We start from the raw sequence: 57,671 nt of genomic DNA, 5'->3' as shown, positions 1-57,671 counted from the left end.
TTTATTTGTTTATGATCGGGAAGTGTATATGGATGAGCGTGGGGTTTATGTATCTATGGATACTTTTCCGTTTCCTCAGGTACGCAGAGTCGAGGATCTTTTGCGTGAAATGAGAAGTCCGAAAGAATATGATGACAGAGAGTTTCTTGCAAAGTATTGTACCTTTGATGAGAAAGGTACTGCTGAGAAATTATGTCGGCATATCATAATGGGTGAGAAGATTTACGAAGAAATACAAGTATCAGATAATGGAAGAGATAATGTCCTGATTTATAGTGGAAATCTTGCAAAAAATGGGCTTACTACTGCATTATTAAATCTTCTTGCTAACATTGATCTTGAAAAAAGGAATTATTATGTAACGTTTCAATCGGCATCTTTGCGTAAATTTCCGGAACGAGTTGGTCGTATTCCAAAGACTCTGGGGTTCATTCCGATTTCTTCAAATCAGCAGAAAACCGTGGGAGAAATGATTGCTTCAGTATTGTATTATTCAAAAAATTATTCAAATTCATGGATTAAAAATAAATTGGATCGGTATTATAAACGGTATTATCAGAGTAATTTTGGACATTGTTCATTTAGTCATGTAATACATTACGCCGGATATGAAAAAGATATTATAAATATGTTTGGACAGGCATTCTGTAAAAAGATCATTTTTGTTCATAATGATATGGTTCGAGAAATTAAATCTAAAGGTAATCAGCATGAGTTAAGCTTAAGGAGAGCTTATCATGACTATGATAAAGTGGTTCCTGTTACACAGGATATTGTAGCATCTACATTGGAATTAGGAAAGAATGAAAAAAATATTGATATTGTAAACAATTGTCATGATTATCAGCTTGTAAAAACAAGAGCACTGCAGGATATTTGTTTTCAAGAAGAGACAGAGAGTAATGTGGGGGTTAATACTTTAAAAGTAATTCTTGATAGTAAGTCTAGAAAATTTATTACGATTGGCCGTTTTTCAGAGGAAAAAGGACATCGTATGTTAATGGAAGCATTTGATAAATATTACAATGATAATCCTGATAGTTATCTTATTATTATTGGTGGATATGGGAAACTTTATGAAAAGACAGTTGCTGAGGCTGAAATGCTTTCGTCACGAAATCAGATTATTATTATCAAATCTCTTGAGAATCCCATGCCAATTTTGAAACAATGTGATTTATTTATTCTCTCTTCACTTTATGAGGGACTTGGACTTGTTTTACTGGAAGCAGATACTTTGGGAATTCCGGTTATCTCTACAGATATCGTGGGTCCAAGTGGTTTTATGAAAGAGCATGGAGGATATTTAGTAACGCCGGATATTGAGGGGATTTATCAGGGAATGAAGGCGTTTGACAGAGGAGAAGTAAAGCCAATGCATGTTGATTATGAAAAATACAACAGGAATGCAGTTCAGCAGTTTGAGGAAATGTTTGAAGGAGAATCTTGACATGAAAATTGGAATTATAACCTTTCACAGTGCTCATAATTATGGTGCAGTTCTTCAGGCATGGTCTTTGCAGAAATATCTGCGGCAGCAGGGGCACGAAGCAGAGATTATTAATCTCCGTTTGCCGGTGATTGATAATTTATATCGTTTAACATATAAAAGTAATAAGCATGTATGTAACATAGATATTGTGAATAAATTTGTGAATCATTCTTTGTATCAGTTACGATGTGTGTATCACTGTTGGAAAAATCCAGGAAAAAGAGAAAAGTATACAAAATTTGAACGATTTATAAATAAAGAGCTACCTGTTACAAGAGAGTTTCTTTCTTATGATGAACTTATGGCAGCAAACCTTCAATATGATGCATTGATTGCCGGCAGTGATCAGATTTGGAACGGGACAATGATGAAAGACATCAGTCCGGCATATTTCTTACAGTTTGCAAATAGGGATGCGCTGCGTATTTCGTATGCTGCAAGTATCGGAACAGATAAAATTCCAGAAGAATATCAAATGATTTTTGACAGATATTTAAGAGATTTTGATGCTATTTCTGTTCGTGAGAAAAAGGCAAAAGAACAAGTTATGAATCATACGGAAAAGGAAGTAAGAGTTGTTTCTGATCCAACATTTCTTTTGCAGAAAGAGGATTTTGAAAAAATAGCGAAAAAATCCAGATTCTCGGGAAAATACATTTATGTTCACAATGTACATTTGAAGAGATATGATGATGCCTTATATGGTGTGGCTGAAGAATTACAGCGTCGTTTGGGAATACCAGTCGTGCATAATTGGAAAAAGAAAATTTTTGCGAATGAAAAGGGGCATTTTACAGGCGGCATAGAGGAGTTTCTTGGAATTATTTCTGGTGCAGAGTATATTGTTACAAATTCTTTTCATTGTACGGTGTTTGCAATCATTTTTCATAAAAACTTTATAACAGTTCCTCATTATCTGCATCCGGATCGTATGAAAAATCTTCTGGAAGAACTTGGTATTTCAGAACATTTGATAGATAATCGAAAGAACTTTCCTAAGAAAATAGATTTTTTGAATATCGATTATGCTGCGGTAGATGTCAGGAAAGAGAAGATGGGACTTGAGGCCCGGAAGTTTTTAACAGATGCATTGTCGTGTGTAAAGAAAAAAGATGACAGGATATATTTTGAGTGTAATGATAAATTTCGGTGTTATGGCTGCAGTGCATGTAAGGATATCTGTCCTGCCGATGCAATTTATATGAAAGAAGATTCAGAAGGTTTTTTATATCCTGTAGTTAGGGAAAATTGCTGTATTCATTGTGGAAAATGCCGAGAAGTTTGTATTTATCATAATAATGACGTTTTTAATTTATCAAAACCAGGATACCCGGTTGTTTATACATCCTATAATAAAGACGAGAATGTACAGAATGTAAGTACTAGTGGTGGTGTTTTTACTGCTATGTATCACAGTATTCTGAGAGACAACGGCGTTGTGGTGGGAGTAGGTTATGATGATTCAATGAACGTCGTTTATGATCTTGGAATAAACGATGAAGAATGTGCGAAGTTCAGAGGAGCTAAGTATGTCTTTGCAGATTGTAATGATATCAAGAAAAAAGCCAGAAAATTGCTTCAGGATGGTAAAAAAGTTTTATTTACCGGAACTCCCTGTCAAATTGCTGGATTAAAGAGATTTCTTGGAAAAGAGTACGAAAACCTCATTACAGTAGATAATATTTGTAATGGGGGAGGTTCTCCGAAAGTATTCCGAAAGTATTGTGATTTTTTGCAAAACAGTTATAAATCTAAAATCATCAAATTTGAATTTCATAATAAATTTAAAGGTGCTGACCATCCATTTGTTGTAACGGAATATGAATCTGGTAGCATTGATGTGGAACGTGCTGAAAAAAACAACTTTAGTTATGCTGTAAAAAAGGGATATATCCAGAGACCAATGTGTTATAATTGTGAGTTTGTTGGAAAAGAATGTGGTGTAGCAGATATAACAGTAGGAAACTATCTGGGAACTGATACTCAAAATATGAACTTTGGAAATAATAGAGGTGTATCGGTAATAAAAATAAACACTGCAAAGGGAGAAAAGTTTTTTGAAACATGGAAAACTGAATTGGTACTTCGAGAAAATACTTATGAGGAAGCTTATGAGAATAATAGTAAGCATATGATGCCAATGCCTGGAATTAGAATGAGAATTTTGAATAATATTGATGAGAAACCGGTAGATGACTTGTTATTAACGTTTAACAGGACAAAAAAAGGTGGTATTAAAGGAATTTAGGAGGGAATAATAATGAAACGTGTTATCACATATGGTACTTTTGATTTATTGCATTATGGACATATAAATTTATTGCGCCGTGCCAAACAGCAGGGAGATTATCTCATTGTAGCCTTGTCTACAGATGAATTTAACTGGAATGAAAAACAGAAGAAGTGTTATTTTTCTTATGAAGAACGGAAACAGCTTTTGGAGGCTATCCGATATGTGGATTTGGTAATTCCGGAAGAGAACTGGGAACAAAAACGGACAGATGTGCATGAATATCATGTGGATACGTTTGTAATTGGTGATGATTGGGCTGGAAAGTTTGATTTTTTGAAAGACGAGGGGTGTGAAGTTGTTTATCTTTCCAGGACTCCTGAGATTTCTACAACTCAGATAAAGAAAGATTTAAATAAAAATATTTAGTGCTGCAGAGAGAACATAATTGAGAGGAGAAGAGAAATGGAATTGTTCAAGGATAAGGAACATTGTTGTGGATGCAGAGTGTGTGAACAGATCTGTCCCCAATCTGCGATTACGATGCAAATGGATGAGTGTGGTTTTCTCTATCCAATGATAGACAGTCAGAAATGTATTGATTGTGGATTGTGTCTCAAAAAATGTTCTTTTCAGAATGGGTATAAAAAGCGAAAGGAATTTGAGCCTGCCCGTAGTTATGCTGCAAGACATAAAGAGATGGGTACTATGATGAAGAGCCGTTCCGGTGGTGCCTTTACAGCTGTGTCAGATCAGATTTTAATGTCTGGTGGTGTGGTTTATGGTGCTGGCTATGATTCGGAAGATAGATTATTCAGAGTGATACATAAGAGAGCAGAAACGCAGGAACAGAGAAATGAGTTTCGGGGCTCGAAGTATGTACAAAGTGATTTGGGAGATGTTTTTTGTCAAATAAAGAAAGATCTGGCAGCTGGGAAAAGTGTTTTATTTTCAGGTACGGGATGTCAGGTAGGAGCATTGCATACATATCTTGGAAAAGAATATGATCAGCTGCTGACTGTGGATATTGTTTGCCATGGTGTTCCATCGCCCAAAATATGGGAAGATTTTTTGAAAATGAGGGAACAGGAGAACGGTGGAATTATCACGTCTGTTGATTTTCGGGATAAGGTTCATTATGGGTGGAAAGCGCATCGTGAAACTGTCTGGGTAAATGAGAAACGGATTTCGTCCAGGCTTTATTCAAAACTTTTTTATTTGGATGTGGCGACAAGACCATCCTGTTTTCGATGCATTTATGCCAATAAAAATCGTCCGGGTGATATTACCATAGCAGATTTTTGGGGCCATGAAGATGCTGTTCCAGGCTTTAACGCAGATAATAAAGGTGTATCTCTGGTGATGGTGAATACTCAAAAAGGATATGATATATGGGAAAAAGCAGAGAAAGATATGGAAATAATTGATTGTACGGGATATCCTTTTAGACATACAAATATGAAACGTCCGACAAAACGGCCGGATAATTATGAAGAATTTTGGGAAGATTATCAGCAGTTTGGATTTGATTTTGTTATAAAAAAATACTGTGATTACGAGGTTGGAACAAAAGCACAGGAGATATCCAAAAAAGCAGAAAATCAGACTTTTTTTGGCATTATAAAAAGAAATAAGTATTATTTGAAATTAAAAGCATTATTGAAGAATGTAAAGAAAAGGTTTTTTTGATGATAATAACAGAAAGGTGTATTTGAAATTTGTAATGTAAAACTGCCGCAGCTCTGAGTAGTACGAAAGTATACAGAGGGCTGCGGTAATTTTGGTAATAATGAAAATGGGGCTATTCAGAAAATAAGATCAGAAACGGCTTATGAAAAATGAACTAATTCTGTTAAAGTACTGAAAGAATATCCCATTTCCTCCCATTTTGTCAAAAGATCATCTAATATTTCTGCATTGGTTTGGGATGTGTTGTGAAGAAGGACAATGGCGCCGGGGTGAATACGTCCGATAAGCTTTTCAAATGCTTCTTCATGTGTAGGTTGTTGATCCTGATACCAGTCAACATAAGCAAGACTCCAGAAAAAAGTGTAATATCCCATTTCCTGAGCCATCTGAAGATTTGAAGTATTGTAAATTCCTTGAGGAGGACGATAAAACCTGGTCATGGGTTTTCCTGTAATGGACTGATAAGCTTCTTCCACCTGTTGAAGTTCTTTGGAAAAGGCTTCTTTCGAAGAAATTCGGGACATATCAGGATGAGAAAAAGTATGATTTCCTACGGTGTGACCTTCTTCCGTCATGCGTTTGATCAGTTCCGGCTGGTCAGTGACGAAATTCCCCACAACAAAAAATGTTGCAGAAACCTGATGCTTTTTTAATGCATCCAGAATTGCCGGAGTGTATCCGTTTTCATATCCACAGTCAAATGTGAGGTAAATTACTTTTTCTTCCGTATCTGCTGCATAGTAAGCGTTGTATTTTTTCAAGTCTTCTATTGAAGCGTTGCCGGATGGACGTTTCCCTTTTTCCTGAAAACTAAGTCCCCAGCCGGAAGATTCAGCAGACGTTTCCAAAACTGTGTCTGCATTATTCATGTGAAAAGAAAGTTTGCCAATAATGGAGCCGAGAAGAAAAGCACTTACAAGGATTGCGGGGGTTTTGAGAAAGGATATGTATCTTTTTTGAAAGTTCATATAGACTCCAAATAAGATTTTATTTAATTTTATGGAAGAAAAATAGAAAATATGAAATACAAAAAATAAGAGCCAACAGATCTGATTTTCTGATGGCTCTTTTTAATGTTCATTGTCCAATGGATTTTACCTTCCTTTCGTCAAATTATGATGGATTACTTAAGACTTCATTGGTCCATACCTTCCTTTTTTATTTTGTTATGGGTGAAAAGTTAAGATTTCATTGGAGTGTACCTTCCTTTTTTGATTTTGTTTGAATGAAAAATTAAGATTTCATTGGACCGTACCTCTTTATGTTTATTTTGGAATTTTATAAAACAATTCAGGAAAACAAATGATTTACGTTCTTGGTGGTCCGTACCTCCTGTTATAGTTTATAAATTAAATCTTTATGCTTCTGGTGGTCTGTACCTTCCTTTCTTAAAATTATGAATGTTTACTTATGTTTTCGGTGGCTCCACGCTCCTTTTTATTAATTTTTAGTTCCTTTTGTTTTATGAATATATGATAACAGATAATATATCGTTTGTCAACTATAAAATTTAAAAAAATAAAAATTAATCACATATAAACAGTGAAAATAAAATGAATAATATTAATTGTCTGAAAATAATGAAGAATTTGTAAAATAGAAAATAAGATAAAATAGAAATAAAACAAAATAGAAATAAGATAAAAAAGGAATAAAGAAAATAATTTAGGGGAAATGTAATATCAGGGTTCAAAAATAAATGGACTCGAATTTCAGAATTTTTATCAAGTATTAGGAGGTTAGAATATGCTTCGTTATCTGCCTGTTCGAAAAGTGCACGCAAGACAAGTATTGGATTCCAGAGGCAATCCCACAGTGGAAGTAGAAGTGACTGTTGGGGAAGGCGTGGTAGGAATCGATGGATATACAGCAAGAGCAATAGTTCCCTCCGGTGCATCTACGGGAAAGTTTGAAGCAGTAGAACTTCGGGACGGTGATAAAGGAAACTATGTGGGATTAAGTGTGGAAAAAGCAGTATATAATGTAAATACAAAACTTGCAGAAGCAATCCTGGGAGAGAATGCTTTAAATCAGATGAATATTGATATGTTACTGATCGAGGCTGACGGAACAGAGAATAAGAGCAGTGTGGGAGCAAATGCGACCCTTGGAGTTTCCATGGCTGTGGCAAGGGCAGCTGCTATGGCGCTTCGAATTCCTCTTTACCAGTATCTTGGAGGCTGTCATACATGCCGAATGCCGGTTCCGATGATGAATATCCTGAATGGGGGAAAACATGCGGATAACACCGTGGATTTACAGGAATTTATGATTATGCCTGTTGGTGCTGCAACTTTTCCGGAAGGAATCCGTATGTGTGCAGAGATTTATCAGTTTCTGAAAATTATTTTGAAAGAAAAGAAACTTTCCACCAGTGTGGGTGACGAAGGCGGCTTCGCTCCGGATCTGGCCGAAGCCCGTGATGTTTTGAATCTTATGATGGAGGCTGTAAATCGCGCAGGATATGAACCTGGCAGAGATGTGGGAATTGCGATTGATGCAGCAGCGAGTGAGCTTTATGAGGAAGACAGGGATGTTTATTATTTTCCCGGGGAGAGTGAAATGAAAGGCAGGGAAATTCTGCGGGATTCCCGTGAAATGGTGGAATATTACGAAAAATTGATCGATGAATTTCCAATTGTTTCGATTGAAGATGGACTTCAGGAAGATGACTGGGAAGGCTGGAAGCTTCTTACGGAACGTCTTGGCGGGAGAGTCCAGCTTGTTGGAGATGATCTTTTTGTAACCAATATCAAGCGGTTGAGATGCGGAATCACTCTTGGGGTTGGAAATGCCATTTTGATAAAAGTAAATCAGATCGGGACACTCAGTGAAGCATTGGATGCTGTGGAAATGGCTCACAGAGGTGGATATTCTACCGTGATTTCTCATCGTTCCGGGGAGACAGAAGATTCATTTATTGCAGATCTTGCAGTTGCCGTAGGTGCCGGACAGATTAAAACAGGAGCACCGTGCCGCTCTGACAGAAATGCAAAGTATAATCAGCTGCTTCGGATCCACGAGAAACTGGGAGCATTGTCGGTATATCAGAATCCCTTTATTAGGGAGGATGGCGAATTGCAAGGAAAGAAAAACAGGAAGACTGACAAATGATAAACTAAAATGCTCCTCCTGAAATAAGTTCAGGAGGGCATACGTTACATTCTTTATGGATCAAAAGTTTTTAAATGTAAAAAGTGAGTTCAGAAATGCTGAAAAACAGTTGAAATCCGGCGTTTGCTATGTTACAATAATCTCCAGTTGATTAGGAGGTGTAACGTCAGTGGAGATTCTGAGAATTATTTTAACAGTTATTTTTGCTATAGATTGTGTGGCTCTTACAGCAGTTGTTCTGATGCAGGAGGGCAAACATCAGGGGCTTGGTGCTATTTCCGGTGCTGCTGATTCCTACTGGGGCAAGAATAAAGGACGTTCCATGGAAGGCGGTCTGGTGAAGGCTACTACTATCATGGCGGTGCTGTTTTTTGTGCTGGCAGCTGTGTTGAATCTGAATTTCTGATTTATGGGAAGTATGGAAATCGGAGGAAATCAGAACTGCAGCGGGATAATAATTATCAACGGTAAGGGAAACACTCTTGTATGAACACAAGAGTGTTTTTTACTATGCAGGCACAACGAGAATAAATAATAGCATATGGGATTGTTAGATTTTTCTGCGTTGCCTGAAATTAAGGAGACATAAGGAGACGAAGTGAAAAGAGATAAGACTTTTGAAAAAAGAAAAAAATTTCTTCTGGAACTTTTGGGAGATCCTTTATATAAACCGATGAGGCTTCGCGAAATTGCCTCCCTTCTGAGACTGGAGAAACTGGAAAAAAAGGATTTATATGAAGTTCTGGAATGTCTGGCAGAAGAACAGAAAGTGAAGGTGGATTCCAAGGGACGATATAGTATCATTAAGGGAAAACATGCAAGAAATTCTGAAGACGGCGCAAAACATGGAAAACATGCCGGATATTCTGAGAACAACACAAAACATGCCGGACGTTCCGATGATCACAGGAAACATCGTTATTCATCGAAGAAAGAAGAACGGAACGGGTCAGACAAAGCATACAGGACAGACAGAGAATATGATTATTCGGAGGGGACTGTCAAAGAAGGTATTTTTGTCGGGCATCCCAAAGGATTCGGATTTGTGGAAATAGAAGGCGAAGAGGAAGACATTTTTGTTCCGGAAGAAGATACAGGAACAGCCGTTCATCAGGACCGTGTAAGGGTAAAAATCCATGGAGAAGCAAAAGAAGGAAAACGCCGGGAAGGTGTGATTGTTAAGGTGCTGGAGCGTGGTATGCCGGAGGTCGTGGGAACCTATCAGTCCAATCGGGATTATGGATTTGTGATTTCGGACAATCCCAAATTTTCCAAAGATGTTTTTATTCCGAAAAAAGATTCCAAAGGTGTCAAAAACGGTGATAAAGTCGTTGTAACGATTACGGATTACGGTTCCAAAAATAAAAGTCCGGAAGGAAAAGTAAAAGAAAATCTGGGGAATTGCCGTACTCCGGGAACCGATATTCTGGCAATCGTCAAGAGCTATAATATCCCTGCAGAATTTCCGGAACGTGTGCTGAATCAGGCTATGCGTGTGCCGGATCATGTGCTGGAGGCGGATTTTGACGGAAGACTGGATTTGCGTCAGCTTCAGATTGTTACCATTGACGGAGAAGATGCAAAAGACCTGGATGATGCGATTTCTCTGACAAAAGAGAATGGGATTTATCATCTTGGTGTTCATATAGCAGATGTGAGCAATTATGTACAGGGAGGCAGTGCGCTTGACAGGGAAGCACTCAGGCGCGGAACCAGTGTATATCTGGCTGACCGTGTGATTCCCATGCTTCCTGAGCGGCTGTCCAACGGAATCTGTTCTCTGAATCAGGGGCAGGACCGCCTGACTCTGAGCTGTCTTATGGATATTGATGAGAAGGGGAATGTGGTATCTCATAAAATTGCAGAAACCGTGATCTGTGTAGATGAGCGAATGAGTTATACTGATGTGAAAAATATTCTGGAAGATACAGATCCTGCTGCAAAAGAGAGGTATGCAGCTTTGGTTCCCATGTTTTTCCTGATGAAAGAACTGTCGGCGCTTTTGCGCAGCAGCCGGCACAACAGAGGATCCATTGATTTTGATTTTCCGGAAAGCAAGATTATTTTAAATGAGGCGGGACGGGCTATAGACGTAAAGCCTTATGAGGCAAATGTGGCCACCAGAATTATTGAAGATTTTATGCTGCTTGCCAATGAGACGGTTGCCAGAGAGTACTGCCGGGGAGAGTATCCGTTTGTTTACAGAACGCATGAAAATCCTGATCCGGACAAAGTGGAAAGCCTGCTGACTCTGATCCGGAATCAGGGAATTCAGGTACAGAAAGCTCATGAAGAGATTTCTCCAAAGGAGATTCAGACTATTCTGGAAAGCATTGAAGGTCTGCCGAATGAACCTCTGATCAGCCGGCTTGCCCTGCGTACCATGAAACAGGCAAAATATACGACAGAGTGCAGCGGGCATTTTGGACTTGCAGCAAAATATTACTGTCATTTTACTTCTCCGATCCGTCGGTATCCGGATCTTCAGATTCACAGAATTATTCGGGACAATCTGAGGGGACGTCTGGAGAGAGAAGGAAAGACGGAGCATTACCGGGAAATTCTTGATGAAGTTGCCCGTCAGTCCAGTGTCTGTGAACGCAGGGCTGATGATGCAGAGCGGGAATCCGACAAACTGAAAAAGGCGGAATATATGTCGTATCATCTGGGAGAAGAGTTTGAAGGAATTATTTCCGGAGTTACTGGATGGGGATTTTATGTGGAACTTCCCAATACGGTGGAAGGACTGGTGCATGTCAATACGCTTCGGGATGATTATTACACATTTGACCAGGATACCTACGAACTGCGTGGAGATATGACCGGAAAGTTTTACCGTCTGGGTCAGAAGATCAGGGTGCGCGTGGAGGACGCGGATCCAATGATGAAAACCATTGATTTTGTCATTGCAGACGAAAATGCATAAAGGGAAGCGAGGGAGGTTTCTATGGCAAAAAAGACAGGCATTAAACTGATTGCCAATAATAAAAAAGCATTTCATGATTATTTTATCGAAGATACTTATGAGGCAGGGATTGCTCTTGCAGGAACAGAGGTGAAATCTCTGCGTATGGGCAAATGCAGCGTAAAGGAATCTTTTGTCCGGGTGGAAAATGGCGAAGTATATATTTACGGGATGCATATCAGCCCTTACGAAAAGGGAAATATTTTTAACAAGGATCCTCTGCGGGTGAGAAAGCTTCTTCTTCACACATATGAGATCCGTAAGATGGAAGCCAAGTTGAAAGAAAAAGGACTGACGCTTGTTCCGCTGAAGGTTTATTTTAAGGACAGCCTCGTGAAAGTGGAAATCGGTCTGGCGCGAGGCAAAAAACTCTATGACAAGCGTGAAGATATCGCCAAAAAAGACCAGAGAAGAGAGGCGGAGCGAGACTTTAAGGTGAAGAATCTGTATTGACCGGATGTTGGATTCTGGTTATAATGTCTTTAACTGGGATTGGCGCGGGATTCTGTTTTGTTTTATCATAGGAAAGTGCTTTGCATTTTCCTATGATAAAATAAAGCCCTCCGGGCAGGATTCTTTCTTGCCTGATGAAAAAGAATCCCTGTGCCGGAAAAGCAGATATCAATACAAACAGAAAAAGGAGCAGAATCATGGATAAAAAAGAATTCGCATTAAAGCAGCATGAAACCTGGGGAGGCAAGATTGAAGTTATCAGCCGTGCAGAGATCAACACTCCGGAAGAACTTGCCGTAGCGTATACACCAGGTGTTGCAGAGCCATGTCTGAAGATCAAGGATGATGTTGATCTTTCCTACAAATATACACGACGCAGTAATATGGTTGCTGTTATTACAGACGGAACAGCAGTTCTTGGACTTGGTGATATCGGACCGGAAGCCGGTATGCCGGTTATGGAGGGCAAATGTGCCCTGTTTAAATGCTTTGCAGATGTAGATGCATTTCCACTGTGCGTGCGCAGCAAAGATGTAGATGAGATCGTAAAGACGGTAAGCCTGATTGCCGGAAGTTTCGGAGGGGTCAATCTGGAAGATATTTCCGCACCCCGCTGTTTTGAAATTGAGCGTAAGCTGAAGGAATGCTGTGATATTCCGATTTTCCATGATGACCAGCACGGCACCGCAGTTGTGGTATGTGCAGCGCTGATCAATGCACTGAAGCTTGTTGGCAAGAAGCTGGATGAAGTGACGGTCGTCACATCGGGTGCCGGTGCAGCCGGTATTGCGATTATTAAGCTGCTGGTAAGTCTTGGACTGAAAAATGTCATCATGTGTGACCGTACCGGTGCAATTTATGAAGGAAGAGAAGGCCTGAATCCGGAAAAGGTGGAAATGGCAAAGATTACGAACCGTGAAAAACGTCAGGGCTCTATCGGAGAAATGCTGAAAGGTGCGGATGTATTTATCGGAGTATCTGCTCCGGGAGCTTTGACTCAGGATATGGTACGTTCCATGGCGAAAGATCCGATTCTCTTCACTATGGCGAATCCGGTGCCGGAGATCATGCCGGATGAAGCGAAGGCAGCAGGGGCAGCAGTAGTCGGAACCGGACGCAGCGATTTCCCGAACCAGATCAATAACGTTCTTGCATTCCCTGGAATCTTCCGCGGGGCTCTGGATGTCCGTGCAAAGGATATCAACGATGAGATGAAGGTTGCAGCTGCGTATGCCATTGCAGGTCTGATTAAAGAAGACGAATTGACAGCGGATTATATTATTCCGAATCCGTTTGACAAGAGAGTGGTAAAGGCTGTTGCGGAGGCTGTTGCGGAGAAAGCAAGAGAGACTGGCGTGGCACGTCTTTGATTATGAATGAGGAGAAGCGTTCGTTAAAAAGTGTGGAAGATTCCCGTACGGAACAGGTGCATCTCATTATGAGCCAGCATCTGAACGCTGCAGGCCGTCTTTTTGGCGGAATGCTGATGCAGTGGATTGATGAAGTGGCTACCGTTGTGGCAATGCGTCATGCAGGTACGGATAAAGTGACTACAGCAGCAGTCGATAATCTGCAGTTCAAGGAGGCTACATATGAAGGAGAACTTCTGGTTCTTATCGGTTATGTGACCTGTGTGGGAAAATCATCCATGGAAGTAGAAATCGATACTTATGTAGAACGTTCCAATGGAATGCGGTATTCTGTAAATCGTGCATTTTTTGTGATGGTGGCAATGGACGAAACGGAACATCCCATGGAAGTACCGGGACTTGAGATTCGTACAGAAGCGGAAAAAGGACGGTATGAAGCCGGACTTCTGCGCAGATCCATGCGTAAGAAACGAAGCAGAAACGGATTTTGAAAAAGCAGATGACCATGAAGTACATTGGTGTTTTCTGAAATAAAATGGTTCTGGCAGGCATCCGTTGACAGGAAATGGATGCCTGTTCTTTGTATTACAGGAAGGTGCTTTGCATTTTCCTGTAAGGCAGGAGTGCATTGCGGCGGAGAGGAATAAGATTGCTAAAAAATCATAAAGGAAATTACCGGATATAAATCAAAGCTTTTCTTTTATGTGGGAAACTGGTATAATATAAACGACTTTAAGGGAAAATACGAAGATTTTTCGTGTATTATGCACAGAAAAACTGTTTCTGTGTAAGATACAAACAATCATGAAAAGTCTAAAAATTGTATGAAATCCTCCGAGGTTTGGTTGACAAGAATGGGATACTCTGTATAATGAATCGTATGGGAGGAATGATTCATGAAAAAATGTAAATTGCTACTTGCAGGAATTTTGCTTTTCTGCCTTGCAGTGTCCGGCTGCGGGAAGAAGGAAACTCCGGTTGTTGAGGTTGAGGTGACTGCAACTCCTGCACCATCTGTGACAGCAGCTCCTACAGAAGGTGCGCTTGTGGAAATGCAGAAATCTGAGACTGCTGATATTAAGAATCGAATCAGTGTAAAATCTGAGAATACAACGCAGATTATTCTGATCAATGACACCGGTGATGATATTTCTGCTTTTTATGTCCGAGCGACCATCGATGACGATGAGGAATGGGGAGAAGAACTGATACAGGGGAAATTTGTTCTGAAAGACGGAGAAAAAGCTCTGTATTATTTTGATCCGAGTACCATGGAAACAGAAACATCATCCGGAAATACCTACGATCTCCGTATTGCTTATACAGATGAAGAAAAGAGTGAATGCTACTTCCGGAAACTTCCGCTTAAGACGATTAAGCAGATTACGCTCTGCATGGATGATTCAGGAGATTATACCATTCCATATGCAAAATATTTAAGTGGCAGCAGTAAGGTGGAAACTTCTACTTTGAATGAAGTGAAGAAGCGTCTGGGACTGCTGGATTCTGATGAAGATTCTGATGACGGTGAGGAGCAGCCGACTCCGACTTCGGAACCGGAACAGGTACCGTATGATACTCCGGAACCGACACAGGCGCCTGAGGAACCGTCAGATAATGGAGGAGATGATCAGGATTCGAATATCACAGCTGCAGAGAATTGTATCGGCAGATCACTGGATGAACTGATTGCAATCTGCGGGGAACCAAGCGGAAGTCAGTATGAAGAAGAACCGGAAACAGGAGAGACCGGTTATCACTATTATGATAATTTTACGGTATCTACGACAGTGGATGAAGACGGCAATGAAATTGTAGCAGGCGTATGGTAATGATGCTGCAGTTGGTGAACAGATCGTATTGTGTATGGAAAAGCAAATGTGCAGTTTGTTATTTCGAGACAGGAACAATAAGGAAGAAAGGAATCGGAATCGGACCATGGATATGAAGCGAGTATTGTTAAAATTAAGCGGAGAAGCGCTTGCAGGAGAAAAAAAGACAGGATTTGATGAAGCAACCGTTATTGGAGTTTCCAAACAGATCCGCAGTATTGTGGAAGATGGGCTTCAGGTTGGAATTGTGATTGGCGGCGGAAACTACTGGAGAGGACGTACCAGTGAGACCATCAATCGTAACAAGGCTGACCAGATTGGTATGCTGGCAACTATTATGAACTGCATTTACGTTTCGGACATCTGCAGATATCTGGGACTGAAGACAGAAATCTATACCCCTTTTGCATGCGGCACATTTACAAAGCTGTACTGCAAAGACGAGGTAGAGAAAGATTTTGCGGAAGGTAAGGTCGTATTTTTTGCAGGCGGAACAGGACATCCGTATTTTTCCACAGACACAGCAACCGTTCTTCGCGCGGTGGAAATTGAAGCAGATGCGATTCTTCTGGCCAAAGCTGTAGATGGAATTTATGACAGCGATCCCAAGACAAATCCGAATGCTGTGAAATACGATGAAATTACTATTGATGAAGTGGTTGCCAAAAAACTGGCGGCAATGGATCTGACAGCATCCATCATGTGCATGGAACAGAAAATGCCGATGCTGGTATTTGGTCTGGAAGAGGAAAACAGCATTGTGAATGCTGTTCACGGGAAGTTCTCTGGAACCAGAGTTACCGTGTAACCGGGTATGTTCTGAAGGGCTGCGTAATACAGCTGCTCAGGAGATAAATCTGTGAAGGTATCAGACAGAAAAATGAAAAGCAAAACAGGAGAGGGAGATTTTTAAAATGGATGAAAGAGTTCAGAAGTATGAAGACAAAATGAAAAAAACATTGAGCGGCTTTGAAGCAGAGCTTTCCACGATTCGTGCAGGACGTGCAAATCCGCATATTCTTGACAAACTTACCGTAGATTATTACGGAGCACCGACACCGCTTCAGCAGGTAGCTAATATTACGGTACCGGAAGCACGTATGATTCTGATTCAGCCATGGGAATCCAGCCTGATCAAGGCCATCGAAAAAGCAATTCTGGTTTCTGATCTTGGACTGAACCCGAGTAATGACGGCAAGGCAATCCGTCTTGTTCTTCCGGAACTTACAGAGGAACGTCGTAAGGAACTGGTGAAAGATGTTAAGAAAAAAGGCGAAGCAGCCAAGGTTGCTGTCCGCAACATCAGAAGAGATGCGAACGATGCATACAAGAAACTGACCAAACAGGATGTTTCTGAAGATGAAGTGAAGGAGTTAAGTGATAAGGTACAGAAAATTACAGACAAGTTTATCAAAGACATTGATGCGGCTGTTGATAAAAAATCAAAAGAAATCCTGACCGTATAATGAGTAAGGAAAGAGAGCCATCAACACGGCTCTCTTTCCTTGTAGGGAGATCAGAAAATCAGTACGGTGAGAGGAGAACCTATGAATATACCGAATCATATTGCCATTATCCTGGACGGGAACGGACGATGGGCAAAGGCAAAGGGGATGCCGAGAAGTTACGGACATATAAAAGGATGTGCCAATCTTGAAACAATCTGTGACGATATGAAGGAACTGGGCGTAAAATATCTGACAGTTTATGCTTTTTCCACAGAGAACTGGAAACGTTCCAGAGAAGAAGTGGAAGGGCTGATGAAGCTTTTCCGAAACTATCTGAAAAAGTGTATTAAGATTTCCGAGAAGAATAAAATGAAGGTGAAAATTATCGGAGATGTGACAGCTTTTGATGAAGATATTCAGCAGAAAATCAGAGACCTGGAAGAGTTTTCAAAAGATTACACGGAGCTTCATTTTCAGATTGCGCTGAATTACGGAAGTCGTGATGAGATTGTCAGAGGAATGCGCCGTATGGCCGAGGATGCTGCACAGGGCAGATTAAGGCCGGAGGAAATTGAGGAGAAAACAATCGGAAATTATCTGGATACCGCAGGAATTCCTGATCCGGATCTGCTGATCCGCACAAGCGGAGAACAGAGACTTTCCAACTTTCTTCTGTGGCAGCTGGCATATACGGAATTTTATTTTACAGATGTTCCGTGGCCGGATTTTAACAAGGCGGAACTGCTCAGAGCAATTGATACGTATAACCACAGAGATCGCCGGTATGGCGGAGTAAAGGAGGAGTAATCATGTTTAAAACAAGACTGATCAGTGGAATATTTCTTGTGGCAGTTGCTCTTCTGACCATTATCAGTGGAAATTATGTGCTGTTGTTCACACTGGCTTGTGTATCTGTGATTGGAATGAGTGAATTATACCGCGCGATGCATGTGCACGGGGAGAAAACAAATCTCCTGGAACTTGCCGGTTATGCAGGTGCGGCTGTTTATTATGCAGCAGCGTTTATTGATTTTGAACGTTACGGTACAATGGCAATCATCGGCGTGCTGATCCTGATCATGTTTGTGTATGTGTTTTCCTATCCGAAGTATGAGGCAAATCAGGTGATGGCTGCATATTTTGGATTTCTGTATGTGGCTGTTATGCTTTCCTTTATTCTTCTTACAAGAAATCTGGAGGGCGGGCGATTCCTGGTATGGCTGATTTTCCTGTGTTCCTGGGGGTGCGACACCTGCGCATACTGTGTAGGTATGCTGATCGGCAAACATAAAATGGCACCTGTATTAAGCCCGAAGAAATCTGTAGAGGGTGCCGTAGGCGGTGTAGCCGGTGCTGCTCTTCTGGGCATGATCTATGCCTGGGCAACAGGAGGAAAAATGACAGAATATGCAGTGATCTGTGCAGCCGGAGCATTGATTTCCATGGTGGGAGATCTGGCAGCTTCTGCGATCAAGAGAAATCAGGGAATCAAGGATTATGGAAAACTGATACCAGGACATGGAGGAATTCTGGATCGTTTTGACAGTGTGATTTTTACAGCACCGGTTATTTATTATCTGGCTAAAATTGTGCTTGGTATTTAGAAAAGGAGCATTTCATGAAAAAAATAGCAGTTTTAGGCTCTACAGGTTCCATTGGAACACAGACTCTGGATGTTGTGAGGGCCAATAAAGATCTTCAGGTACTGGGAATCAGTGCAGGAAGAAATGTAAAGAAACTGGAAGAACAGATCAGGGAATTTCAACCGCGTCTTGCAGCTGTATGGGAAGAAGAGGCAGCAAAAGAGCTGGCAGTGCGTATTCAGGATCTGGATGTACGTGTGGTATCCGGTATGGATGGCCTTCTGGAGCTGGCAGCCATGCCGGATACGGAAATTCTGGTAACTGCCATCGTGGGAATGCTGGGAATCCGTCCGACCATGGAAGCAATCCGTGCAGGAAAAGATATTGCTCTTGCCAATAAAGAAACACTGGTGACTGCCGGACATCTGATCATGCCAATGGCCAAAGAATATGGTGTGCAGATTTTGCCTGTAGACAGTGAACACAGTGCCATATTTCAGGCAATCAACGGGGAACATAAAGATGAAATCCATAAACTGCTGATTACAGCTTCCGGGGGTCCTTTCCGCGGAAAGAAACGTGCAGATCTGGAGCATGTGACTCTGGCTGATACACTGAAGCATCCCAATTGGGTGATGGGGCAGAAGATTACAGTGGATTCTGCTACGCTGGTGAACAAGGGACTGGAAGTGATGGAAGCACGATGGCTGTTCGATATGGATCTGGATCATATCCAGGTAGTGGTGCAGCCGCAGAGTGTGATTCATTCTATGGTGGAATTCAAAGACGGCGGTATTATGGCACAGTTGGGGACTCCGGATATGCGTCTTCCTATTCAGTATGCGTTATATTATCCGCACAGAAGATATCTGGATGGAGAACGTCTGGATTTTGCGAAGCTGGGACAGATTACATTTGAAGAACCGGATATGGAGACATTTCTGGGATTGCCTATGGCAATTGAGGCAGCTGCGCAGGGAGGTACTATGCCGACGGTATTTAATGCGGCAAATGAACTGGCTGTGAAGAAATTCCTGCATCAGGAAATCGGTTTTCTGGATATTTATGATATTATCGGACAGTCCATGAGCAGACATACGAAGTCTGAAAACCCGGATCTGGAAGAGATTCTTGCTGTAGAAGAAGAAACATATCGTTGGATTGGAAGCAGGTGGTAGATTGAAAATATTGATTGCACTTTTGATATTCAGTGGGATTATTCTGTTCCATGAACTGGGACATTTTCTTCTGGCGAAGAAAAACGGAATTGTTGTGACAGAATTTTCTCTGGGAATGGGACCGAGACTTCTGAGTACCGTAAAAGGAGGAACACGTTATTCTCTTAAATTGCTGCCGCTGGGCGGTTCCTGCGCGATGCTGGGAGAGGATATGGCAGAAGAATCTCTGCCGGGGAGTTTTAACGCAGCTTCTGTATGGAGGAGAATTTCGGTGGTCGCTGCAGGACCGGTATTTAATTTTATTCTTGCATTTGTGCTTTCCGTATTCGTTGTTGGACTGGCAGGATATGATCCTGCCCAGGTGACTGCGGTAGCGGAAGGCTCGGCAGCAGAAGCGGCGGGACTGCAGGAAGGTGACCTTATTACCGAATATCAGGGATATCAGATTGATTTTGGAAAAGATCTGTATCTTTACCGCTATCTGAATCCGCTTTCTGTGGATGACACGATTCATATTACGTACAAACGTGACGGAAAGACATATGAAACGTCTTATCAGCCGGATGTGAATGTCCGTTATCTTCTGGGATTTAACCGGGAATCTGCGGACACGATGGAGGTTGCTTCTCTGATCGAGGGAATGCCTCTGGAAGAAGCCGGTGTAAAAGCCGGGGATGTGATTACCGGAATCAATGGTACCGAAATACCTGATGGGGCAGCTTATGATGCGTATCTGGAAGAACATCCGTTGTCAGATGAACCGGTGGAGATTACCTATATGAGAGATGGCCTGGAGTATGAGACGACTCTGACACCAGGGCAGTATCGTACAGCTGATATGGGATTTGCCTATAATCTGGTGTGCCAGAAGACAAGTGGTCTGAGTGTTCTGAAATACAGTCTGTATGAAGTGAAATATATGATTCGTACTACGGTTTTAAGTCTGAAAGAACTGGTTACCGGAGGTCTTGGAATGGATGACCTGAGCGGACCGGTCGGTGTTGTGGATGCCATTGGTTCTGCGTACGAAGAAAGCAAGGAAGAGGGACTGCTGATGGTATGGGTGAATATGCTGTATATGGCCGTGCTCCTTTCTGCCAACCTTGGAGTGATGAATCTTCTGCCGCTTCCAGCACTGGACGGAGGACGTCTGGTGTTTCTGGCAGCGGAAGCCATCCGCAGAAAACCGGTAAACCGGGAGCTGGAAGGAATGATTCATTTTGCGGGACTGATGTTTCTGATGGCGCTGATGCTTGTGGTCATGTATCACGATATTACTAAAATATTATGATGAGTCAAGGGATGTATTTTTATATTTTCAAGTGATATAAAATGCATCCTTTCTTAATATTACAGGAAAGCGCTTCGCATTTTCCTGTAATATAAAAAAAGCATATCACGGAGAGTATTTCTCATTTTTCTGTGGTAGAATCAATAGTCTGCGTAATATCAGAAAAAGCCTGAATAATATCAGAAAATAGTTGACATTTACAGATGTTTTACCTAAAATGTGAAATGTAATTAAAAAAAAGAAATGCAAAGGAGGATGTAACATGAAAAAAGGTATGAAAAAAATTATCAGCCTTATGATTGCAGCTATGATGGTCGTATCCATGGTTGCATTCAGCACCGTTGTGTATGCGGATGTCAATCCTGATTTCAAGATGGGTGTCATTCTTGTAGGCGACGAAACAGAGGGTTACTCTGCAGCACATATCGAAGGTATCAAGAAAGCTGCTGAGGAACTTGGACTGGAAGACAGCCAGATCATCTGGAAGTACAAAGTTCCGGAAGACTCCACCTGTTATGATTCCGCAGTAGACCTTATGGGGCAGGGATGTTCTCTTATTGTTTCCAACAGCTATGGACATCAGACTTATATGGTACAGGCAGCACAGGAATATCCGGATACCACATTTGTTTCCATGACTGGTGATTTCGCAGCAATCAGCGGATGCAGCAATTTCAAAAACGCATTCACCAAAGTTTATGAATCCCGTTATGTGTCTGGTGTTGTTGCAGGTCTGAAATTAAAAGAAATCACAGAAGACGGAACACTGACAGCAGAAACACAGCCGGATAGCTTTGATGCAGACGGCAATGTAAAAATCGGTTATGTAGGCGCTTTCAATTACGCAGAAGTTGTTTCGGGTTATACCGCTTTCTATCTTGGTGTTAAGAGCGTAATGCCAAACGTTGTAATGGAAGTAAAATATACCAATTCCTGGTTCGATATCGACAAAGAAGCAGCGGCAGCTGAGGCACTTGTTGCGAATGGTGCTGTTATTATTGGACAGCATGCAGACTCTACCGGAGCACCTGCAGCAGTACAGAAGCTTCAGGATGCAGGTACAATCTGCTACTCCATCGGTTATAACATTGACATGCTGGAAACTGCTCCGACAGCAGCTCTTACTTCTGCAACCAATGACTGGGATGTATATTACAAATATGCCATTGACACTGCTATGAACGGCGGTGACATTGATGTTGACTGGGCAAAAGGATATGATGAAGGCGCAGTAAGCATCACAGAACTTGGCGAATCCTGTGCAGAAGGAACTGCAGATTATGTGGCTGATGTGGAAGCTCAGTTAACAGAAGGCACACTTCATGTATTTGATACTGCAACCTTTACCGTTGGCGGCGAGCAGGTTACATCCGCACCTTGCGATCTTTCTTTCATGGACTACACTGCAGATCCTCCTGTCGCAATCTACGAAGGTGAGACCGTAGAGGCAATCACAGATGGTTACTTTGCTGAATCTGAATTCAGAAGCGCTCCATATTTTGCACTTCGTATCGATGGTATCACGGAAGATGCAGAAGCAGTTGAATAAGCTGCAGATGGCAGAAATTTTTGCTTAAAAACTGAACAATGCCTGCTGCAATGGGATAATTATTCCAATTGTAAGAATATGGCAGTAAAAAATACGCAAAGGGGAGCAGAAATGCTTCCTTTTGTGTTTTATTATGTTATAATATGAGAGATTGAAAATAAGGGAAGGGAGGCACAGCTTACATGGAATATGCAGTCCAGTTAAAGAATGTTACCAAGACATTCGGAAAAGTTGTCGCCAATAAAGACGTATCGCTGGATATCCGGAAGGGAGAAATACTTTCTCTTCTCGGCGAGAACGGAAGCGGCAAGACAACACTGATGAACATGATCGCAGGCATTTATTATCCTGATGAGGGAGAGATTTTTGTCAATGGAGCTCCGGTGGAAATCCGTTCTCCAAAAGATGCGTATAATCTTGGAATCGGTATGATTCACCAGCATTTCAAACTGATTGATGTTTTTACAGCTGTTGAGAACATTGCACTTGGACTTGAAAAAAGTGAAAAATTTGATATGAAGGCGATTCAGGCAAAAACGCAGGAAATCTGTGCCAGATATCATTTTGACCTGAACCTTTCGCAGAAAGTCTACGAAATGAGTGTGTCACAGAAACAGACTCTGGAAATCGTAAAGGTACTTTACCGCGGTGCGGATATTCTGATTCTGGATGAACCGACAGCCGTATTGACTCCGCAGGAAACCGAACGTCTTTTTGAAGTAATCCGTAATATGAAGAATGATAACAAATCGGTGATCATCATTACGCATAAGCTTCATGAGGTTCTGGAAATTTCTGACCGTGTAGCGATTTTGAGAAAAGGAGAATATATCGGTGCAGTAGATACGAAGGATGCAACAGAAAATTCTCTGACAGAAATGATGGTTGGAAAGAAAGTCGAGCTGAACATTCAGCGGTCAGAACCGGAGAATACTGTGAAGAGATTGTCCATTTCCAATCTGACGGTTTATAACAAAGAAAATGTAAAAGTTCTGGATGACATCAGTTTTGATGCATACGGAGGGGAAATACTGGGTATTGCAGGAATTTCCGGAAACGGACAGAAAGAACTCCTGGAGGCGATAGCCGGACTTCAGGTGACTGCGGAAGGCAGCAGTATCCGTTTTTATGAACGGGGTAAGGAATCCTCACCTATGGAACTGGTTGGCAGAACCCCGAAAAAGATCCGTGATGCCGGTATCCATCTGGCATTTGTTCCGGAAGACCGTCTGGGAATGGGACTGGTAGGTTCTATGGGTATGACAGGCAACATGCTTCTGAAGAGCTATGGCAGAGGACGCTTGCCGATCACAGATACCAAAGGTCCGAAACAGCTTGCGGAACGGGTCAAAAAAGAACTGGAGGTTGTGACTCCGAGTATCAATACACCAGTATCCAGACTTTCGGGCGGAAATGTGCAGAAAGTTCTGGTTGGCCGTGAGATTGCCGAGGAGCCGACGGTTCTTATGACTGCTTATGCAGTCCGCGGACTGGATATCAATACATCTTATACCATCTACAATCTTCTGGATGAAGAGAAGAAAAAAGGAGTTGCTGTAATTTATGTAGGCGAGGATCTGGATGTCCTCATCGATCTATGCGACAGAATCCTGGTGCTCTGTGACGGAAAGGCAAACGGAATTGTGGAAGGCCGCAGGACTACCAAAGAAGAAGTCGGACTTCTCATGACAAATCTGAAGAAGGGCGGTGCTGAAAATGAGTAAGGAAAGTGCAAAAATAAAAGAGCCCTTTGTGCGTATCGTAAAGCGTGACGGAGCCACATTCAGGAATAAACTGGCAGCCCGTGCTGTTGCGATTCTGCTGGCGCTGGTTGTGGATGCAGTCTTTATTTTTTCCGTAACAGGTTTGAATCCTCTGGCTGTTTATGGAGTAATGTTCAATGGTACTTTTATGACCTCGGTGCGCTTTTCCTGGGCAATGCGTGATCTGGTTACGCTTCTGTGCATCGGTATTGCACTTGCTCCTGCGTTCAAAATGCGTTTCTGGAATATCGGAGCGGAAGGTCAGGTACTGATGGGCGGACTTGCTACCGCACTTGTTATGGTAAAGTTTGGTCAGAGTATGTCAGCGCCCATGCTGTTTCTGACGATGTTTTTGACCAGTGTGATTGCGGGCGGAATCTGGGGATTTGTTCCGGCATTTTTTAAAGCTTACTGGAATACCAATGAAACGCTGTTCACTCTGATGATGAACTATGTGGCTACCAGTATTGTGGCATGTATGACGAATATCATGCGCGGTAAGGCATCCAGTCTCGGAAAACTGAATATGTCGAATCAGGCCGGATGGTTTCCGCAGTTTCTGGGTCAGAGATATAATATCAATATTTTGATCGTAGTGATTCTGACTTTTGTGATGTACTTCTATCTGAAGTATTCCAAACAGGGATATGAGATTTCCGTTGTAGGAGAATCTGAGAACACCGCACGTTACGCAGGAATCAATGTAAAAAGAGTAACAATCCGTACCATGATTCTTTCCGGTGCAATCTGTGGTCTTGTTGGATTTCTGATCGTAGCCGGAAGGGACCAGACGATTTCTACAACATCTGCAGGTGGAAACGGTTTTACGGCAATCATTGTTGCATGGCTGGCAAAATTCAATACTTTTTATATGGCACTGATTTCGTTCCTTTTGATCTTCCTGTCAAGGGGAGCTTCGGAAATTGCATCTGCATACAGTCTGAACGATTTTGCGGCAAGTATTATTGAAGGTATTATTCTTTTCTTTATTCTGGGAAGTGAGTTTTTCATCAATTACAAAATGGTCTTTCGTGGGTCAAAACATAAGGAGGTGCGCTAAATGAGTAATTTGATTGCATGGATCATCCGGGCAATTCCGTTCGGAACAATTATTATGTTTGGCTCCATGGGAGAAATCGTTACAGAAAAATCAGGAAACCTGAATCTTGGTGTTCCGGGAATTATGTATCTCGGCGGTTTTGCCGGTTTTGCAAGTTCCTATTATTATGAGAAACTTTCGCCGGATCCAAAGGGGTGGATATGTGTGATCATTGCCCTGAGTGCTGCGATTCTGGCTTCCATGTTCGGCGGGCTGATCTTCAGTTTTCTGACGATTACACTGCGCGCAAATCAGAACGTGACCGGTCTGGCACTGACAACTTTTGGACAGGGTGTAGCCAATTTCTTTGGTGTATTTATCCTGAATGGTTCCAGTTATTCTGCTGCACCACTGGCAAATGCTGCTTTTGCGAAAAAAATGCCGTTTCTTTCTTCGAAATTCGGTGTGATCAGTAAAACGGTTTTCAGTTATGGTTTCCTTGTTTATGTGGCAATTATTCTGGCAGTTGTGCTTCATTATGTCCTGAATAAAACAAGAGTGGGCCTGAACCTTCGGGCAGTGGGAGAAAATCCGGGAACAGCAGATGCTGCAGGTATCAATGTGACGAAGTACAAATATCTGGCGACCTGTCTGGGTGCCGGAATTTCCGGGATCGGCGGACTATACTATGTACTTGATTATAATCAGGGTATCTGGGCTACAACAGGGCAGATTGAAGCTCTTGGATGGCTGGCTGTGGCGCTGGTTATCTTTACTACCTGGAAGCCTCTGAATGCGATCTGGGGAGCTTATCTCTTCGGAATGCTTTACTGGCTGTATCAGTTCCTTCCGAGTCTGCTTGGAATCAAAGTGGCAAGTTATGTGACAGACCTGATTCAGATGGTTCCGTATGTGGTTACGATCATCGTACTTGTGGTGATCAGTTTCCGTAAGAAAAAGGAGAATCAGCCGCCGGAAAGTCTTGGACTTTCTTATTTCCGTGAGGAACGTTAAAGACTCTGACTGCGGTAACGGAAGAGAATTACGATTTACGAAAAGATGTACTGAATAAAATGTCCTGTGTCGGGAGAGAAACAAATCCCGGGATAGGACATTTTTCACATGTTATGCCGTGTCAGGCTGCTGATCAGGGAATTTTGGTCTGGTAAGCCGAAGAAATAAACGGGAACTTTCTGATACTTCCACCGTTTTCAGAAAGATATTATATTCAGGAACAGAAATGAATTATATCGGTGATGATATTTAAAAATCGATAGATTTCTGATAAAATAATGTGATATGTTCTCAGAAAAACAGAATATCTGCTGCAGTCGTTATGACTCTTGCATATGCGGTATATGCAGTTTTATGGATTACTTTTTTTACGGTGGTGGAAGAATCCGGTGGAACGGTGGCTTTTCAGACACAGTCCGGAGCATTGACCGGGAGGGGAAAGGCTCTGCTTGTGCTGCTGCTGGGGGCTTGCAGCTTCTGCATTTGCCGGTGGCTTTCCGGAGTAAACAGTTCGTATTTTTTTGAACCTGTATTTATGATGGGATGTATGGCTGTATTTAATCTGATCATTGTTCGGGTATTTGGAATGATGGATAAAACAGCGGAAAAAAGAAAACGGAGATATCGGTAACCGGTACCTCCGTTTTCTTTTTTTCGCTGTGTTCATTAAAGATAATAATTCTTTCCGTTTTCTGGAATCAGAAATTTGCTGTTAAAATTTTTTTTCAGCATAAACTGCTGAAGAGAAAGACGGTCCAGGCCCCACTGGTGAAATGCTTCAATCTGACAGGTGATCAGAGAAGCCTGAGGAGCTGCCTCATGAAGTTTCCATATGTCATCGGCAGTAAGCTGGCAGGGTGTGGCTTTTGCAAGCTCCTCTGTGCCGCAGTTTACGGCAATCGCACGCGGGCCGGCAGTATGTATGGCATTCAGGAAACCATCGTTCCATACGCTGTCGCCGGTGATCAGAAGCGATTTCTCTGCAGGATGCTCCATCAGTACGCCATTGGGGTTTCCGGTAAACGGAGTCCGGGTAAGGGCAATATTGCCGAAATGTGTGTGTTTTTCGACAATCTGAACATTGGTGAAGCCGGAGTGTTTCAATTCTGCCTGATCCATTCGGTCCTGAACATAAACGGGTATCGTTTTAGGCAAAAGCTTTCTGGCTGCATCATCAAAGCGCTCCGGATACAGGCTGGTCAGGATGACGGCATCTGCCTGAAGAATCTCCTGTAGGGAGACGGCTGCATTTGTGGCAGGGGATAATGGCAGTGCGGATTTTTCCAATGAGAGAACCGGGTCAATCAATATTTTTTTGCCTGCAAAATGAAGCAGGAGTGTTGTGCCGTGAATTTGCTGTAAAATCATAGGAAACCGTGTCCTTTCTGAACGTTTATGAGAAAAGTATAGCGCAAGAACATGGAAAAAGCAATGAGCGGTTGTAAGTTATCAGGATCTGTCGGGAGCAGACAAAAAGAAATGTGCATCAGTTGAGTTATTCTGATGCACAGATAAAAGTCTATTTCTCCTCTGGAGCGATTTTCAGGACAAATGCAAGGATACCCATAATGAGATATAAAATCATACTGCCAAAATAAGTGCTTTCTATGTCAGAACTTCTATGAAAGATTGCATGACAGAGATTAATAAAATATACAGACATAAAATTTCCGAGACTTAATGCAGCAATGAGTAAGGTGGAAGTTAATGTTACAGTGGCAGCAGTTGCTGTTTTTCCATTATAAAGCTGGAAGACAGACATCATAGTGTTGAAGGTGATTCCCATAAGTACAGCGCCAGTCATAATGGCTGGGACAGTCGGAAAGAAAACAAGAATTCCCATACCGACAGAAAAAATCAGACACATGACTGGAAGTGTATACTGACGCAGTGCTTTCAGAAGCTGACTCAGAACCAGATTGATCAGTACGCCGGCAAGACAATACACAGAATTGTTGATTCCTGCCAGAAAGGCAGAGCCAATTTGTTTATCTGCCATATAGGTAGACATACCGGAAAGCAGTGGGTATAACGCAGCAGTTGCTACGAACTGCATGATGATATAATAATATACTCTCCAGTTGTTTCCTGTCTTTTTGGGGGAATTCTGGCTGGTATCTGTATGAGCGGAAGCCTTGTCAACTTCTGTTTTTTCTGGTTCTTTAAGAAAAAATACCATCATCAGAACGGGAATGATTGCGAGCATGTCAAAGAGGAAGGGCACTTTCCAGCCGAAGCCTGCGAGAAATCCAACGATGGGACCGGCAAGCGTTCCGCCTGCATTCATAAGTGCGGATCCGTAGCCTATGATGGCTGCCTGGTTTTCTTCTGGAACAGATTTAATAATGAGAGAATTTCTCATAGCAACAAATCCAACACCAATGCCAACGAGTGCACGGAAAAACAGGATCATCATCCAGTTGGAGTGCAGAAAAAAGGGAGCTACTCCGGCAATTGCGATCAAAGCCGTGCCCAAAATAGCGCAAAATCGATAACTGAGTTTTTTGCCTGCAATACTGCCGATAAAAATGGTAATGGGAAGCGAAATCAGCGAAGGCAGGGAAGTTACGAGCCTTACGGTTGTTGCAGATAATTCTGGCCAGGCATCCATCATGGTCTGTACTGCCGCATTCATGAAAGATCCTGCCCCGGAAAAAAGAAAAATAGACAGGATAGCAGCATAGTTTGTGATTTTTAACTGATTTTTTTGAGTCATATGAAATCCCCCTTTGTAAATATGGAAGACAATAAATCGTTTGCGATAAAGAAGAGGTTTATTGTCTATTAGTTTATTATAGGGGATGAGAAAATTTTTCCTATGACTGTATGTAATCAATAGAATTGATTTTGTATAACTATTGTTGAAGACGATAACAGGTTTAAATTCTTTTTTCTGTATTCAATTTCCGGAATTTACTGGGGGTCATCTGGTGATGACGCCGGAACATGCGGATAAAGGTTTCCGGATTTTTGAATCCGATCCGGTCACTGATATCTGCCACGCTCATCTGTGTATAAAGGAGCAGATTTTCACTTTGCTGGAGACGGATATTTTCCTGAAGCTCCGAAAAAGACTGTCCTGATATTTTTTTGATGAGTCGGGAACAGTAAGGAACGGAAAAGTGAAATTGTTCTGCGACCTGTTCCAGAGTAAGGTCCGCATAGTGATTTACAATGTAATTAAATACCTGTGTTTCAAAGGCAGAACGGGAATCGCTGCTTTGAGGGACCTCCATATTTACCCGGTGGAGGCGAATCAGCTGGGTAAAAAAGATAGTCAATATACTGCAGATAATCCGGTATGAGTATTCGTCAGGCTGCAGCTGCTCCAGATACATGTCCAGAATATAGTTGCGGATCGTATCATCCTCGCCGGTGTGAAATAGCAGATAGGGAACCTTGTTTTTCTCGTAGATATTACTGAGAAAGAACATGGAAATCTGTGTTTTGTCACGCACTGTATTGATAAAAATATCAAGAAACGTGCTTCGGCGTATGACGATGTTGAGGACAACGCTGCTGTCAAAAACCTCGATGGCGTGAATGATATTGGGAGCCATAATACAGAAATCTCCGGTGTTGAGCCGGATTTTTTTGTCTTCAAAAATCTGTGTGCAGGCGCCGGACAGTACAAAAATGATCTCAAAGAAATCGTGTTTGTGATAAAAAAACGGAAAATATCTTGGATGTTTTACGATGGATACATTTCTTCCGGAATTGATAAATTTATCTTCTGTGGGGCTGGAATCGATTTTATCCGGATGCTGAAGATAGGAAAGATAGTCGGTTTCGTTTTTATATCTGGCAAAAAAAGATGCAGGGGATTGTTTTTTCTGAATCAGTTCATAGTATTCCCGATATATTTGTTCTTCTCTGGTGAAATTAGTGAGCTCCTGTATGATAAGATCATAGGAAACCATGACGGTACCTCCTTTTTGACGGTGATATTTGTATAAAAGACTTTTCATTTCATCATTGTGTGTGTTTATTATATAGAAAAGGATATAAAAAAGGATATAAAAAGTCAATTAAAATGATTTATAGCGTCATATAACCAGAAGTGACAATTTTATATAATATTGTCAGAAAATGAAACCTGTTCATTATTTGGAAAGAGTCATATCGGTGGAAAGACATTGCTGAGTCAATCTGCCGCGGTCAGAGTATGACAGTCATCATTATTTATCAGGAGAAAGGAGTTTTTATGGTACGGATGGAGAAAGAAGAACGACTGCTGGAAGTGCGGGATCTGGTGGTGGAACACCAGAAAAGTCCGCTTGGAATCGACTGTGCAGAGCCGAGATTCGGATGGAAACTGGTCAGTAGCCAGAAAAATGTGTTTCAGACGGGATATCAGCTGAAAGTGTTTACGGAGTGCGGTCTGAATGCAGATTCCGGAAAAATAGAATCCGGAGAAAGTATTGAAAATACGATTGCAAACTGGAAAACAAAGCCGATGACATCTTATCAGGTCCGTGTGACAGTATGGGATAATTATGGGAATCAGGCGGAAACAGAAACCTGTTTTGAAACAGGACGTATGGGAAAACCATTTGTAAGTGCCTGGGTGGAACCGGAACAAACCCCTACGGCTAACAGCTGGAAGGACAAACAGATGGACTGCAATTCTGTTGGCGTCAATCAGTTTGCCGGTAAAGAACGGTATTTTGCAGAATTTCAGCCTGTTCAGTATGTAAGGATTCCTTTTGCCGCAGAAAAGCCGGTAAAGAAGGCAAGAATTTATGCATCTGCTCATGGAATTTACAAACTGGAAGTAAATGGAAAACGTCCGGATATGCGTGAATTTGCACCGGAAAATACAGCGTATCATAAAATCCTGCAATATCAGACTTATGATGTTACAGAGTTTGTCTGTCAGGGAAAGAATACCATTGGTGTCATCCTGGCAGATGGCTGGTGGTCAGGCCGTGTGGGAGTCAGCGGAGATTCCTGCCAGTATGGAGATAAAAAAGAGCTTCTTCTGGATGCAGTGATTCAGTATGAAGACGGGACAGAAGATGTGATTACAGGGGAGATGGGAAAATCTTCCACAGGGCCTCTGGTGTATGCGGATCTTTTTGTGGGGGAACGGTATGATGCCTGTAAAGAACTGGGGAACTGGAGCTGTGCGGAATATGATGACAGTCAGTGGAAACCGGTAAAGAAAGTGGAATATCCTATGGATAATCTGGTTGGGCAGTATGCTCCGCCGGTTCATACAATCTATACCTTTTCTCCGCTGAAGATTTTCCGTTCTCCAAAAGGGGAGATGATTCTGGATGCAGGTCAGGTAGTGGCAGGTCAGCTGGAGTTTACGCTGAATGCAGAGCCAGGCATTGAAATTAAGCTGGAACATTCAGAAATTCTTGACAAAGAGGGAAATTATTTCAATAATATTCTTGGAACCAATAAAGAACAGATGGTGGTTTATACGACAAAGGAAGGTCTGCAGACTTATCGGACTCAGTTTTCCTATCAGGGATTCCGCTATGTGCGTATCACCGGATGGCCGGGAGAAGCGTCGGCAGATCAGTTTTGCATTCATGCAGTATCCAGTCTGATGGAAGATATCGGACATTTTTCCACTTCTGATGAGAGGATCAATCGTCTGCAGCAGAACATCTGGTGGAGTCAGGTTGCCAATACGATTTCCATTCCAACGGATTGCCCGCAGAGAGAAAAAGCCGGATGGACCGGAGATATTATGGCCTATGCACCGACCATGTGTTTTTTAAGAAATGCAGATGCCTTTCTGACCAGCTGGATGGCGAATGTCAGAGTGGAGCAGCGGGATAACGGGGCTGTTCCGGTTATTGTTCCGTATCTGAAAGCGTATGAGATTTTTATCAATGAGTCCCAGAAAAGTGATACCTGCTGCGGCTGGGGAGATGCGGTGATCGTGGTTCCCTGGAGTGTTTACCAGGCATACGGGGACAAACGGATACTGGAAGAAAATTACGAGGCTATGAATCACTGGATGGATTATATCCGGAACCGGGCAGAACATCATCATCCGGAAGAATATGAGAACTGGGATGAGGAACATAAAGCGCGCAGCCGGTATTTGTGGAATACAGATTTTCATTATGGAGACTGGCTGATTCCCAGTGTAGTCCTGGGAAATCCGGACGGGAGTGCCATGATGGAAACTGCTTATGCAACCATGGGAATCGTGGCCCCCGCTTACTATGCGTTCAGTGCTGCAATGATGAAAAAGGTTGCGGATACTCTCGGATATAAGGAAGATGCTGCATATTATCAGGATTTGTATCAGAAAATACGTGAGGCATTTATTGCGGAATATGTACATGAAGATGGAACGCTGGATGCGGATTTCCAGGGAATCTATGTGATCGCACTGAAAAACGGTCTCGTACCGGAGGCGATTCGTCCAAAAATGGTGGCTCATCTCTGTGATTTGATTGAAAAAAACAACGGATGTCTGGATACCGGATTTCTCAGTATTCTGTTTCTGATGGATGTCCTTTGCGAAAATGGAAAGCGGGATGTGGCATATCAGCTGATGTTCCAGACAAAATGTCCAAGCTGGCTGTACGAGGTGGAAAAGGGCGCTACAACTATATGGGAAAGCTGGGGAGCAATCGCAGAAGATGATACGGTAAGCACTTACAGCTATAATCATTATGCATTTGGATGTGTCGGTGAATGGATGTACCGTGAAATGGGAGGCCTGCAGGCAGCTGCACCGGGATATAAAAAAATCCGTGTGGCACCTGCCTGGGATTGCGTACTTTCCTGGGCAAGGGTGGTAGAAGAAACGCCGTATGGAACGGCTTCTGTCGTATGGGAGAAGGATAGTGACAGAAAATATCTGCATGTGCAGATTCCGCCGAATACAACTGCCGAAATCGTATTGGATGAAAATCAGATTGAGACGGTGGGAAGCGGAGATTATACTTATGAAATAGAGTTACGAAAGGGAGGAACAGAAAATGTCAGAAATCAGTGATAAGAGTTTTAAAGATGGTATTCGTCTTTCCAGACTTGGAATGGGAAATATGAGACTTCCGGTAAAATCTGGTGAGCCGGGAGAGCCGATTGATTATGAGAAGGCAAAAGCGATCATTGACAGGGCTATGGAAGCTGGTGTGAATTATTATGATACCGCTTATATCTATCATGGAGGAGAATCGGAACGATTTGTGGGCAAAGCTCTGGCAGAATATCCAAGAGACAGCTATTATGTGGCGGATAAATTCAACTACCAGGCAAATCCGGATTACCGGGCACAGTTTGCAGAGCAGCTGGAACGGCTTTCCATGGAACTCCGGAGGCACTGAAGCGGATTTTGCCGGTATATCCGTGGGATTTTGTACAGATTCAGCTGAATTATTATGACTGGCTGTATGAAAATGCAAAGACTCTTTATGAAATGCTGGATGAGGCAGGAATCCCGATTATGGTTATGGAACCGGTGCATGGAGGGCTGCTGGCAGATCTGGGAGAACAGGCAAATGGAATTCTGAAAGAGGCAGAACCGGAACAATCCATTGCTTCCTGGGCAATGCGCTGGGTAAAGAGTCTTCCGCGGGTACAGGTGATCCTGAGCGGAATGTCAAATCTGGAACAGATGAATGATAATATCCGGGTAATTTCTGAAACTGAGGATGTAACGGAAGAAGAACAGAAATTGATTGAAAAAGCCTGTGGAATTGTGCGCACCAACACGGCAGTGCCATGTACGAAATGTCGTTACTGTGTGCCAAACTGCCCTATGGAACTGGATATTCCTTATCTTTTGTCCAGCTATAATGATGCAAAACTTGGTGGAGCGTGGAGACTGGGAAATCTTGCGAGTGTGGTGGGTGAGAAACTGCCTTCCGCATGTGTTGGATGCGGAACTTGTACGAAGCACTGTCCGCAGAGCTTTGACATTCCGAAGTATATGAAAGAACTGACGGAAATGATGGGATAAGATTGGGAAAGAAAAGGTGAATGTATGAAAAAAATACTGGTTGCTGTAGGGAGCGGACTCAAAGGTGGTAATACTGACCAGTTGGCAGATGCATTTATTCAGGGTGCCAGAGAAAATGGTCATGAAGTACAGAAGTTTTTCCTTGGAGGAACCGATCTTCATGGATGTATGGGATGCGGTGCGTGTCAGAAAAACGGAAATCGTTGTGCAGTAAAGGATGTGATGCAGCAGATTTATCCGTATCTGGAAGAATGCGATACCATTGTGATGGCTTCTCCTTTATATTTCTGGACGTTGTCTTCTCAGATTAAAGCATTTTTTGATCGTATGTATGCATTATCCAAGGAAAATATCTATCCTCAAAAAGATACAGTGCTTCTGATGACTTCAGAGGATGATACAGAGACAACCTTTGATCGCCCGGACAGTTATTACCGGTTTATTGTAAAAGCTCTTGGATGGAATAATACGGGGACTTATTATGCAGGCGGATGCCATATGAAGGACGGGAAGAAACAGGTGCCAGAGAGACATTTGAATGGTGCCTGGCTGCTTGGAAAATCTATGTGATTATTTTGCATATGTCATCATATACATATACGAAAGCATTTTCAGGAGATTTTTATGGCTTCCTATGGAAATATACGTGCACAGCAGGAAAACATTGATGAGGGGAAACTGCAGGTGACGGTATTGTCTGCAGACGGAAACCATCCGGTGGAAAATGCGCTGGTGCGGATTTCTTTCACAGGAGATCCGGGCAGCGTGGTAGAGGAACTCCGGACGGATTCCTCTGGTCAGACTCCGGTGCTGGATGTGAAAACGCCCCCGCTGGAATACAGTCTTGATGTGAATCAGGAAGCACAGCCATATGCGGAATATACCATGCAGGTGCTTGCCGAAGGCTATGAAGAGGAAGAAGTGGCAGGAACACAGGTACTGTCTTCTGTGCTGGCGGAACAGTCTATTCAGATGACACCGCTGGAACCGGATATAACCGGTACTTTCGGCAGAATTGTGATTCCTCCGCATACGCTTTTCGGCGTCTATCCTCCCAAAATTGAAGAGGCGGAAATCAAACCGATCAATGAGACAGGGGAAATTGTCCTGAGCAGGGTAGTGATTCCGGAATTTGTGGTAGTTCATGACGGACCGGTAGGGGATAATTCTGCTCAGAATTATTACGTGCGTTACCGGGATTACATCAAAAATGTGGCCAGCAGTGAAATCTATGCGACCTGGCCGGATGATACCATACGTGCCAATGTACTGGCGATCATGTCTTTTACGCTGAACCGCGTTTATACGGAATGGTACCGCAATAAAGGATATGATTTTACCATCACATCCTCTACTGCTTATGATCATAAATGGATGCGCGGCAGGAATATTTTTGACAGTGTTTCCAGAATCGTGGATGAGCTTTTTGAAAATTACCTTTCCAGACCGAATGTAAAACAGCCAATTCTGACTCAGTATTGTGATGGCCGTCAGGTGGAATGCAGAAGCAGGGGCTGGATGACACAGTGGGGAAGCAAAGAGCTTGGAGACCAGGGATATTCAGCTATTGAGATTTTGAGGTATTTTTACGGGAATAATATGTATATCAATGTAGCGGAAGAGATATCCGGGATCCCGTCATCCTGGCCGGGATATGACCTGAGCGTCGGGGCATCCGGAAGCAAAGTGCGCCAGATGCAGGAACAGCTGAATAAAATTGCGGAGGCATATCCGGCACTTCCTACGATTACCGTAGATGGTGTTTACGGCCCGGCCACAAAAGCAGCCGTTCAGAAATTCCAGAGTATTTTCGGCCTGCCCCAGACAGGAATCACGGATTATTCCACCTGGTTTAAAATTCAGGAGATTTATGTAGCAGTCAGCAGGATTGCGGAACTGGTATAACTCGCGAAACATAAGGTATTTATCGTGGCTTATACCAGTGTAGGATACAGAGAGGAGTGCATGGACTGTTATGGCTTTTTTATATAAATGCATGAAAACATCCGGGGAGATATTCCTTTGAACAGCAGCAAATGCACTCCTGTTTATAGATTTGCCTTTCAGGGGGAAAGGTATTGATAGGATAAAATAGAACAGGAAAAGAATATAAAAAAACCTATTGACATTGCTCCTTAGATTTGTTATACTTTCATTCGTCGCGAGGGAAAAGTGATTCCCATGAAATGCGATATGCGGAAGTGTCGGAACTGGCAGACGAGCAAGACTAAGGATCTTGTGAGCATTGCGCTCGTGTGGGTTCAAGTCCCATCTTCCGCATGATGAAGACCTGCATCTGGAAGGATACAGGTCTTTTGCATTAATGGCAAGTGCCTGGCATTTTCCATTGATATAAGGATGCAGGAACGGCAGAGGAAAGTTGTTTATGAATCAAGAGGAAGAAGACAGACAATATAAAAAAATGACACAGACGCCTGTGTGGAAACTGGTTCTGATATTGGGGCTGCCGACTACGGTAAGCATGTTAATTACCAATATCTACAATACGGCAGATACCTTCTTTGTGAGCAGGATCAGTGTAGCTGCAAGCGGAGCTACGGGAATCGTTTTTGCACTGATGGCGATTCTGCAGGCATTTGGTTTTATGTTCGGGCATGGTGCGGGGAGTAATATCAGCCGGCTTCTGGGTGCGAGAAAGGTAGAGCATGCAAAAATCTATGCTTCTACCAGTGTGTTTTTGTCGCTTGCAGTCGGGGCTGTCATCGGAATCGGAGGGCTTATTTTTCTGGAACCGCTGATACGGCTGCTGGGAAGTACGGATACAATTCTGAATGATGCAAAAATATATGGGAGTTTTATTCTGCTTGCCGGACCGGCCATGACAGTGAGCTGTGTGCTGAATAATATCCTGCGATATGAAGGCAGGGCTGCTTTTGCGATGATCGGGCTGACCACCGGCGGGATTCTGAATATGATTCTGGATCCAATCCTGATTTTTTATTTTCATATGGATATTGCGGGAGCGGGACTTGCAACAGCTCTTTCGCAGTATGTCAGTGCCGTAATTCTGCTGTTTCCCTTTTTGAGAGGAAAAACTGTTACAAAAATTCATATCATATATGTTACCAGAGATTTTTCTGACGTCAGAAACATTATTCTTACCGGTCTTCCCAGTCTGACCAGACAGGGGCTGAACAGTATCTGTACCACGCTTTTGAATGTACAGGCCGGTGTTTACGGAGACGCAGCGATCGCAGCCATGAGTATTGTGGGAAGGTGCGGAAATCTTCTGTTCAGTTTTGCTCTCGGTATTGCCCAGGGATTTCAGCCTGTCTGTGCTTTTAATTATGGCGCCGGCAAATACAGAAGGGTAAAAAAAGCAACATATTTTACAGTTGCCATGGGAATGGGCATCCTGTGTATTTTGTGTGGAATCTGCTGCGGGAATGCAGAGAATATCATCTATCTGTTTCGGGAAGAACCGGAGATTCTGGAAATCGGAACAGGAGCACTGCGATGGCTGTGTGGATTTCTCATTGTGCTGCCGGTCTCTGCAGTAGGAAGCATGTTGTTTCAGAGTACGGGAATGAAGGGAAGAGCATTGTTTATTGCAGCTATGCAGAGCGGAGTGATCCTGATTCCGCTGCTGATTTTTCTTCCGCGTTTTTTCGGGCTTACCGGACTTCAGATGGCGCAGCCGCTTGCCTATTTTCTGGCAGGACTTATCACAGTGCCGGTAGTCCTGAATTTTTTTTCCTCTATTCCAGAGGATTCGTGAGAGTCCGTATATCGGTTTTATAATATGATACAAGGGTCAAAATACCTTTTGACCCCATCATCATAATATCTATACAAAATCTTGTTTGTTATAGGTGAAGTAATTTACGAAAAAACGTGTATTTTCGTGAATTGAGTATTTTTTTGAAAAAATTTAAAAAAAACTGTTGACTTTAATTGGAGTATCTGGTATATTAATTGAGTCGCGAGGAATGAGGTATTCCATGAAATGCGATATGCGGAAGTGTCGGAACTGGCAGACGAGCAAGACTAAGGATCTTGTGAGCATTGCGCTCGTGTGGGTTCAAGTCCCATCTTCCGCATTTTTTGTACCCAAAAACGAAGAAATTTGAGGTGCTGATTTTCATGGAAATCCATGGTGAGTTGAAATTAGTACATCGACTAATACAGGCAGGGAGTTTTCTTGTATGCAGGAAGAGAAGAGTATTGAACTAAGTCAGTAAATATTTATTGGTTTAGCTTAGTACTCTTTTTCGTTACGGTGAAAAAGATTTGTGAGTTATTGCGAATAGAGTGGACAGTTCCGCCATTTTGTCCACAATATTAAAAAAAATAAAAATAAAAAAGGAATTTGTGGTTTGTTGTAGAATATAATTAATAAGAGGTATTTTGTCAGTCTGTGGGAACATGGAGGGAATGCTTATGAACATCAGGGAAAGCATGGAACAGAGAGAACTGGAACTGTTGAGCCCGTATGCTGCGCACAGCGGACATTCCAGAGGCAGAGAGCGTCCGGAAGAGGAATGTGATGTCCGTACCGTTTACCAGAGAGACCGGGATCGTATTCTGCACAGCAAGGCATTCCGGCGGCTGAAAGATAAGACCCAGGTATTTCTGGCACCGCAGGGAGATCATTACAGAAACCGTCTTACCCATACCCTGGAAGTATCCCAGATTGCGCGAACGATTGCAAAGGCTCTCCGGCTGAATGAGGATCTGGTAGAGGCGATCGCGCTGGGACATGATCTGGGACATACTCCCTTCGGTCATGCAGGTGAGCGCGCGCTGGATCAGGTCAATCCGGACGGATTTGCCCATTTCCGTCAGAGTGTCCGGGTAGTAGAGGTTCTGGAGAAGAACGGGGAGGGGCTGAATCTGACGTGGGAAACACGAGATGGGATTCTGAATCATGGAACCAGTGCCCATCCGGCGACTCTGGAAGGCCAGATTGTCCGTCTTTCTGACAAAATCGCCTATATTCATCATGATATGGATGATGCTCAGCGTGCGGGGATTCTTTCAGAAGACGATATTCCCGTTACCCTGCGCATGCTTCTGGGGTATACTACCAGAGAAAGACTGAATACATTTGTTCACGATATTATCGAAAACAGCTTTGAGAAAGACCGGATCGCCATGTCCGGTGAGATTCAGGAAGCGATGATGGATCTTCGCTCCCTGATGTTCCGGAACGTTTATGAAAGTCCGATGGCGAAAAGGGAAGAAAAAAAGGCTGTTGATATGCTGAAGAGATTATATGAATATTATATAGAGCACCCGGATGCCATGTCCAGAGAATACCGGGATTTGATACACCGTGGAGAGAAAAAATCCCAGGTTGTCTGCGATTATCTTTCCGGTATGACAGATCAGTATTCCATGGAAAAATTCCGGGAAATATACATACCCCATTCATGGGAAGTTTATTGAACGATAAGGAGGATATATATGCGGTATTCGGACGATATCATTGAAGATGTCCGTATGAAAAATGATATTGTAGATGTAATATCCCAATATGTCAAGCTGACTAGGAAAGGAAGCTCTTATTTCGGACTTTGTCCTTTCCATAATGAAAAAACGCCTTCTTTTTCTGTGACACCATCCAAGCAGATGTATTATTGCTTTGGATGCGGTGCCGGGGGCAATGTTTATACATTCATTATGGAATACGAGAATCTTTCCTTCGGAGAAGCGGTGAAGCATCTGGCGGACAGAGCCGGAGTGGAACTGCCGAAAATCGAATATTCCAGAGAAGCCAGAGAGAAGGCAGAGCGCAGAGCGGCCCTGCTGGAGATCAACAAGCAGGCGGCACAGTATTTTTATTATCAGCTTCGAAGAGAAAACGGTGCAAGAGCCTACCAGTATCTGACTGACCGCGGTCTCAGTAATGAGACCATCCGGAAATTCGGTCTGGGATATTCGGACAAGTACAGTGATGATTTGTACAAATATTTAAAAGGAAAAAATTACAGCGATGATCTTTTGCGGGAATCTGGTCTTTTTAATGTGGATGAACGCCATGGAATGTATGATAAATTCTGGAATCGTGTGATTTTTCCAATCATGGATGTCAATAATCGTGTCATCGGATTCGGAGGACGTGTCATGGGCGATGCCAAGCCCAAGTACCTGAATTCTCCGGAGACGAAAATTTTTGATAAAAGCCGGAACCTTTACGGGCTGAATATTGCAAGGACCACAAGAAAAAATTATCTGATCCTGTGTGAAGGATACATGGATGTGATTTCCATGCATCAGGCGGGATTTACCAATGCGGTGGCGTCCCTTGGAACAGCACTGACCTCAGGTCATGCCAGCCTTCTGAAAAGGTACACGCAGGAAGTTCTGCTTCTTTACGACAGTGATGAGGCAGGGATCCGGGCAGCGCTCCGGGCAATCCCGATTCTGCGGGAAGCCGGAGTCAATTCCAGGGTTGTCAGTCTGAAACCGTACAAAGATCCGGATGAATTCATCAAGAATCTTGGTGCAGAGGCGTTTGAGGAACGCCTGGGACAGGCAATGGACAGTTTTATGTTCCGTGTCAGCATCGCAGAAGGAGAATTCCCGATGGAAGAACCGCAGGGACAGAACCGTTTCTTTGAACGATGCGCGCAGATGCTGCTGGAACTGAACGACGAACTGGAACGGAATCTCTATATCGAAGCCATTGTAAAAAAATACAGAGGCCGGTATGGAATCAGCAGCGAGGATCTTCGCAAAAGGGTGAATACGCTGGCAATCAAAGGTACACCTGCCGAGCAGCGTATACAGCCAAAAAGTTCAGGAGAGATGAAGAAAAAAAAGGAATCTGCAGGAGAAAAAGCCCAGAAACTGATGCTTACCTGGCTGGTAACGTATCCGGGAATTTTCGACACTGTGGAAAAATATCTGTCTCCTTCCGACTTTGTGGTCCCCCTTTACCGCCAGGTGGCAGAAATGCTTTATGAACAGAAGGCGAACGGCGAGGTGAATCCGGCAAGACTGCTCAATGCTTTTTCGGACAGTGAGGAGCAGAGAGAAGTGGCATCCCTGTTCAATGCGACGATCCATCTGGAGTCTGAACAGGAACAGAACCGGGCTTTTGCAGATACGCTTCTGCGGATCAAGGAGGAAAGCCTGGCCGAGCGCAACCGTACCTGGGACCCGACAGATATGAATGGTCTGCAGGAACTGGTAAAAGCCAAAAAAGAGCTGGAAGAGCTCGGGCGAAAAAGACAGCAGCTGCATATTTCTTTTGAATAAGGCTAAACTATAGAATATGGAGGTACAAAGCACCTATGGAAATGAATATGGGCAAATTCAGTGAAAAACTGGTAGAACTTCTGGAGCTTGCAAGAAAGAAAAAAAATGTATTGGAATCTGATGAAGTCAGTGACTTTTTTAAAGATCAGCCGCTGAACGTGGATCAGATGGGAAAAGTACTGGATTTTCTGGAAGCCAGCGGAGTGGATGTCCTTCGTACCACGGAGAATGTGGATGATCTGATCCTGGATGAAGATATTGATCTGGACAAGCTGGACGAAGAAGAAGAAATTGATATGGAAAAGATCGACCTTTCTGTTCCGGAAGGCGTCAGCATTGAAGATCCTGTCCGTATGTATCTGAAAGAAATCGGTAAGGTTCCGCTTCTTTCCGCAGATGAAGAGATCAAGCTTGCGCAGAGAATGGAACAGGGCGATGAAAGTGCCAAAAAACGTCTTGCAGAGGCCAATCTCCGTCTTGTTGTCAGCATCGCAAAACGCTATGTGGGCAGAGGGATGCTGTTTCTTGATCTGATTCAGGAAGGCAATCTGGGTCTTATCAAAGCTGTGGAAAAATTTGATTACCGCAAGGGATATAAATTCAGTACTTATGCTACCTGGTGGATCCGTCAGGCGATTACCAGAGCGATTGCAGATCAGGCCAGAACGATCCGTATTCCTGTGCATATGGTAGAAACCATCAATAAGCTGATCCGTGTTTCCCGTCAGCTTCTTCAGGAGCTTGGCCGTGAACCTTCTCCGGAGGAAATTGCAAGAGAGATGGATATGTCGGAAGCGCGTGTTCGTGAAATCCTGAAAATCGCGCAGGAGCCGGTTTCTCTGGAAACTCCGATCGGAGAGGAAGAAGACAGCCATCTGGGTGATTTTATTCAGGATGATAATGTTCCGGTTCCGGCAGATGCCGCAGCGTTCAGTCTTCTCAAAGAACAGCTGAATGAAGTTCTCAGTACACTTACCGAGCGTGAACAGAAAGTGCTCCGCCTGCGTTTCGGCCTGGATGACGGACGTGCCCGTACTCTGGAGGAAGTAGGCAAGGAGTTTAATGTAACAAGAGAACGTATCCGTCAGATTGAAGCCAAGGCTCTGCGCAAACTGCGTCATCCGAGCCGCAGCAGAAAACTGAGAGATTATCTGGATTAAGGAGCATGTACGATGCAATTATCCTTAAGATTGTCTGCGATTGCTGCTATGGTGACGGAAGGAAACCGGCTGGCAGATGTGGGGTGTGATCATGGATATCTGCCGGTATATCTGGTTTTGAATCATAAGATTCCCGGAGCCATTGCCATGGATGTGCGCAAAGGTCCTCTGTCCAGAGCACGGGAACATCTGTTGGAGTATGGCCTCGGGAACTACATAGAAACCCGCCTTTCCGATGGACTGGAAGCACTGAAACCAGGGGAATGTGAGACTCTGGTGATTGCCGGAATGGGAGGACCTCTGATGGAAAAAATCCTCACAGAAGGAGCGGAAGTCAGGGAAAGCTTTCAGGAACTGATTCTCCAGCCGCAGTCAGATATCGGACATTTTCGGCATTTTATCAGAGAAAACGGATGGGAGATCGTCAAAGAGGACATCATACTGGAAGAGGGGAAATTTTACCCTATGATGAAGGCTGTGAAGTCTTTGGAGAAAGAACTGCCGCCGTATACTGCAGCAGAAGAGTGGTTCGGAAAACTCCTGCTTGAACAGAGGCATCCGGTTCTGAAACAATATCTGGAAAGAGAGCTTCGGCTGCGGGAGGAGATTCTGGACAGACTTTTGCAGGCACCCTCTGAGACTGCTGCCAGACGAATGAAAGAGATACAGGAGGAAAAGCAGCTGGTTTTGGCTGCTCTTGAGCGATATGAAAGTGAATGAAGTAATCTCCTGGCTGGAAAGCCAGTATCCGGCTGTTTTTGCGGAAGACTGGGATAATGTGGGATTTCTCGTGGGTGATGATAAAAAAGAAGTGCACCACGTGTTCCTTGCACTGGATCTGACAGAAGGAACTCTGGAGCAGGCAATCCATGCGGGAGCGGATATGATCGTGACGCATCATCCCATGATTTTTGGAGGAATGAAGCGGATCAACAATCATGATTTTATCGGAAGAAAAGTGCTGTCACTGATTCAGAACGGAATTCAGTATTATGCCATGCATACCAATTATGATATTCTGGGAATGGCAGATCTGAGTGCAGATCTTCTGGAGCTTCAGGAACGGTCGGTTCTTTCTGTGACCGGGGAACGGGATGGAAAGAAGGAAGGAATCGGACGTGTGGGGAAACTTTCTCACAGAATGACCCTGGAAGAATGTGCCGGATTGGTAAAAAGAGCCTTTTCTCTTCCGGATGTAAAAGTATATGGAAATCTTACAGCAGAAGTAGAGCGTGCGGCCATCTGTACCGGAAGCGGCAAGAGTCTGATGAAGGATGTTCTTGCATCCGGTGCACAGGTGTATGTGACCGGTGATATTGATCATCATACAGCTCTGGATGCGTTAGATCAGGGAGTGTGTCTGATTGATGCCGGGCATTATGGTACCGAATATATTTTTATGGAAGCCATGAAACAGAGATTTCAGGAAAAATTTCCGGAGCTTCAGATTTCCTGTGCGAAAGTGCAGCAGCCGTATACGCTGATCATAGAATAAAATAACAGCATAGATTTCCGCAGGAGAATCTATAAGAAGGAGGGAACTGCATGGAAGAAAAAATGTGTAAAGTAATTGTGGATGGTGAAACCAGAGAATACCCGAAGGGAATCAGTTACGCAGAAATTGCGGAAGATTTTCAGAAGAGAAAAGATGATCCGATCATTCTGGTTATGGCTGACGGGAAGCTTCGTGAACTGCATAAATTGCTGAAAAAAGACGAAAACCTGACGTTTCTGACTACCGGAGATCCTATTGGAAATAAGACTTACCGGAGAACCGCCTGTCTGGTTCTTCTCAAAGCAATCGGTGACGTGACGGGCAAAGATACTGTGGATAAAGTTGCCATCCATTATTCTGTGGGTTCCGGATTCTATTTTACGATAGCCGGCAGCAGGAAGCCGGATCAGAAATTTGTGGATCAGGTGAAGGCACGGATGCATGAGATCGTGGATGCACAGATGCCCATCCTCAAACGTTCTGTCAGTACAGATGATGCGATACGCCTGTTTCATGAGAACAAAATGTATGGTAAGGAAAAGTTATTCCGTTATCGTATGGGATCCAGCGTAAATCTGTATAGTCTTGGAGACTATGAAGATTATTTTTATGGATATATGGCAAATCATACCGGTTATATCCGATACTTTGATCTGAAGTTATATGATGAGGGATTTGTACTGGAGCTTCCCGAATACAGTGCTCCGGATGTGATTCCGCCATTCTGTCCGGAAGAAAAAATCTTTCAGGTGCAGAAAGAATCTCAGGAATGGATCGAAAAAATGGATATTTCCTGTGTGGGTGATCTGAATGACCGTATCACCAGGGAGGGAATCCGAAATATTCTTCTTGTGCAGGAGGCTTTGCAGGAAGCGAAAATCTCTAGAATTGCAGAGCATATTGCAGAAGCAGGAAATAAAAAATTTGTCATGATCGCAGGACCGTCATCTTCCGGAAAAACAACTTTTTCACACAGACTTTCCATTCAGCTGACTGCTCATGGCATGAAACCGCATCCCATCGCAGTGGATAATTATTTTGTGGACAGAGAAAAAACTCCGTTGGATGAGTTCGGAGAGAAAAATTATGAATGTCTGGAAGCCATTGACGTGGAGCAGTTTAATAAAGATATGCTTGGACTGATGCGGGGTGAGCGTGTGGAACTTCCGGTGTACAATTTTAAGACAGGTCACCGTGAATATAAAGGCGATTATCTTCAGCTTGGTCCGGATGATATTCTGGTCATTGAGGGAATTCATGGACTGAATGACCGGCTGAGCTATGCTCTTCCAAAAGAAAGCAAATACAAAATTTATATCAGTGCACTGACCCAGCTGAATATTGATGAGCACAACCGAATTCCCACTACGGATGGGCGACTGATCCGGAGAATTGTCCGTGATGCGAGAACAAGAGGGACTGCTGCGAAAGATACCATTGCGAGATGGCCATCTGTGCGCAGGGGTGAGGAAGAGAATATTTTTCCGTTCCAGGAGGATGCGGATGCCATGTTTAATTCTGCTCTGGTGTATGAGCTTGCCTGCCTGAAAGTATATGCAGAGCCGCTTCTGTTCGGGATTGACAGGAATGCACCGGAATATCTGGAGGCCAAGAGACTTCTGAAGTTCCTGGATTATTTTGTACCTGTACCAAGCGAGGACATTCCTCATAATTCTATTTTGCGGGAATTTGTGGGCGGAAGCTGTTTTGATGTATAAAGAAGAGAAAGGATATAAGCAGTAAGAAATATTTACAACAGGCGTTACTGTTTACTCTGTTCTCAGTAATCAACAGGATGATGCAGATTGTAGATGAACAGGTGTATACAGATTATAGATGCACAGGCGAAATATGTTGACAATTTGTGTGAATCATAATAAAATAACATTTGCGCAAGTCGGCCAGGTGATCGCGGCTGTACAGACGAAAGGGTACAGACGAGGAAAGTCCGGGCTTCGCAGGGCAGGATGCCGGATAACGTCCGGTGGAGGTGACTCCCAGACCAGTGCAACAGAAATAAACCGCCTTCTTTTAGAAGGTAAGGGTGGAAAGGCAGTGTAAGAGACTACCGCCTTTCTGGTAACAGAAAGGGCACATGTAAACTCCATTCGAAGCAAGACCGAGAAGAAAGCGATACGGCTGCCCGTCGTGCTTTCAGGTGGGTCGCTTGAGCCTCCCGGTGACGGAAGGCCTAGATAGATGATCACCCAATGACATAACCCGGCTTATCGGTTGGCTTGTGCAGTAAAAGTAAATAACCGGATATGTATGATGAGAAATCATCAGATAAGACAGAAACAACGTATTGCGGCTGCCTTATTCATTCGAAGTGAATGGATAGGGCAGCCGTTTTTTTATCGTATTGGAAACTTTGTTTTCAGCGAATTCTTTTGGCTTTAAGACTCGTTTATTCTCAGAAGTACGACAGAATCAAAGGTATCACCCAGATCCTGCCACTGGTAAGTACCATCGTACTTCCCGCAGATTTCTTCGATGATGGAAAGTCCGAGACCGTGGTTTTGCGTATCGTCTTTTGTGGTATTATGAGAAAACGGAGTGTCCGGGTTTTTGGAATTTTCCATATGGAATGTGAGAAATTCCTTATTCTTGTATAAAGAAAGCCTGATAAAGGGATCCGGGCTGGCAGAATGAAGGCATGCTTCTATTCCGTTATCCAGCAGATTGAAGATGATGCTGCTCAGATCTGCGGCAGGAATCGGACAGTTTTCCGGGAGAAGGATTTTATAATCTGTCCGGATATGTTCTTTTGCTGCAAGTCTTTTCTTTCCATCAAGAATGGCATTGAGGAGATTGTCCTGACAGCAGGGGTGGTAGCGTTCCTGCTGGAATTTGCTGATGGTTTCTTTAAGGTATGCATCAGCTTCGTCATAGTTTCCACTGGCCAGGAGGGACTGAAACATTTCAATCCGGTTCTGCATATTTTGTTGAATATTCAGGGATTCTTTCCTGCGTTCAGACAGCATGGCAGAGTGTTCTTCACGAAGTTCTGCCTGTTTTTTTACTGCCGCAATTTCCATGTCCGTATGAACTGAATCCAGAACCTTCATGATAAGGATATACATCTGAATCAGAATTACCATGGAAAAGAAACCAAGAAGGATCAGGGACTGGAAGGCTTTTTGGAAAAAAAACGAAAAAACATCCAGAAACCAGACGAACTGCATGCATGCCATGGATATAAAAAACAGGTATTTGTTGTAACTGAGCTGAAGGAGAGGACGTTTTCGGGGAACGGTACGCTTTTGTTCTCTTTTTGCCAGGTATTTCTTCAGGATTGCTTTGCATTTGTTTTGTACAGTGATTTCAGTCTCTGCATCTGTATCTATATCTGTGCGAAGCTTAGGTTCTGAAGCTGCATCAGTTTCCTCCTGTATAAAAGAATCAGTATGAGTTAAGGAATCTGAATGCGTGTCAGAGCCAGAGTTGCCTGTGCTCGTATTGACTGCAGGCGAAAGTGCCATGGAGCAGCAATAGGATTCCACTTCTTTGTATTTTTTCATATCCATCAGATAGGAGAGGGACAGAAGATGATTTTCCACATCGTGGTTCCATTTGCGCAGAGCCTGGTATCCTTTTTCCAGTTCCCGGGAGAAGGAGAGCTGATCTTTCATCAGCTGAAGCTGCTGCCTTTTTTTATTTGCAATTCGTTCCTGAGCCTGGATATTCTGCAGGCCTCTGTAGAATAAAGGATAGGAGAACACACAGAAGCTCCAGTACAGCACCACAAGAAACGGGAAAAAAACGGATTCCGTCTGGTGCAGCAGCATGGCCTGTCCGAAAATCGGGAATAATACAGGAAAAAGAAGCTGAAGAACAGTTCTGGTGTTTAAATAGGAAAAACAGCGTTTTAATAAGGCAACCTCTTTTTGTACCCAGAAAATGCCGATCACAGTATCAAGTATGGATATGCAGATCACATCCGGCAGGTCAGAAAGACGGTACATCAGTGTGGAATTCAGTGAGGAAGCGGACCAGAGATGCCGGATCAGGACCAATAAATTCGCGGAAACAAGCTCCACAACTGTGACTGTGATAGCAAAGATAAAATAGCAGGCAAGTTTTTTCAGGAATTTTTCCTGGAAAAAAAAGAAAATAACGCTGATGAACAAAATCTGTATGGAGATGGTGCCCAGAAGGACGCTGCGGGTTTTCAGAACCATGGTGATGGGAACAAATATAAAGTACAGGAGGAGTATAGTGCCCATGGGATATTTCAGAAACTTTTTCGGCGTGAGGATGCTGCAGAAACAATAGGCAGCAGACCAGCAAATGTAGGGAAGGATAAGAAAATATACGTAAGAATCCATAGTTCGTTTACTCCTTTTTTTAATAGTCAACAGCGCATCAGAGCGACGGAATCAAAGGTGTCGCCAAGATCCTGACATTGGAAGGTGCCGTCATACTGACCGCAGATTTCCTCAATAATGGAAAGCCCCAGACCATGATTCTGCGGGTCGTTTTTTGTAGTTTCCCAGGTAAAGACATCCTGAGGATTTTTGGTGTTGCACATGTGGAGAGTCAGAAATTCTTTATTTTTACAGATGGAAAAGGAAATATAAGGCTCCGGACACCGGGAGTTTAAGCATGCTTCGATGCCGTTATCCAGCAGATTAAAAATGACACTGCTTAGATCTGTGACGGAAATCCCATATTCCTCCGGGAGCAGGATCTCATATTCTACCTGAATGTGATGCCTGGAAGCGATTTTACGTTTCCCTTCCAGAATGGCATTCAGAAGATTATCCTGACAGCAGGGACGGAAACGCTTTTCCTGGAACTGGCTGAGTGTTACATTCAGACAGGCTTTTGCTCCGTCATAATCACCGCTGTCCAGCAGAGATTGAAACATATTCAGTCTTTCTGTCATGTTCTTTTGGATTGCCTTTGTTTCACTGCGATGTTCAGACAGGATGATGGACTGATTCTCCTGTAATTCCACCTGTTTTTGGACAGAAGCAAGTTCTGCGTCAGTACGGGAATCGTTCAGCACCTGCATGATGATCCTGTATAACTGGATGATGATCAGCAGAGTACTCAGTCCAAGAAGGAAAAGCGGCTGGATCACATTTTCTGAAAACTTCGGAAAAATGTCCAGAAAATAGCATAACTGGGCAAGAAATACACATATGAAAAACATGTATTTATGATATTTGCGATTCATAATGACCTCCATGAGGATTATCGTATCTTTCGAAATGGGTATTGCCTGACGTGTTTTCTGTATTTATGGAACAGCAGTAAGAAGCTGCCTGTTCATATTTCTCCATGTCCATCAGATAGGAGAGGGACAGAAGGTGATTTTCCACATCATGGTTCCATTTGCGCAGAGCCTGATATTCTTTTTCCATTTCTCTGGATAAGGATAATTGTTCTTTCATTAACTGGAGCTGATGCTGTCTGAAAATGGCGGCTTCTTCCTGCGTCTGAATGACATGGATACCCTTTCGGAAAACAGGATATGAAATCAGGCAGAGAATCCAGTAGGCTGCAGCCAGAGCAGGAAATAACGAATACTCTGTCAGACTGATAATCACCTGCTGGGCAATGATCGGAAGATATACGGGATACAGAAGCTGAAGGAAGGTTTTCAGATGAAGATAAGAAAAACATCGTTTCAGCAGAGCCGATTCTTTTTGAAAACAGAGAACTCCGATGCAGATGTCCGCAAGAGAGACACACAGGATATCCGCAGTGTCGGTAACAAAATATATTTCATTGAATGCAATAGGAACTTCCGCCCACAGGGGCCGGATCAAGACCAGAATATTGCAGGCAAGAATCTCTACCAGGGTAAGTGAAATTGCGTAAATAAAATAACAGGCCAGTTTTCGGGAAACTGTGCCGCAGTAAAAAATAAATACAATCCCAAGAAATAAAAGCTGTATGGAAATTGTTCCAATAGTCACATTCTGTGTTTTTAAAAGCATGACAGCCGGGACACTGACCATCAATAGCAGAAAAACTGTGAGTATGGGATGATTCAGAAATCTTCTGGGTTTGAGGACACTGCAGAAAAAATAGGATGCAGACCAGCAAATATAGGGAAGAATCAGTATATATACGTAAGAATTCATGAAATCTCCTTCCTGGCACAGTGAAAAAATAGCAGATGATCAGCCGGTTATTCATGATAACAGCAATGGTTATTTCTGCATGATCATCATGGCAAATGCTTTCTTAACATCCTCGTAATAGGTCCGTCCAACAGGGATGCTGCTGCCGTCTGCGAATGTGATATCTTTCCTCGTAAGAGAAGCGGCAGAGCGAAGGTTTACGGCAAAACTCCTGTGGCAGAGACAAAATGCAGGGGGAAGCTGTATCAGCAGTTCTGAAAGTTTTTCGCGTGCGGAATATATTTCTGTTCTGGTGTGAATTTCCGTGGTTCTCATTATGCGTTCCATATATAGAATATCACTCTGAGGGATCTGAATTTTTTTGGTACCGCTGGAAAAATGCAGATACTGACCACGAAGTTCCTCCAGATTTTTCAATGCAGTATGCAGCGCCTTTGGAAGATATTCCTGTATCTGATCCTTTGCGACAAAATAAATATGTTTTGCTTCATAAACTGCGGACACATACCGGAGATACTGACTGATAAAGATAATCTGGGAATCAGGGTTCATCCGGTTGATCTTTTCTGCCAGGGAAATACCGGAAAGGGAATTCGGACCTAATTCGATGTCCGTCATGATAATGTCATAAGGGCAGGAATTACCTCTGAGCGAATCCAGGAATTCAGTGCCGGTCGGGAAGGTAGAGACTTCGTATTCTGTATGAAAAAACTGATCTGTCAGGTTCTTTATGATCTGTGTATGTATGATATCATCTTCGCATATGGCGATTTTGAACATAGGATACTCCTTGTCTGTGTGGTAAAATTGCATAAATGCATTATGTTCTATTTTATTAGGTATTATCTGAAAAAACAAGTGAAAAACAAAAATTAATTGTTCAGGATTACTATAAAAGAGGCGAAAGGATGATTTCAGTATCAGATATGATGCATTTGGTGCCTGTTTTTGCGCGTTTGGTGCACAGGCGAAATATGTTGACAATTTGTGTGAATCATAAAATAACACCTGTGCAAGTTTTCTCATATTACAGAAAATGCTTTGCATTTTTCTTTGACAAAAATATAAAAAATAATTTCCGGGATGTTGTATGATGGAAGCGCAGAAAGGAGTGTAAGTGTATGAGCAGCAAACGATTTAATGATTTTTATTCAGCGTACCATTTTCTCACATGTCATGCAATTTTTGAGGGAGAGTATACCAGACATTTATATGTGGAGGTTGTCAAAGTGGATCCGGTTACGAAATGTATAGAATCTGATACTCACCGGAATACTGAGACAAATGTATGGTTTGAGACAGGACCGGCAGGGTGTCACGATCTGGATCTGGACTGCGGAGGTGCTACTTACGAAGAGGCAACCATAAAACTGGCAAATCTGATATTTGAAAAATATGGTACAGAACAGGCAGAGCCAAAGCCCTGGGTGTGCGAAGTGATCCTGTAAAGATTGATTTGATCTGCTGTGAATAAAGCAAATGAAATGGCAGATTGTTCCAAAACGTGTAAGAGAACAGGAAAAATCTTATAAAAAACAGGAGAACAGAGCTTACAGAAAATATTGGCAAATATGGTATCATAACATTAAAAAACGGTCAAATGGAGGGATGATGATGGAAAAGACAAAGGAACGGAAAAACACATGGTACTGCGCCGTATTAGCGGTGCTGATGGCAGTCATGCTTATAATGCCTTACAGAACGGTCCATGCGGCAGGTATGAATTTATCCAACGCAACTGCCGTTAAGGTAGGCAGTACTGTCAAAAACAGTATGAAAAAAGGCAGCCATTATTATAAGTTCACTATTACCAGCAACAGCATCGTATACTTTTATCTGAAAACAGGCGGGCACAGTGAGCATCTGTCTTTTTCTGTAAGGGACAGCAAAGGAGAACTCGTAGGCGGATATAATTTATATCAGACTGCAGATTCCAATAACTGGGGCTATCAGGCCAAGAGTAAATATCTGGGATTGAACAAAGGAACTTATTATGTGCAGATTCAGAATGCTTCCACCAAACAGTATTCGTATTCATTTTCGACCAAACTGAGTCAGAGTACGGTTGGAACAACGAAAATTGCGGGTTACAGCAATAATTATCTGAGTTCTGCGCTTCCGGTTGCCGTTGGAAACCGGCTTTACAGTGTTTCTTACAGTAGTGGAAAGGTTTGCCATTATTACCGCTTTTCCCTGAGTGCTACGACCAAAGTGAAATTCCAGGCACAGGCGCTGGATTCCGGGAATGGTATTTCCTGCTATCTGTACAATTCCAAAGGCGGCAAGCTTACTAATATTGTGACTTCTGTGAAAAAAGGAACAGCGAAGAGTTCTACTCTGACACTGACGAAGGGAACGTACTATATCGGCATCTACAGTTCCAATTATTACGGAAGATATATTGTCCAGACTTCGAAAATTGCAGCAGCGAAATCTGCACAGACAATTACGGCTTCCAGCGTAAAGAAATACATGGGAGATCAGGCATTTTCCATCGGCGCAAAACTAACCAAAGGGAATGGTACCTTAAGTTATGCTTCCAGCAACTCCTCTGTGGCTGTGATTTCCAGTAAAGGTACCGTCACACTGAAGGGCGTTGGAAAGACAACAATCACGATTACTGCTTCTGAGACATCCACTTACAAAAAGACCTCGAAACAGGTTACAGTAACTGTATATCCAAAGGCCACTTTCATTACCAGTCTGACTGTTCCGGCTACAGGGAAAATGACGGTCAGATGGAACAAAGTCAGCGGAAGTACCGGATATCATGTGCAGTATTGTGAAAGTGCAGGCTTTACAAATCCGAAAGACTATTATGCAGCATCGACAGTAAGCGGAGTGAAATTCTCCAATCTTACAAAAGGAAAAACCTATTATGTGAGGGTACGCACATACAAAACGGTTTCTAATGTGAGATATTGTTCTAAATGGTGTACCGTGAAGAAGATTGTTATGAAATAAAATAAGTCCATAAACCAAACACCCCGACAGGCTGAGAAGAATTCCTCCTTCAGACCTGACGGGGCGTTTTGTTTTATTTATTACGCTTTCCTCTGTATTTCTCTTCACAATATTTGCAGCGGTAAACTTCCTTCTCAGGGTCAGCCAGAATGAAAATGTGATCCAGTCCCTGCTCAATGGAAGTGATGCAGCGAGGGTTTTTGCATTTGATTACATTGACGATCTGTTTGGGCAGTTTCAGCTCTTTTTTCTCAACGATCTTTTCATCTTTGATGATATTGACGGTGATATTGTGATCGATGAAGCCAAGAATGTCCAGATCCAGTTTTTCAATAGGGCATTCTACTTTGATGATGTCTTTTTTGCCCATTTTGTTGCTGCGTGCATTTTTGATAATGGCTACGGTACAGTCCAGTTTGTCAAGCTGCAGGTCGTGATAGATGGTCATAGCCTTACCTGCCTTGATGTGATCCAGAACATAACCTTCGCGAAGTGCTCCAACATTTAACATGATACATCCACCTCCAGTAATGTAAGAATCAGTGCCATACGTACATAAACACCATACTGTGCCTGTTTGAAATATGCGGCTCTCGGGTCGGAATCCACCTCTACTGCAATCTCATTGACACGGGGCAACGGGTGAAGGATGAACATATCTTCTTTGGCGAGTTCCATTTTCTGTGTATCCAGGATGTAGAAATCTTTCATGCGCACATAATCTTCTTCGTTGAAGAAACGTTCTTTCTGTACGCGTGTCATGTACAGGATATCCAGATCCGGCATAGCATCTTCCAGACGTTCCACTTCTACAAAATCGATATTGTGACGATTCAGAACATCTTCGCGGATGTAGCTTGGGATACGGAGCTCTTCCGGGGAGATCAGGATAAATTTCACATTCTCGTAGCGCACCAGTGCCTCGATCAGAGAGTGAACCGTACGGCCGAATTTCAGGTCTCCGCACAGACCGATCGTAAGGTTGTCAAGACGGCCTTTCAGAGAGCGGATCGTAAGTAAATCAGTTAATGTCTGGGTGGGATGCTGGTGACCGCCGTCACCGGCGTTGATAACAGGAATAGAAGATGCCATGGATGCAACTAACGGAGCACCTTCCTTGGGATGACGCATAGCGCAGATATCTGCATAGCAGGATGTAACACGAATCGTATCAGCAACGCTTTCACCTTTGGCTGCGGAACTGGAATCAGCACTGGAAAAACCTAATACCTTACCGCCCAGATTCATCATTGCAGCTTCAAAACTGAGACGGGTACGGGTACTTGGCTCATAGAACAGAGTGGCAAGACGTTTATCGTCACAGGTGTGAGCGTATTTCTTCGGGTTCTTTTCGATATCGTTGGCCAGATCCAGAAGCTTGTCAAGCTCTTCCACGGAAAAGTCCAACGGGCTCATTAAGTGTCTCATATCATACCTCCATTTTCTGACAGCGACGATCTGCACGGGGCAGATGTACATGTGTGGGATGAAAAAATACTTAAATTCCCTTGTTCTTCATCATATAATAACCAGGGCTTTTTTTCAAGATGATTTTGTAAGTATTTTCTCAAAAAGGAGGCCTGTCAGAAACCAGAGAGGAGCATAATCAAGGCGTATGATTCCTTTGATCTGCAGGGGTGTTTCGCTGTAGTCCCAGGGGCATATACCGAAGTGCTTCAGAACGGAACCGCTGAAGAATTCTGCAAAATAAATTCCGGCAGTATAAATACAACCCCTCAGTACGGCCGGAAGGGAAGAAATTTTCTGATAGACCGGTTTGATCAGCGCCGCACAGCCATAAATGGGAAACATCAGAAGTGATGTCTGCCCGGTCATGGTTGCTTCACCGCGTATAAGCGAATGGAGGCCTGTCCAGAATACTTCCAGACAAAGACCGACAGAGCCGCAAAGCAGGAAATTATGTTTCATGGACTGTTACCACCTTTGCATGATTTTAGCCTTATTTTATTATTGCCCACCTTGAAAAAATCATTCACGAATGCTATTATTTAGGAGAAATAAATATCGCAGCAGTTCAGCTGTTATGGACGGGCAGATGCCCGGTGCCGTAAGTGTTATGGACGGCTGCAAATCTATCGTTAACAGGAGCAGACAAATGGACTATCAGCAAAGCCGGGCATATATCAGGGATGCCGAACAGTATGGAAGCGTTCTTGGCCTAGCCAATATGAAAGAACTTATGAGCCGCCTGGGCAATCCTCAGGACGACTCCAGATATATTCACATCGCCGGAACCAATGGAAAAGGTTCTGTCATTGCTTATCTTTATACCGTGCTTACAGAAGCCGGTTATCATGTGGGAAGATATATTTCGCCGACGATTTATTCTTACAGGGAAAGAATGGAAGCTGGCGGAAGGAAAGTCAGCCGTGATAAATTTGCCGGTTACATAACCAGAATTTCCAATGTAATTAACGAAATGACTGCGGAGGGGCTGCCGCATCCGACTCCTTTTGAAATCGAAACAGCCGCAGCTTTTCTTTTTTTTCAGGAAGAAAAGTGTGATCTGGTTCTTCTGGAGGTGGGAATGGGCGGTGATATGGACGCCACAAATATTATCAAAGCCCCGCTTCTTGCAGTGATTGTGTCTATAAGTCCGGATCATCAGGGCTTTCTCGGAAATACCCTGAGCGAGATCGCGGAGAAAAAAGCAGGTATCATCAAACATGGATGTGAGGCTGTGACAGTCGTGCAGCAGCCGGAAGTCAGAAAGGTGCTGACTGATACCTGCAATCGCGAAAAGGTGCCGCTGCATATCGCAGACAGGAACGAAGCCAGAGTTGTGGAAGCAGATTGTTTTGGCCAGAAGTTCTGCTATCAGGAGGAAACTTATGAGATATCTCTTGCAGGTGCCTATCAGACGGAAAATGCAGTTCTTGCACTGAAGACGCTGGAACTTCTGGAAAACCGCGGTCTTCCGACCACCATTGCCCAGAGAAAGCAGGGGCTGAAACATACCTGCTGGGGAGGCCGTTTTACTGTACTCGGGAAAGAGCCGTTGTTTATTGTGGATGGAGCGCATAATCCGGGGGCAGCGGATATGCTGGCGGCTTCCATCAGGCGTTATTTTGCGGGACGGAATATTTATTATATCATGGGGGTATTCCGTGACAAAGATTACAGGACCGTGATTGAGAAAACACATTCTTATGCCGGAAAGATCCTGACGATTCAGACTCCGGACAATCCACGGGCACTTCCGGCTGAGGAGCTGGCAGAAACTGTGAAGGAGTATCATTCGGATGTGGAGGCAATGAAAAGCATTTCCGCAGCTGTTGACCGGGTTTATGAACTGGCAGCGCCGGAGGATGTGATTCTTGCATTTGGTTCTCTGTCATTTATCGGAGAACTGACAAAAATCGTACAGAATAAAGAGAGGATAAAATCATGATAGATTTACTGGACTGCCGGAGAGAAATCGATGAAATTGATAACGAGATTATCCGGCTCTTCGAGAAACGTATGAAAGTCTGTGAGGATGTAGCGGAATATAAGATCGCTACCGGCAAAAAAGTGCTGGATCCGGAACGGGAACATTCCAAGATTCAGGCGCTGCGCGAAAAGGCACACGGAGATTTTAATGCCCTTGGAGCCCAGGAACTTTTTCAGCAGATCATGGCGATCAGCCGCAAACGCCAGTATCAGCTTCTCACAGAGCATGGTGTGGAAGAAGAAAAAGATTACGAAATGGTGGATGAACTTCCTCTGGAAAATGTCAGCGTGGTCTTTCAGGGCGTGGAAGGCGCTTACAGCTACGCTGCCATGCGTGCCTATTTTGAAGGAAAGATCAACAGCTACCATGTAAAAACCTGGCGGGATGCCATGGAAGAGGTGGCAGGCGGAAGAGCAGATTATGCAGTGCTTCCGATTGAAAATTCCACGGCGGGGATTGTGGCGGATATTTATGATCTTCTGACAGAATACCAGCTTTATATTGTGGGGGAACAGCCTGTCCGTGTGGATCATGTACTGCTGGGATTGCCGGGGGCATCTCTGGATGATGTCAAAAAAGTGTACTCCCATCCGCAGGGGCTTGCCCAGTGCAGCAAATTCCTGGAGGAACATCCGCAGTGGGAAAAGGTGAAAGAAATCAATACTGCCGGTGCTGCCAAGAAGGTGCAGGAGGAGCAGGATAAGACTCATGCAGCCATTGCCAGCAGAGAAGCCGGAAAGGTGTTCGGGCTTCAGGTGCTTGCAGAAAATATCTGTCATAACGGGCAGAATGTGACGAGATTTATCATTGTCAGCAGAAATCCGGTTTATGTAAAAAAAGCCAATAAAATCAGTGTCTGCTTTGAGCTGCTTCATTCCAGCGGAACTCTTTACAATATGCTTTCTCATATTATTTATAATGGATTGAATATGACAAAAATAGAGTCACGCCCGATTCCGGGGAAAAACTGGGAATACCGTTTCTTTGTGGATTTTGAAGGAAATCTGGAGGAAAGCGCGGTAAAGAATGCACTGCGCGGACTTCAGGCAGAAGCCAACCGCATGCGTGTGCTTGGCTGCTATGCAGTGACGATGGAATAGAGCGTAGGAAACATTGCAGAACAAGCTGCGGAGAAAGAATAGAAATACAAGAAAAATATATTGTGATAAAAACATCCTGCAGATGCAGAATGAGATTACAATGCGAAAAAGCATGAAATACGAGGAGAATGAAAAAATGGTTAGGATTCAGGAATGTGTACTCTACCGTGATTTTCAGCACGGAGAGATTCTGGAGAAAATGACAGCTCTGATGAATGCCTGTGAGAGTGGTC

General features: G+C 43.2%; 49 protein-coding genes, 2 tRNA genes, 1 other RNA gene and 1 pseudogene (2 of these 53 running past the window's edge). 42 read left to right on the top strand and 11 right to left on the bottom strand.

Going from position 1 to position 57,671, the window contains the following annotated elements; translation table 11 throughout:
* The 4 genes in view from ACTNEW_RS05265 to ACTNEW_RS05250 are tightly spaced (at most 36 nt apart) and all read left to right on the top strand, a layout consistent with a single transcriptional unit that may run on beyond the window.
* Window positions 1-1,450: the 3' portion of a CDP-glycerol glycerophosphotransferase family protein gene (locus ACTNEW_RS05265; protein ID WP_441058695.1), read on the top strand. Its footprint begins 953 nt before the window's first position; 1,450 of the gene's 2,403 nt are visible here — the last part of the coding sequence; its start codon lies off the left edge, out of view; the stop codon is at window positions 1,448-1,450.
* A 1-nt stretch (window position 1,451) separates the two neighbouring features.
* Window positions 1,452-3,740, top strand: coding sequence for a polysaccharide pyruvyl transferase family protein (locus tag ACTNEW_RS05260; protein ID WP_441058693.1), 2,289 nt, complete (start codon window positions 1,452-1,454; stop codon window positions 3,738-3,740).
* A 12-nt stretch (window positions 3,741-3,752) separates the two neighbouring features.
* Window positions 3,753-4,151, top strand: a complete 399-nt coding sequence (tagD, locus tag ACTNEW_RS05255; RefSeq protein ID WP_441058691.1) for a glycerol-3-phosphate cytidylyltransferase — start codon at window positions 3,753-3,755, stop codon at window positions 4,149-4,151.
* A gap of 36 nt (window positions 4,152-4,187) precedes the next feature.
* Complete coding sequence (locus ACTNEW_RS05250; RefSeq protein ID WP_441058689.1) at window positions 4,188-5,411, top strand: Coenzyme F420 hydrogenase/dehydrogenase, beta subunit C-terminal domain; 1,224 nt, start codon at window positions 4,188-4,190, stop codon at window positions 5,409-5,411.
* Window positions 5,412-5,551: 140 nt separating this feature from the next.
* Here the strand turns inward: ACTNEW_RS05250 and ACTNEW_RS05245 are convergent, their stop codons facing one another.
* Window positions 5,552-6,379, bottom strand: coding sequence for a delta-lactam-biosynthetic de-N-acetylase (locus ACTNEW_RS05245; protein ID WP_441058687.1), 828 nt, complete (start codon window positions 6,377-6,379; stop codon window positions 5,552-5,554).
* A gap of 778 nt (window positions 6,380-7,157) precedes the next feature.
* Between ACTNEW_RS05245 and eno the strand changes: the two genes are divergently transcribed.
* The 18 genes from eno to ACTNEW_RS05155 all read left to right on the top strand — a co-directional run bounded on the left by eno (window position 7,158) and on the right by ACTNEW_RS05155 (window position 26,641).
* The gene (gene eno / locus ACTNEW_RS05240; protein ID WP_441058685.1) at window positions 7,158-8,525 is read left to right on the top strand and encodes a phosphopyruvate hydratase; all 1,368 of its coding nucleotides are present in this window, start codon (window positions 7,158-7,160) and stop codon (window positions 8,523-8,525) included.
* A gap of 169 nt (window positions 8,526-8,694) precedes the next feature.
* A complete protein-coding gene (gene secG, locus ACTNEW_RS05235) occupies window positions 8,695-8,931 on the top strand; it encodes a preprotein translocase subunit SecG (RefSeq protein ID WP_441058683.1) in 237 nt (78 codons plus the stop codon).
* A gap of 192 nt (window positions 8,932-9,123) precedes the next feature.
* The gene (gene rnr / locus ACTNEW_RS05230; protein ID WP_441058681.1) at window positions 9,124-11,451 is read left to right on the top strand and encodes a ribonuclease R; all 2,328 of its coding nucleotides are present in this window, start codon (window positions 9,124-9,126) and stop codon (window positions 11,449-11,451) included.
* A 21-nt stretch (window positions 11,452-11,472) separates the two neighbouring features.
* Window positions 11,473-11,943 (top strand): SsrA-binding protein SmpB, encoded by a 471-nt coding sequence (gene smpB, locus ACTNEW_RS05225; protein WP_441058679.1) that lies wholly within the window; start codon window positions 11,473-11,475, stop codon window positions 11,941-11,943.
* A gap of 197 nt (window positions 11,944-12,140) precedes the next feature.
* On the top strand, window positions 12,141-13,313 hold the full coding sequence (locus ACTNEW_RS05220; protein ID WP_441058677.1) for an NAD(P)-dependent malic enzyme: 1,173 nt from the start codon (window positions 12,141-12,143) through the stop codon (window positions 13,311-13,313).
* A 2-nt stretch (window positions 13,314-13,315) separates the two neighbouring features.
* Window positions 13,316-13,804: an acyl-CoA thioesterase gene (locus ACTNEW_RS05215; protein WP_441058675.1), complete on the top strand. Its 489-nt coding sequence runs from the start codon at window positions 13,316-13,318 to the stop codon at window positions 13,802-13,804.
* Between the two features lie 405 nt (window positions 13,805-14,209).
* Window positions 14,210-15,145 (top strand): hypothetical protein, encoded by a 936-nt coding sequence (locus ACTNEW_RS05210; RefSeq protein ID WP_441058673.1) that lies wholly within the window; start codon window positions 14,210-14,212, stop codon window positions 15,143-15,145.
* A 112-nt stretch (window positions 15,146-15,257) separates the two neighbouring features.
* A complete protein-coding gene (pyrH, locus tag ACTNEW_RS05205) occupies window positions 15,258-15,953 on the top strand; it encodes a UMP kinase (protein ID WP_441058719.1) in 696 nt (231 codons plus the stop codon).
* Between the two features lie 106 nt (window positions 15,954-16,059).
* Window positions 16,060-16,611, top strand: a complete 552-nt coding sequence (gene frr, locus ACTNEW_RS05200) for a ribosome recycling factor (RefSeq protein WP_441058671.1) — start codon at window positions 16,060-16,062, stop codon at window positions 16,609-16,611.
* 81 nt (window positions 16,612-16,692) lie between these two features.
* Window positions 16,693-17,400 (top strand): isoprenyl transferase, encoded by a 708-nt coding sequence (locus ACTNEW_RS05195; protein WP_441058669.1) that lies wholly within the window; start codon window positions 16,693-16,695, stop codon window positions 17,398-17,400.
* Between the two features lie 2 nt (window positions 17,401-17,402).
* A complete protein-coding gene (locus ACTNEW_RS05190) occupies window positions 17,403-18,197 on the top strand; it encodes a phosphatidate cytidylyltransferase (RefSeq protein ID WP_441058667.1) in 795 nt (264 codons plus the stop codon).
* Window positions 18,198-18,211: 14 nt separating this feature from the next.
* Window positions 18,212-19,354, top strand: coding sequence for a 1-deoxy-D-xylulose-5-phosphate reductoisomerase (gene dxr, locus ACTNEW_RS05185; RefSeq protein ID WP_441058665.1), 1,143 nt, complete (start codon window positions 18,212-18,214; stop codon window positions 19,352-19,354).
* 1 nt (window position 19,355) lies between these two features.
* Window positions 19,356-20,645 (top strand): RIP metalloprotease RseP, encoded by a 1,290-nt coding sequence (gene rseP / locus ACTNEW_RS05180; RefSeq protein WP_441058663.1) that lies wholly within the window; start codon window positions 19,356-19,358, stop codon window positions 20,643-20,645.
* A gap of 262 nt (window positions 20,646-20,907) precedes the next feature.
* Entirely contained in the window at window positions 20,908-22,194 is a 1,287-nt protein-coding gene (locus ACTNEW_RS05175) for a BMP family ABC transporter substrate-binding protein (protein ID WP_441058661.1), read from the top strand.
* A 182-nt stretch (window positions 22,195-22,376) separates the two neighbouring features.
* On the top strand, window positions 22,377-23,918 hold the full coding sequence (locus tag ACTNEW_RS05170; protein WP_441058659.1) for an ABC transporter ATP-binding protein: 1,542 nt from the start codon (window positions 22,377-22,379) through the stop codon (window positions 23,916-23,918).
* Window positions 23,911-25,017 carry an ABC transporter permease gene (locus tag ACTNEW_RS05165; protein WP_441058657.1) on the top strand — a complete coding sequence of 369 codons (1,107 nt, stop codon included), beginning with the start codon at window positions 23,911-23,913 and terminating at the stop codon, window positions 25,015-25,017. The genes ACTNEW_RS05170 and ACTNEW_RS05165 overlap by 8 nt, the downstream gene beginning before the upstream one ends.
* Complete coding sequence (locus ACTNEW_RS05160) at window positions 25,018-26,010, top strand: ABC transporter permease (RefSeq protein WP_441058655.1); 993 nt, start codon at window positions 25,018-25,020, stop codon at window positions 26,008-26,010.
* Between the two features lie 322 nt (window positions 26,011-26,332).
* Window positions 26,333-26,641: a hypothetical protein gene (locus tag ACTNEW_RS05155; protein WP_441058653.1), complete on the top strand. Its 309-nt coding sequence runs from the start codon at window positions 26,333-26,335 to the stop codon at window positions 26,639-26,641.
* A 35-nt stretch (window positions 26,642-26,676) separates the two neighbouring features.
* Here ACTNEW_RS05155 and ACTNEW_RS05150 read toward each other — a convergent pair whose 3' ends face one another.
* The 3 genes from ACTNEW_RS05150 to ACTNEW_RS05140 all read right to left on the bottom strand — a co-directional run bounded on the left by ACTNEW_RS05150 (window position 26,677) and on the right by ACTNEW_RS05140 (window position 29,930).
* Window positions 26,677-27,378: an MBL fold metallo-hydrolase gene (locus ACTNEW_RS05150; protein ID WP_441058651.1), complete on the bottom strand. Its 702-nt coding sequence runs from the start codon at window positions 27,376-27,378 to the stop codon at window positions 26,677-26,679.
* A 151-nt stretch (window positions 27,379-27,529) separates the two neighbouring features.
* Entirely contained in the window at window positions 27,530-28,726 is a 1,197-nt protein-coding gene (locus tag ACTNEW_RS05145) for an MFS transporter (protein WP_441058649.1), read from the bottom strand.
* Between the two features lie 163 nt (window positions 28,727-28,889).
* The gene (locus ACTNEW_RS05140) at window positions 28,890-29,930 is read right to left on the bottom strand and encodes an AraC family transcriptional regulator (protein ID WP_441058647.1); all 1,041 of its coding nucleotides are present in this window, start codon (window positions 29,928-29,930) and stop codon (window positions 28,890-28,892) included.
* Window positions 29,931-30,214: 284 nt separating this feature from the next.
* Between ACTNEW_RS05140 and ACTNEW_RS05135 the strand changes: the two genes are divergently transcribed.
* From ACTNEW_RS05135 to rnpB, 15 genes and pseudogenes are all read left to right on the top strand, one after another.
* Window positions 30,215-32,980 (top strand): family 78 glycoside hydrolase catalytic domain, encoded by a 2,766-nt coding sequence (locus ACTNEW_RS05135; protein ID WP_441058645.1) that lies wholly within the window; start codon window positions 30,215-30,217, stop codon window positions 32,978-32,980.
* A pseudogene (locus ACTNEW_RS05130) lies at window positions 32,964-33,610 on the top strand (aldo/keto reductase); the annotation flags it as partial. The gene ACTNEW_RS05135 and the pseudogene ACTNEW_RS05130, both read left to right, overlap by 17 nt.
* Window positions 33,584-33,946, top strand: a complete 363-nt coding sequence (locus ACTNEW_RS05125; RefSeq protein WP_441058717.1) for a 4Fe-4S dicluster domain-containing protein — start codon at window positions 33,584-33,586, stop codon at window positions 33,944-33,946. The pseudogene ACTNEW_RS05130 and the gene ACTNEW_RS05125, both read left to right, overlap by 27 nt.
* A gap of 24 nt (window positions 33,947-33,970) precedes the next feature.
* Entirely contained in the window at window positions 33,971-34,516 is a 546-nt protein-coding gene (locus ACTNEW_RS05120) for a flavodoxin family protein (RefSeq protein WP_441058643.1), read from the top strand.
* A 54-nt stretch (window positions 34,517-34,570) separates the two neighbouring features.
* Entirely contained in the window at window positions 34,571-35,851 is a 1,281-nt protein-coding gene (locus ACTNEW_RS05115; protein WP_441058641.1) for a peptidoglycan-binding protein, read from the top strand.
* A 290-nt stretch (window positions 35,852-36,141) separates the two neighbouring features.
* Window positions 36,142-36,226 (top strand) — tRNA-Leu (locus ACTNEW_RS05110).
* 106 nt (window positions 36,227-36,332) lie between these two features.
* A complete protein-coding gene (locus ACTNEW_RS05105; RefSeq protein ID WP_441058639.1) occupies window positions 36,333-37,685 on the top strand; it encodes an MATE family efflux transporter in 1,353 nt (450 codons plus the stop codon).
* A 237-nt stretch (window positions 37,686-37,922) separates the two neighbouring features.
* Window positions 37,923-38,007 (top strand) — tRNA-Leu (locus ACTNEW_RS05100).
* 340 nt (window positions 38,008-38,347) lie between these two features.
* Window positions 38,348-39,355 (top strand): deoxyguanosinetriphosphate triphosphohydrolase, encoded by a 1,008-nt coding sequence (locus ACTNEW_RS05095; protein WP_441058637.1) that lies wholly within the window; start codon window positions 38,348-38,350, stop codon window positions 39,353-39,355.
* 18 nt (window positions 39,356-39,373) lie between these two features.
* Window positions 39,374-41,170, top strand: a complete 1,797-nt coding sequence (gene dnaG / locus ACTNEW_RS05090) for a DNA primase (RefSeq protein ID WP_441058635.1) — start codon at window positions 39,374-39,376, stop codon at window positions 41,168-41,170.
* Between the two features lie 35 nt (window positions 41,171-41,205).
* Window positions 41,206-42,330 (top strand): RNA polymerase sigma factor RpoD, encoded by a 1,125-nt coding sequence (rpoD, locus tag ACTNEW_RS05085; protein ID WP_441058633.1) that lies wholly within the window; start codon window positions 41,206-41,208, stop codon window positions 42,328-42,330.
* 12 nt (window positions 42,331-42,342) lie between these two features.
* Window positions 42,343-43,050, top strand: coding sequence for a tRNA (adenine(22)-N(1))-methyltransferase (locus ACTNEW_RS05080; protein ID WP_441058631.1), 708 nt, complete (start codon window positions 42,343-42,345; stop codon window positions 43,048-43,050).
* Window positions 43,037-43,825, top strand: coding sequence for a Nif3-like dinuclear metal center hexameric protein (locus ACTNEW_RS05075; RefSeq protein ID WP_441058715.1), 789 nt, complete (start codon window positions 43,037-43,039; stop codon window positions 43,823-43,825). The genes ACTNEW_RS05080 and ACTNEW_RS05075 overlap by 14 nt, the downstream gene beginning before the upstream one ends.
* 50 nt (window positions 43,826-43,875) lie before the next feature.
* Complete coding sequence (locus ACTNEW_RS05070; protein WP_441058629.1) at window positions 43,876-45,543, top strand: nucleoside kinase; 1,668 nt, start codon at window positions 43,876-43,878, stop codon at window positions 45,541-45,543.
* A gap of 175 nt (window positions 45,544-45,718) precedes the next feature.
* An RNA gene (gene rnpB, locus ACTNEW_RS05065) (RNase P RNA component class A) lies at window positions 45,719-46,069 on the top strand.
* 152 nt (window positions 46,070-46,221) lie between these two features.
* On the opposite strand, the gene ACTNEW_RS05060 is transcribed toward rnpB, so the two are convergent.
* The 4 genes from ACTNEW_RS05060 to ACTNEW_RS05045 all read right to left on the bottom strand — a co-directional run bounded on the left by ACTNEW_RS05060 (window position 46,222) and on the right by ACTNEW_RS05045 (window position 50,700).
* Window positions 46,222-48,153, bottom strand: a complete 1,932-nt coding sequence (locus ACTNEW_RS05060) for a sensor histidine kinase (RefSeq protein WP_441058627.1) — start codon at window positions 48,151-48,153, stop codon at window positions 46,222-46,224.
* 26 nt (window positions 48,154-48,179) lie between these two features.
* Window positions 48,180-49,007, bottom strand: coding sequence for a sensor histidine kinase (locus ACTNEW_RS05055; RefSeq protein ID WP_441058625.1), 828 nt, complete (start codon window positions 49,005-49,007; stop codon window positions 48,180-48,182).
* Window positions 48,988-49,920 carry a hypothetical protein gene (locus ACTNEW_RS05050; RefSeq protein WP_441058623.1) on the bottom strand — a complete coding sequence of 311 codons (933 nt, stop codon included), beginning with the start codon at window positions 49,918-49,920 and terminating at the stop codon, window positions 48,988-48,990. Before ACTNEW_RS05050 ends, ACTNEW_RS05055 begins: the two co-directional genes overlap by 20 nt.
* A 69-nt stretch (window positions 49,921-49,989) precedes the next feature.
* Window positions 49,990-50,700 carry a LytR/AlgR family response regulator transcription factor gene (locus ACTNEW_RS05045; RefSeq protein WP_441058621.1) on the bottom strand — a complete coding sequence of 237 codons (711 nt, stop codon included), beginning with the start codon at window positions 50,698-50,700 and terminating at the stop codon, window positions 49,990-49,992.
* A gap of 341 nt (window positions 50,701-51,041) precedes the next feature.
* On the opposite strand from ACTNEW_RS05045, the gene ACTNEW_RS05040 reads away from it, so the two are divergent.
* Window positions 51,042-51,368, top strand: coding sequence for a hypothetical protein (locus ACTNEW_RS05040; protein WP_441058619.1), 327 nt, complete (start codon window positions 51,042-51,044; stop codon window positions 51,366-51,368).
* Between the two features lie 166 nt (window positions 51,369-51,534).
* Window positions 51,535-52,884, top strand: coding sequence for a pre-peptidase C-terminal domain-containing protein (locus tag ACTNEW_RS05035; protein WP_441058617.1), 1,350 nt, complete (start codon window positions 51,535-51,537; stop codon window positions 52,882-52,884).
* A gap of 73 nt (window positions 52,885-52,957) precedes the next feature.
* Here ACTNEW_RS05035 and ACTNEW_RS05030 read toward each other — a convergent pair whose 3' ends face one another.
* The 3 genes from ACTNEW_RS05030 to ACTNEW_RS05020 form a co-directional block, all read right to left on the bottom strand.
* Window positions 52,958-53,395 (bottom strand): aspartate carbamoyltransferase regulatory subunit, encoded by a 438-nt coding sequence (locus ACTNEW_RS05030; RefSeq protein WP_441058615.1) that lies wholly within the window; start codon window positions 53,393-53,395, stop codon window positions 52,958-52,960.
* On the bottom strand, window positions 53,389-54,312 hold the full coding sequence (pyrB, locus tag ACTNEW_RS05025) for an aspartate carbamoyltransferase (RefSeq protein WP_441058613.1): 924 nt from the start codon (window positions 54,310-54,312) through the stop codon (window positions 53,389-53,391). Before pyrB ends, ACTNEW_RS05030 begins: the two co-directional genes overlap by 7 nt.
* A gap of 114 nt (window positions 54,313-54,426) precedes the next feature.
* On the bottom strand, window positions 54,427-54,813 hold the full coding sequence (locus tag ACTNEW_RS05020; protein WP_441058611.1) for a putative ABC transporter permease: 387 nt from the start codon (window positions 54,811-54,813) through the stop codon (window positions 54,427-54,429).
* 115 nt (window positions 54,814-54,928) lie between these two features.
* On the opposite strand from ACTNEW_RS05020, the gene ACTNEW_RS05015 reads away from it, so the two are divergent.
* The 3 genes from ACTNEW_RS05015 to ACTNEW_RS05005 form a co-directional block, all read left to right on the top strand.
* The gene (locus ACTNEW_RS05015; protein ID WP_441058609.1) at window positions 54,929-56,296 is read left to right on the top strand and encodes a bifunctional folylpolyglutamate synthase/dihydrofolate synthase; all 1,368 of its coding nucleotides are present in this window, start codon (window positions 54,929-54,931) and stop codon (window positions 56,294-56,296) included.
* Entirely contained in the window at window positions 56,293-57,438 is a 1,146-nt protein-coding gene (gene pheA / locus ACTNEW_RS05010; RefSeq protein ID WP_441058607.1) for a prephenate dehydratase, read from the top strand. Before ACTNEW_RS05015 ends, pheA begins: the two co-directional genes overlap by 4 nt.
* A 136-nt stretch (window positions 57,439-57,574) precedes the next feature.
* On the top strand, window positions 57,575-57,671 hold the 5' portion of the coding sequence (locus ACTNEW_RS05005; RefSeq protein WP_441058605.1) for an ATP-binding protein. Its footprint extends 1,211 nt past the window's final position; the window shows 97 of its 1,308 coding nt (coding positions 1-97); the start codon lies at window positions 57,575-57,577; the stop codon falls past the right edge of the window.

This window comes from Blautia sp. HCP3S3_G3 (genome assembly GCF_052063365.1).
Taxonomy (GTDB): domain Bacteria; phylum Bacillota; class Clostridia; order Lachnospirales; family Lachnospiraceae; genus Blautia_A.
This window is presented reverse-complemented; position numbering and strand designations above follow the sequence as displayed.

Bases quoted from the DNA above. Each gene is read 5' to 3' on its own strand.
- ACTNEW_RS05155 (WP_441058653.1), top strand. From the start codon at position 26,333: ATGACTCTTGCATATGCGGTATATGCAGTTTTATGGATTACTTTTTTT.
- dnaG (WP_441058635.1), top strand. From the start codon at position 39,374: ATGCGGTATTCGGACGATATCATTGAAGATGTCCGTATGAAAAATGAT.
- ACTNEW_RS05215 (WP_441058675.1), top strand. From the start codon at position 13,316: ATGAATGAGGAGAAGCGTTCGTTAAAAAGTGTGGAAGATTCCCGTACG.
- ACTNEW_RS05120 (WP_441058643.1), top strand. From the start codon at position 33,971: ATGAAAAAAATACTGGTTGCTGTAGGGAGCGGACTCAAAGGTGGTAAT.
- ACTNEW_RS05195 (WP_441058669.1), top strand. From the start codon at position 16,693: ATGAATATACCGAATCATATTGCCATTATCCTGGACGGGAACGGACGA.
- ACTNEW_RS05055 (WP_441058625.1), bottom strand. From the start codon at position 49,007: ATGAATCGCAAATATCATAAATACATGTTTTTCATATGTGTATTTCTT.
- ACTNEW_RS05020 (WP_441058611.1), bottom strand. From the start codon at position 54,813: ATGAAACATAATTTCCTGCTTTGCGGCTCTGTCGGTCTTTGTCTGGAA.
- ACTNEW_RS05260 (WP_441058693.1), top strand. From the start codon at position 1,452: ATGAAAATTGGAATTATAACCTTTCACAGTGCTCATAATTATGGTGCA.
- smpB (WP_441058679.1), top strand. From the start codon at position 11,473: ATGGCAAAAAAGACAGGCATTAAACTGATTGCCAATAATAAAAAAGCA.
- ACTNEW_RS05175 (WP_441058661.1), top strand. From the start codon at position 20,908: ATGAAAAAAGGTATGAAAAAAATTATCAGCCTTATGATTGCAGCTATG.
- ACTNEW_RS05145 (WP_441058649.1), bottom strand. From the start codon at position 28,726: ATGACTCAAAAAAATCAGTTAAAAATCACAAACTATGCTGCTATCCTG.
- ACTNEW_RS05040 (WP_441058619.1), top strand. From the start codon at position 51,042: ATGAGCAGCAAACGATTTAATGATTTTTATTCAGCGTACCATTTTCTC.
- ACTNEW_RS05075 (WP_441058715.1), top strand. From the start codon at position 43,037: ATGAAAGTGAATGAAGTAATCTCCTGGCTGGAAAGCCAGTATCCGGCT.
- frr (WP_441058671.1), top strand. From the start codon at position 16,060: ATGGATGAAAGAGTTCAGAAGTATGAAGACAAAATGAAAAAAACATTG.
- ACTNEW_RS05165 (WP_441058657.1), top strand. From the start codon at position 23,911: ATGAGTAAGGAAAGTGCAAAAATAAAAGAGCCCTTTGTGCGTATCGTA.
- ACTNEW_RS05190 (WP_441058667.1), top strand. From the start codon at position 17,403: ATGTTTAAAACAAGACTGATCAGTGGAATATTTCTTGTGGCAGTTGCT.
- ACTNEW_RS05050 (WP_441058623.1), bottom strand. From the start codon at position 49,920: ATGAATTCTTACGTATATATACTGATTCTTCCCTATATTTGCTGGTCT.
- ACTNEW_RS05150 (WP_441058651.1), bottom strand. From the start codon at position 27,378: ATGATTTTACAGCAAATTCACGGCACAACACTCCTGCTTCATTTTGCA.
- ACTNEW_RS05125 (WP_441058717.1), top strand. From the start codon at position 33,584: ATGTCAAATCTGGAACAGATGAATGATAATATCCGGGTAATTTCTGAA.
- ACTNEW_RS05245 (WP_441058687.1), bottom strand. From the start codon at position 6,379: ATGAACTTTCAAAAAAGATACATATCCTTTCTCAAAACCCCCGCAATC.
- ACTNEW_RS05160 (WP_441058655.1), top strand. From the start codon at position 25,018: ATGAGTAATTTGATTGCATGGATCATCCGGGCAATTCCGTTCGGAACA.
- ACTNEW_RS05105 (WP_441058639.1), top strand. From the start codon at position 36,333: ATGAATCAAGAGGAAGAAGACAGACAATATAAAAAAATGACACAGACG.
- tagD (WP_441058691.1), top strand. From the start codon at position 3,753: ATGAAACGTGTTATCACATATGGTACTTTTGATTTATTGCATTATGGA.
- ACTNEW_RS05210 (WP_441058673.1), top strand. From the start codon at position 14,210: ATGAAAAAATGTAAATTGCTACTTGCAGGAATTTTGCTTTTCTGCCTT.
- eno (WP_441058685.1), top strand. From the start codon at position 7,158: ATGCTTCGTTATCTGCCTGTTCGAAAAGTGCACGCAAGACAAGTATTG.
- ACTNEW_RS05030 (WP_441058615.1), bottom strand. From the start codon at position 53,395: ATGTTAAATGTTGGAGCACTTCGCGAAGGTTATGTTCTGGATCACATC.
- pheA (WP_441058607.1), top strand. From the start codon at position 56,293: ATGATAGATTTACTGGACTGCCGGAGAGAAATCGATGAAATTGATAAC.
- rpoD (WP_441058633.1), top strand. From the start codon at position 41,206: ATGGAAATGAATATGGGCAAATTCAGTGAAAAACTGGTAGAACTTCTG.
- ACTNEW_RS05060 (WP_441058627.1), bottom strand. From the start codon at position 48,153: ATGGATTCTTACGTATATTTTCTTATCCTTCCCTACATTTGCTGGTCT.
- ACTNEW_RS05035 (WP_441058617.1), top strand. From the start codon at position 51,535: ATGGAAAAGACAAAGGAACGGAAAAACACATGGTACTGCGCCGTATTA.
- ACTNEW_RS05220 (WP_441058677.1), top strand. From the start codon at position 12,141: ATGGATAAAAAAGAATTCGCATTAAAGCAGCATGAAACCTGGGGAGGC.
- ACTNEW_RS05045 (WP_441058621.1), bottom strand. From the start codon at position 50,700: ATGTTCAAAATCGCCATATGCGAAGATGATATCATACATACACAGATC.
- ACTNEW_RS05250 (WP_441058689.1), top strand. From the start codon at position 4,188: ATGGAATTGTTCAAGGATAAGGAACATTGTTGTGGATGCAGAGTGTGT.
- ACTNEW_RS05115 (WP_441058641.1), top strand. From the start codon at position 34,571: ATGGCTTCCTATGGAAATATACGTGCACAGCAGGAAAACATTGATGAG.
- ACTNEW_RS05070 (WP_441058629.1), top strand. From the start codon at position 43,876: ATGGAAGAAAAAATGTGTAAAGTAATTGTGGATGGTGAAACCAGAGAA.
- ACTNEW_RS05140 (WP_441058647.1), bottom strand. From the start codon at position 29,930: ATGGTTTCCTATGATCTTATCATACAGGAGCTCACTAATTTCACCAGA.
- dxr (WP_441058665.1), top strand. From the start codon at position 18,212: ATGAAAAAAATAGCAGTTTTAGGCTCTACAGGTTCCATTGGAACACAG.
- ACTNEW_RS05135 (WP_441058645.1), top strand. From the start codon at position 30,215: ATGGTACGGATGGAGAAAGAAGAACGACTGCTGGAAGTGCGGGATCTG.
- ACTNEW_RS05080 (WP_441058631.1), top strand. From the start codon at position 42,343: ATGCAATTATCCTTAAGATTGTCTGCGATTGCTGCTATGGTGACGGAA.
- ACTNEW_RS05015 (WP_441058609.1), top strand. From the start codon at position 54,929: ATGGACGGGCAGATGCCCGGTGCCGTAAGTGTTATGGACGGCTGCAAA.
- pyrH (WP_441058719.1), top strand. From the start codon at position 15,258: ATGAAGCGAGTATTGTTAAAATTAAGCGGAGAAGCGCTTGCAGGAGAA.
- ACTNEW_RS05095 (WP_441058637.1), top strand. From the start codon at position 38,348: ATGAACATCAGGGAAAGCATGGAACAGAGAGAACTGGAACTGTTGAGC.
- pyrB (WP_441058613.1), bottom strand. From the start codon at position 54,312: ATGAGACACTTAATGAGCCCGTTGGACTTTTCCGTGGAAGAGCTTGAC.
- ACTNEW_RS05170 (WP_441058659.1), top strand. From the start codon at position 22,377: ATGGAATATGCAGTCCAGTTAAAGAATGTTACCAAGACATTCGGAAAA.